The organism is Leisingera aquaemixtae, assembly GCF_001458395.1.
Classification (GTDB): Bacteria; Pseudomonadota; Alphaproteobacteria; order Rhodobacterales; family Rhodobacteraceae; genus Leisingera; species Leisingera aquaemixtae.
In genome coordinates, this window is record NZ_CYSR01000030.1 from 558218 (window position 1) to 613035 (window position 54818).

Consider the following 54818-nt stretch of genomic DNA (forward strand, 5'->3'; position numbering starts at 1 on the left):
TTGAACAGGGCTACAAGCGCACCAAGCTGAAAATCGCTCAGGGCCACGACGTCCGGATCGTCGAGGCGGTGCGGGCCGAGTTCCCGGACATCAAGCTGACGGTCGATGCGAATACCGATTACGGCCTGGCCGATCTGGCGAAGCTGCAGGCGCTGGACGCCTTCGCACTGGATTACATCGAACAGCCGCTCGCTCATGACGACATTCACGATCACGCCAAGGTGCAGCGCGCACTCAAGACCGCGATCTGCCTCGACGAAAGCATCCGCAGCGCCAGCGACGCGCGCAAGGCGCTGGAAACCGGCGCCGCGCGGGTCATCAACATCAAGGTCGGCCGCGTCGGCGGCTTTGCCGAGGCGCGCGCCATCCACGACACCTGCGCCGCCTTCGGGGTGCCGGTCTGGTGCGGCGGCATGCTGGAAAGCGGCATCGGCCGGGCGCATAACATCCACCTTGCAACGCTCGCCAACTTCACCAAGCCCGGCGACACCTCCAGCGCCAGCCGCTACTTCGCGCGGGACATCACCAACGAACCGCTCGAAGCCTCCAATGGCGAAATGCCGGTTCCCGCCAACGGTCCGGGCATCGGCGTGACCCTGGACCGGGATTACCTCGCGTCTGTCACGGATCACGCCGAGGAGATCACTGCATGAACATGGTGAATACGGGGCTGGTTCTGCGCGAACTGAACGGCGTGGCCGAACTTAAACATGCTGAGTGGTTCCAGAAAGAGGTCTGGGGCAAGGACGACCCGCCGGACAACTCCGACCTGATGCTGGCGATCCAGCATGAAGGCGGCCTTGTTGCGGGCGCCTTCAAGGACGGGCGGATGCTTGGGTTCCTGTTCGGCTTCCCCACCGGGCAGCCGCATATCCAGCATTCGCACCGGCTGGCCGTGCATCCCGACAGCCGCGGCATGGGGCTGGGGCTGAAACTGAAATGGTTTCAGCGCGACTGGTGCCTGAAGCGTGGCGTGACCTTGGTCCGCTGGACGTTCGACCCGCTGCGCCGCGTCAACGCAGGGCTGAATATTGCCCGTCTGGGCGGCTCGGCCAGAACGTATTACGAAGATTATTACGGTGAAATGGTCGGCATCAACGCTGGCATTCCCTCAGACCGCCTGCTGGTCGACTGGACCCTCACAGCGCCGCGCGTTGAGGCGCTGGCGAAAGGGTGGAAAACGGTCGCGCCCGCCGGGGCAGCGGATTCCATGACAGTGGAGATCCCCAAGGACCTGGACGGGCTGCTGGCTTCGGATCTTGACGCAGCGGTTGGCGAACGGCATCGCGTGCGGGAAGAAATGACCTCGGCCTTCGCGCAGGGGTATAAAGTTGACGGATTTGACATTGAAACCTGCCGTTATCGTTTGACCAGGTCCTAAGGCAGAGAATGATCCCGATTGCGCCGATCAGATGATGGCGAAAGCTCCCCTGTCCTTGAGCATCCATTTGCAAAAGCACTTGTGACCGGAGACCGGGCACAGGGGGCAATTTCTGTCATGCCGCGCCAAACCGGCCCCGTGCAGCCGCCTGCCAAGCCGATCTGCTTCGGAGCCGCCTTCGCGTGAGCACAGACGGCCGGCGGCAGACGGCGGGATCAAGCCAAACCGCCGCGGGGCCCCGCCGTTAGGCGGGGATACGGCTGTTTTGCTTGGGGCCGGCGGCTGGCGCTGGCAGGCAGGGATCTTGTGACGGCGGACCTGACGCTTGCATCTGCTTTGGAGAGCCCTGAGCGCCCGTCCTGTCCACGCCCGTCTTCTACCCGGCCAAGGACGGCAGGTAGAGCACAATCCCCGGGAAGGCCACCAGCAGCGCAATCGTCACCGCGTCCGCCACAAAGAACGGCATCACGCCGCGGAACACGTCCTGCACGCTCAGGTCGTCGCGCACGCCGGCCACAACGAAACAGTTCAGCCCGATGGGCGGGGTGATCAGGCAGAACTCGGCCATCTTCACCACCAGGATGCCGAACCAGATCGCGCACATGGTGCCGCTCATGCCAAAGGCGCTGTCGGCCGCCGCAACGCTTTCGCCGCCGTTCAGCGCCATCACCGCCGGGTAGACCACCGGCAGGGTCAAAAGCAGCATGCCGATAGCGTCCATAAACATGCCCAGCACCGCATAGGCCAGCAGGATACAGATCAGGATCACCATCGGGCTCATCTCCAGCGTGGTGATCCAGTCCGAGAACGCCCCCGGCAGATCCGCAAAGCCCAGGAAGCGCACATAGATCAGCACCCCCCAGATGATAGTGAAGATCATCACCGTCAGCTTGGCGGTTTCCAGCAGCGCAGACTTCAGCTCCGCCCATTTCATCCCCTCCTTCAGCGCATAGAGGAACACGATGAAGGCGCCGATGGCGCCGCCTTCGGTCGGGGTGCCCCAGGCGTCGCCGCCAAAGGGGTTGTAGACAAAGCAGATGATGATCACGACCACCAGGATGATCGGCAGCGCCCCGGGCAGCGCGGCAAAGCGCTGGCCCCAGGTGAAGCCCTTGACCGGCGGGCCGACGGATTTGAAGACCACCGCAATGCCGACGATCAGCAGGCCGTAGATCACCGCCGAAAACGCCCCGGGGATGAACCCCGCCAGCAACAGCTTGCCCACGTCCTGTTCAACGATGATGGCATAGATCACCAGAATGGCCGAGGGCGGGATCAGCGAGGCGAGTGTGCCGCCCGCCGCCACCACGCCTGCCGCGAAGCGCTTGTTGTAGCCGATGGCCAGCATCTCCGGGATGGCGATCCGGGCAAAGACGGCGGAGGTGGCGACAGAGGCTCCCGACACTGCGGCAAAGCCCGCGGTGGCAAAAACGGTGGAGACCGCCAGCCCGCCCGGCAGCCAAGCGATCCAGCGTTTCGCGGCGGTGAACAGCGCCCGCGTCAGCCCGGCGTAATAGGCCAGGTAGCCGATCAGGATGAAGGTGGGGATCAGCGACAACGCCTGGCTGGACACCTTGGAGTGCGGCACCTGCCCCGCAATCTTGACCGAGACGGTCAGCGCCTTGCCGAACCGGGCCGGGTCATAGCCGAACTTGGCCCAGAAAATCCAGATCAGACCGATGAGCCCGGCTAAACCGGCAGCAAAGGCCACCCGCATCCCCAGGACCACCATCGCCAGCAGGCCGCCCGTGACCCACAGGCCGATTTCAATCGGTTCCATATTGCTTACCCCTGCCCGCCAGTCGCGTTATCACCTGCGCTGCTGTCGTGGCCTTGCATCTGCTCGGCCTCTGCCGCCGCCAGTTCGGCGGCGCCTTGCACCAGCGGCACTGCTACCGGTGCCTCCAGCCCCAGCACCAGCGCCCGGCCATAGCCCCAGATCTGCAGCACCAGCCGCAGCGCCAGCACCGCAAAGGCCACCGGCGCCAGCAGCTTGGCGGGCCAGATCGGCAGGCCGATGTCGATGGAGCTGTCACGGCTCCACATCGGCGCGGCAAAGTCGAAGGAACGCTGGAAATGCGCCCAGCTGCCCCAGACCATTGCCAGGATCAGCAACAGGATCAGCAGCACCGACACCAGCTCAAACAGCCACAGCGCCCGGCCGCGCAAAGCACCGATGAAGATGTCCATGCGGATGTGGCCGCCCTGACGCTGCACATAGGCGATGCCCATGAAGGCAATCAGCGGCATGATCTGCTCGATCCAGTCGACATAGCCGGGCAGCGGCGCGTTGATCGCGTTGCGCCCGCCAACCGAGACCACCGCCAGGATCATCAGAGAAAACACCGCGATCCCGCTCAGCAGTGCCAGCAATCGTTCGGCCTTCAATAAACCGCGGTCCAGCCTGCTGATCAGGCTGCCGTCCTCCAGGACTGCTGCGCTGCCTGCCATGCCCTGCCCCCATGTTCCAGAATTTCAAAGACAGAAAGGGCCGGAACTGTCGGCCCGGCCCTTCCGTATCATGTCAGGCTCAGCTGCCCGAGCGGTGGTCACTGAGGGTCTTCTGCACCAGATCGTACAGCTCCTGCGCCGGCAGGCCCTGCGCGCTCATGTCCTTGATCCACTGTTCGCGGATCGGGTCGGCAGCCACCTTGCGGAACTCGGCCAGCTGCTCGTCGGAGATCATCACCTTCTCGACGCCCTTCTCGTCCAGGACGCTGTCCCACTTGGTCAGCAGCGCGCCGTAGTTCTCCAGGTAATGGGCAATCGCTTCCTCCACCGAGCTGTCCAGCGCCTCGCGCTCGGCATCGCTCAGCGCCTCATAGGCGTCAGTGTTGACCACCACCGGGCAGTTCACGGTGCCGGGGTTCAGGTTAGCCGTCCACCAGTCGGCCTTGTTGATGGTGCCAAAGCTGAGGTGGGCATGCTGGGCAAAAGCAACGGTGTCAACAACGCCGGATTCCATCGCGTTATAGGCCTCGGTTGCGGTCACCGAGGTCGGCACCGCGCCCACGGCGGAGAACGCCTGGCCGATGCCGCCGGTGGCGCGCACCCGCATGTCCTTGAACTCCGCCAGCTCATCACGCGGCTCGCCGGTGCCGACGATATTGTACTGCGGCATCGGCGAGGTCATCAGCAGCTTGGCGTTCCAGCGGTCCAGATCCGCCTCTACCGCCGGGTGGGCGTAAACCGCGTGGGACACGGCCACCTCTTCCTCCAGCGTGTTCACGCCCAGGAACGGCAATTCCAGAACGGTGATCGAGGGGTTCTTGTCGCGATGGTAGCCGGCGCAGAACTGCGCCATTTCAAACGCCCCGATGGAGATGCCGTCGAGGTTTTCCTTGTTCTTGCTGAGACCGCCATAGCTGATATTCAGAGTGAACTCGCCATTGGTCTTCTCGCTGACCAGCTCGGCCAGTTTCTCCACATGTTCCGTGAAGGCGCGGCGCTTGCCCCACAGGGACACGTTCCACTCGGTCGCCGCGGCCTCGCCCGCCATTGCAACGCCAGCAGTCGCCGCCACAGCGGCGGTCAGAAATCTGTTCATAATGTAACTCTCCCGGATTGCGCCCTTTTTGCCTGCCGCACATGCGTCAGGCGGACGCTTGCCCGACAGGCTAGCCGCAAGGCCGCGCCCTGCCAACCCCCACGGCAGAAACGTGACGCAGTGACTCGCGTTCAGGGCACCGGGGCGCTCCCGTCCGCCCGCCGCGGGGCGGCCTGGCACAATATGCCGCAGCGCGATTGGGCCTGTTTCCGCCGCTTAGGCTGCCCTTTGGTCAATCTGCCCCGGCTTCAACCGCAAAATGACCGCAAAAGCGTTTACACCTAAACTGTTGTTTTTCCCGATTGCAGCGTTTGCGGGTGTCAAAACTTTTACAGATACGCGCCCCAAGGGGAAATTCGTTGACAATGAAATGCTTAAAAACCGGTCGCTTATTCACAAATTTTCAGCACGCGGTATTATCAGTGCCTAGGAGGAAACGGTTTGACAGCCACGGCACAGCGGTGTCGTTTGTCTTGCCAATAAAATTTCTGGGAGGAAACCGAATGAACGCGCTGCACGCAGACGCTGTCTATCCGCCATCCGACGAAACCGTTGCCCGCGCGCATGTCAATGCCGCGAAATACCAGGAAATGTACGACGCCTCAATGAACGACCCGGAAGGCTTCTGGGGCGAACAGGGCAAGCGTATCGACTGGATCAAGCCGTTCACCCAAGTGAAGGACGTGAACTACGGCTTCGGCAATGTTTCGATCAACTGGTACGCGGACGGCACCCTGAACGTGTCCGCCAACTGCATCGACCGCCACCTGGACACCCGCGGCGACCAGACCGCGATCATCTGGGAACCGGATGATCCGAACGAGGACGCGCAGCACATCACCTATAAGGAGCTGCACCGCCGCACCTGCCGGATGGCCAACATCCTGGAATCGATGGGCGTGCGCAAAGGCGATCGGGTGGTGATCTACCTGCCGATGATCCCCGAGGCGGCCTATGCCATGCTGGCCTGCGCCCGCATCGGCGCCATTCATTCCATCGTCTTTGCCGGCTTCTCCCCCGACGCGCTGGCGGCCCGGGTCAACGGCTGCGATGCCAAGGTGATCATCACCGCCGACGAGGCGCCGCGCGGCGGCCGCAAGACCCCGCTGAAATCGAACGCCGACGCCGCCCTCTTGCACACCAAGGACACGGTGAAATGCCTGGTGGTCAAGCGCACCGGCGGCCAGACCACCTGGGTGGACGGGCGCGATTATGACTACAACGAGATGGCGCTGGAAGCGGATGATTACTGCAAACCGGCCGAGATGAACGCCGAAGATCCGCTGTTCATCCTCTACACCTCCGGCTCCACCGGCCAGCCCAAGGGTGTGGTGCATACCTCTGGCGGCTATCTGACCTATGCCGCGCTGACCCACGAAATCACCTTCGATTACCACGACGGCGACATCTACTGGTGCACCGCGGACGTGGGCTGGGTCACCGGCCACAGTTATATCGTCTACGGCCCGCTGGCCAATGGCGCCACCACCCTGATGTTCGAGGGTGTCCCGACCTACCCCGATGCCTCCCGCTTCTGGCAGGTCTGCGAAAAGCACAAGGTGAACCAGTTCTACACTGCCCCTACCGCCCTGCGCGCACTGATGGGCCAGGGCAATTCCTGGGTCGAGAAATGTGATCTGAGCGATCTCAAGGTGCTGGGCACCGTGGGCGAGCCGATCAACCCCGAAGCCTGGACCTGGTACAACGAGGTTGTCGGCAAGGGCAAATGCCCGATCGTCGACACCTGGTGGCAGACCGAGACCGGCGGCCACCTGATGACCCCGCTGCCGGGCGCCCACGCGATGAAGCCGGGCGCGGCGATGAAGCCTTTCTTCGGCATCCAGCCGGTGGTGCTGGACCCGCAGTCCGGGGCTGAGATCGAAGGCAACGATGTCGAAGGCGTCCTGTGCATCAAGGACAGCTGGCCGGGCCAGATGCGCACCGTCTGGGGCGACCATGAGCGGTTCGAGAAGACCTATTTCTCGGACTACAAGGGTTACTACTTCACCGGTGACGGCTGCCGCCGCGACGCGGATGGCGATTACTGGATCACCGGCCGCGTCGACGACGTGATCAACGTCTCCGGCCACCGCATGGGCACGGCTGAGGTCGAAAGCGCCCTGGTGGCCCACGCCGCCGTCGCCGAGGCCGCCGTGGTCGGCTACCCGCATGAGATCAAGGGCCAGGGCATCTATTGCTATGTCACCCTGATGAACGACCGCGAACCCTCGGACGAGCTGCTGAAGGAACTGCGCACCTGGGTGCGGACCGAAATCGGCCCGATTGCCTCTCCGGACGTGATACAGTGGGCGCCGGGCCTGCCGAAAACCCGCTCCGGCAAGATCATGCGGCGCATCCTGCGCAAGATTGCCGAGAACGATTTCGGCTCCCTGGGAGATACCTCGACCTTGGCCGATCCGTCGGTGGTCGAAGACCTGATCGAAAACCGCGCGAACAAGGGGTGATTTAACGATGAATATGGCAGTTATGACCCGTCCCGCCGTTTTGATCCTGCTGGGGCCTCCGGGCGCCGGCAAGGGCACCCAGGCGCGGATGCTTGAGGAAAAATTCGGCTATGTGCAGCTGTCGACCGGCGACCTGCTGCGCGAGGCGGTTGCCGCGGGCACACCCGCCGGCCTTGCCGCCAATGCGGTTATGGAAGCGGGCCAGCTGGTCAGCGACGAGATCGTGATCAACATCTTGCGCGACCGCCTGGCAAAACCCGATTGCGCCAAGGGCGTGATCCTTGACGGCTTCCCGCGCACCACCGTGCAGGCAGAGGCTCTGGACGGCCTGCTGGCGGAAACCAATCAGAAGATCAACGCCGCGATCAGCCTGGAAGTGGACGACGCGGCCATGGTCGAGCGGATTTCCGGCCGCTACACCTGCGGCGGCTGCGGCGAGGGCTATCACGACAGCTTCAAGCAGCCTGCAAAGGCCGGCACATGCGACAAATGCGGCGGCACAGAGATGAAGCGCCGCGCTGACGATAATGCAGAAACCGTTGCCAGCCGGCTGGAGGCCTATCACGCGCAGACCGCGCCGCTGATTGCCTACTACGGCGGCAAGGGCGTGCTGCAAACCACGGATGCCATGGGCGGTATCGACGACATCGCCCAGGACATGGCGGCCATTGTGACAAAGGCCACCAGCTAACGAATAAGAAGCGGGGCCTGCCCTGACCGGCAGGATCCCGCCCCCCGGACAATGAGATACCCGATGGACCTGCCTTGGCAGACCAAAGGAGTCATGCCTGCGCGCCGCGACCCGGCTGCTGGCAAACGGAGAGAGTCCGCCCGGTCCCCGCGGCGGCTCAGGAGGAAGAAGGAGGAGCCGCCATGGCGGATCAAACCACAAATGCGGCAAAAACCGCCGAAGCCGACAAAGGCTATTGGGCGGCAAACGTGCGCATCATTCTAGTCAGCCTGGTGATCTGGGCTGTTGTTTCATTCGGCTTCGGCATCCTGCTGCGCCCGCTGCTTTCGGGCATCAAGGTCGGCGGCAGCGATCTGGGCTTCTGGTTCGCCCAGCAAGGCTCGATCCTGGTGTTCCTGGGGCTGATCTTTTTCTACGCGTTCCGGATGAACAAGCTGGACCGCGAATACGGCGTGGAGGAAGAATAAGATGGACCAGTTTACCATCAACCTGCTGTTTGTGGGCGCTTCTTTCGCGCTCTACATCGGCATCGCGATCTGGGCCCGCGCGGGTTCCACATCTGAATTCTATGCCGCGGGCCGGGGTGTGCATCCTGTCACCAACGGCATGGCAACCGCAGCCGACTGGATGTCGGCAGCCTCCTTCATCTCGATGGCGGGCCTCATCGCCTTCACCGGCTATGACAACTCCACCTTCCTGATGGGCTGGACCGGCGGCTACGTTCTGCTGGCACTGCTGCTGGCGCCCTACCTGCGCAAGTTCGGCAAGTTCACCGTGTCCGAGTTCATCGGCGACCGGTTCTACTCCCCGACCGCGCGCGTGGTGGCGGTGATCTGCCTGATCGTGGCCTCGACCACTTACGTGATCGGTCAGATGACCGGCGTCGGCGTGGCCTTCGGCCGCTTCCTGGAGGTCTCCAACACCGCGGGCCTGCTGATCGGCGCCTGTGTGGTCTTTGCCTACGCCGTGTTCGGCGGCATGAAGGGCGTGACCTACACTCAGGTGGCCCAGTACGTCGTGCTGATCATGGCCTACACCATCCCGGCCATCTTCATCTCGCTGCAGCTGACCGGCAACCCGATCCCGGCGCTCGGCCTGTTCGGCGATCACGCAGCCTCCGGCGAGCCGCTGCTGGCCAAACTGGACGCCATCGTGACCGAGCTGGGTTTCAACGAGTACACTGCGCATCACGCCGACACCTTCAACATGGTGCTGTTCACCCTGTCGCTGATGATCGGCACCGCGGGCCTGCCCCACGTGATCATGCGCTTCTTCACCGTGCCGAAAGTGGCTGATGCCCGCTGGTCGGCCGGCTGGGCGCTGGTGTTCATCGCCCTGCTCTACCTGACCGCTCCGGCAGTTGGCGCCATGGCCCGCCTGAACATCACCGAGATGATGTGGCCGAACGGCGGCATCGAAGGCGGCGCCGTGACCGTGCAGCAAATCGAGAACGATCCGCAGTACGACTGGATGGCGACCTGGCAGCAGACCGGCCTCCTGGGCTGGGAAGACAAGAACGGCGACGGTGCGATCCAGTACTACAACGACCAGAACGCCGATCTGCAGGCCACTGCCGAAGCCAACGGCTGGGTCGGCAATGAGCTGACCAACTTCAACCGCGATATCCTGGTTCTGGCCAATCCTGAGATTGCCAACCTGCCGGGCTGGGTCATCGGTCTGGTGGCAGCTGGCGGCCTGGCGGCTGCACTGTCCACCGCTGCAGGCCTCTTGCTGGCGATCTCCTCGGCTGTGTCGCACGACCTGATCAAAGGGTCGATCAACCCGAGCATCTCGGAAAAAGGCGAACTGCTGTCGGCCCGGATTGCCATGGCCGTGGCCATCGGTGTGGCAACCTACCTGGGTCTGAACCCGCCGGGTTTTGCCGCGCAGACTGTGGCGCTGGCCTTTGGCCTCGCGGCTGCCTCGATCTTCCCGGCGCTGATGATGGGCATCTTCACCAAGGTGAACAACAAGGGTGCCGTGGCCGGCATGCTGGCAGGCCTGATCGTGACCCTGGTCTACATCTTCCTGCACAAGGGCTGGCTGTTCATCCCGGACACCAACTCCTTCACCGATGCGGATCCGCTGTTGGGCACCGTCAAATCCACCTCCTTCGGTGCGATCGGCGCGATGGTGAACTTCGCGGTGGCCTTCCTGGTGTCGAAATCGACCGAGGCGATCCCCGCCGAGATCGAAGAGCTGGTGGAAAGCGTCCGCATCCCGCGCGGCGCCGGGGCCGCACAGGACCACTAACCTCCCCTGGGCGGGCTGCCTCCCAGCGGCCCGCCTCTTTCCTCATGGTCCCGTCCGGTTCACACTCGGCGGGACCATTTTTTTCCTGATCCCATGCAGGTACGCCCATGCCCCTTTCTGATGCCGCGCTGCTCCGCTTTCTGACTTCGGTCCACCCCTACGACAGCCTGGAACCGGCGCTGCTGCAGGCGCTGGCCCCCAAGTTCCGCCTGATCGATGCAGCTGCAGGTGATGCTGTCTACGCGCTGAACGAGGATCTGGAAGGGCTGTACCTGGTCCACACCGGCGAGGTGGAAGTGACCGATGAAAACGGCATTCCCGTTTCCATCCTCGGCCCCCGCAATTCCTTTGGCGAACGCGGGCTGACCCGCGGCGGCCGGGCGGTGACCTCTGCGCGGACGACCAAGGACACACTCCTGCTGCTGCTGCCCAAGGCGGATTTCCACGCCCTGATGGCCGGCCAGCCAAAGGTCGCCAAGTTTTTCGACCGCCGCCGCCCCGGCAGCCAGGTCTCCGGCAGCCTCGCCACCACCCGGGTTGAGGCCATCATGGCGCGCGCGCCGGTCACCTGTTCCGGCGGCCTTACCTGCCAGGGCGCCGCGCAACTGATGCGGGACCGCCGCATCTCCTCCGTCTGCGTGACCGACGGCGACCGCTTGCAAGGCATCCTGACCACCCGCGACCTGACCGCCAAGATCCTCGCCGCAGGCAAGCCGATTTCCACCCCGGTCTGCAACGTGATGACCCCGGACCCGCTGACCCTGGCGCCCTCCGCCATCGGCTCCGACGTGCTGCACATGATGATGGAGCACGGCATCGGCCACATCCCCGTGGTTGAGGCAGGCAAGCTCGCAGGCATCGTCACCCAGACCGACCTCACCCGCTTTCAGGCCGTCAGCTCAGGCGAGATGGTGTCGAGCATCGCCCGTGCAGCGTCGGCTGAAGAGATGGCCAAGGCCACCGCCGAAATCCCCCGCCTGCTGGTGCAGCTGGTGGCAGGCGGCAACCGGCATGAGGTGGTGACCCGGCTGATCACCGACATCGCCGACACCGTGACCCGCCGCCTGCTGGCATTGGCGGAAGATAAACATGGCCCGGCCCCGGTGCCCTACCTGTGGCTCGCTTGCGGCTCGCAAGGGCGGCGCGAGCAGACGGGCGTGTCCGACCAGGACAACTGCCTGATCCTGTCCGACGATCTGGCCCCGGGCGATGAGGCCTATTTCGAACAGCTCGCCAAGTTTGTCTGCGACGGGCTCAACACCTGCGGCTACGTCTATTGCCCCGGCGACATGATGGCCTCCAACCCGCGCTGGCGTCAGCCGCTGCGGGTCTGGCGCGACTATTTCCGCGGCTGGATCGTCAAGCCAAACCCGGAAGCGCAGATGCTGGCCTCAGTGATGTTCGACCTGCGCCCCATCGGCGGCGACGCCGCGCTGTTTGCTGACCTGCAGCAGGAGACCCTGCAGGCGGCCAGCGCCAATACCATCTTCACCGCCCATATGATCGCCAATTCGCTGAAACACACGCCGCCCCTGGGCCTGTTGCGCGGGCTGGCCACCATCCGCTCGGGTGAGCACCGCAACACGCTGGACATGAAGCACAACGGCGTGGTGCCGGTGGTGGATCTGGGCCGGGTCTATGCGCTGCAGGGGAAACTGGCCGAGGTCAACACCCGCGCCCGGCTGGAGGCCGCCGAGGCCGCGGGCGTGCTCAGCCCCTCCGGTGCGCGGGATCTGACGGATGCCTACGACCTGATCGCCCAGACAAGACTGGAGCATCAGGCGGCGCAGATCCGCGGCGGCCAGGCACCGGACAATTACCTGGCGCCCTCGGACCTGTCGGATTTTGAGCGAAGTCATCTGCGCGACGCCTTTGTTGTGGTAAAGACGATGCAATCGGCAGTTGGGCACGGTAAGGGAATGCTGAGCTGACGGCTGCGCGTGCGGAGCGTGCGGGAGCCTGCGGCGCGAGTATTTTAAGAAAGATGAAAAGGCCGGTGGCCTGCGGGGAGATGGGATGTTTCTGGAACTGATTGCGGTGATTATTGCTGGTATCGCGGCGGCGGGCGTGGTGATGCTCTTGAACCGGACGCTGAAGGGGCGGCTGCCGCGCTGGATGGCGCCGGTGGCGGCGGGGCTTGCAATGATCAGCGTCACCATCGCCTCGGAATACGGCTGGTACGGGCGCACCAGGGCCGCCCTGCCGGAAGGGGTGGAAGTGGCGGAAACGGTTCAGAACAAAAGCTTCTACCGGCCCTGGACCTATGCCGTGCCGTATGTGGACCGGTTTGCCGCCATCGACACCGCCACCATGAAAAGCCACGAGGCGCATCCGCAGGTTTATCTGGCCGAGGTGTATTTCTTTGGCCGCTGGGCGCCGCTCAGCAAGCGGCCTGCGGTGCTGGACTGCGGCAAATGGCGCCGCGCGCTGGTGGCGAACGGCACCGTCTTTTCCGGCAACAGCCTGCCCGCGGGGCTCGATTGGGTTGCCGGTGCCCCGGAGGACGCGCTGCTGACCACGGCCTGCGGAGGATAACGATGCTGTCACGCCTCAGCCTGCGCCTGCGGATCTTTCTGTTCTTCTGCCTGCTGGCGCTTGGCGGCATCGCCGTCACCGGCGGCGCGCTGTGGCTTGGCTACAGCCGCGCGGGCCAGCCCGCCCTGACCGATGCCTTCATCTTTTCCGGCCTCCTGAGCAGCTTTGCCATGCTCGGGCTGAGCGCCGGGGTCTGGCTGCTGTTTGACGAGAACGTCGCCAAGCCGATCGAACGGCTGGCGGCAGGCATGCGCGCCCGCGCCCACGCCGGGGTGAGCAAGGAGCTGGACACCCACAGCGCCCGCTACCTGGGCGACCTGGCGGCCGCTGCCGAGGGGCTGGCGGGCCAGCTGGGCGCCTCTGCCCTGTCCGCGGCCGAGGCCATCGCCCGCGAGACCGAGCATCTGGAAGCCGAGAAAGCCCGCCTTGCGGCGCTACTCACCGACATTCCGGTTGCCACCGTCATGGCCAGCCCGGCGCATCAGATCGTGCTTTATGACGGCCAGGCCGCCGCGGTGCTGGCGCAGGAAGCGCCGCCGCGGCTCAATGCGCCGCTGTCCGATTACCTGGACCGCACCGGCCTGGAGGCCGCCTATGGCCGGCTGGTGCGCAGCGGCCTGGAGGTTCTGGCCGAGGTGAAAAGCGCCAGCGGCAGCCAGGTTTTTGATCTGCGGCTGAAACCGCTGGGCGGCGCGCCGGGCTACATCATCCTGTTCGAAGGCGCCCATGCGGACCTTGCCCCCGGCGACTCGCGGCCGCTGGTCTATGATTTTGCCCTGCTGGACACCGAGCACGCGGAACTGGACAGCCGCAAGCTGTCAAACCTCAGCTATGTGGTGTTTGACACCGAAACCACCGGCCTCCTGCCGCATAAGGACGAGATCGTCCAGATCGGCGCCCTGCGGGTGGTGCGCAACAGGATAATTGCAGGCGAGCAGTTCGCCACGCTGGTCGATCCCGGCACGCCGATCCCCGCCGCCTCCACCAAGGTGCATGGGATCAGCGATGCCATGGTGCAGGGCGCGCCGGACATCGGCAAAGCCGCCCGCGCCTTTCACCGGTTTGCCTCCGATGCGGTGATCGTCGCCCATAACGCGCCGTTCGACATGGCCTTTCTGCGCCGCCATGCCAAACGTGCGGGCGTCAGCTGGGACCAGCCGGTTCTGGACACCGTGCTGCTGAGCGCGGTGCTGTTCGGCGCCTCGCAGAGCCACACGCTGGATGCGCTGTGCGAGCGGCTGGAGGTGACCATCCCGCCTGCCCTGCGCCATACCGCAATGGGGGATGCTCAGGCCACGGCAGAGGTGTTCTGCAAAATGCTGCCGATGCTGGAGGCGCGCGGCCTCGGCACCTTTGGCGCGGTGATTGAGGAGACCCGCAAGCACGGACGCCTGTTAGAGGACTTGAATTAGCACCTGTATTTGCCGCCTGATCTGCGAAATACAGGTGCAAGGTGGACAACCGGCCGCATGCGTGGCAGGTCACTGCCGAACGAAAAAGAGGCGCGCGACATGGCCGACACCAGCTTTATCCCCGGGCCGGAGACCGCCCGGGCCTACCGCGATGCGCTCGGCTGCTTCGGCACCGGGGTGACGGTTGTCACCACCCAGACCCCGCGCGGCCCGCTGGCGATCACCGTCAACAGCTTCACCTCCGTTTCACTGGAGCCGCCGCTGCTGTTGTGGTGCCCGGCCAAAGCCTCGCTGCGCCATGACGCCTTTGTCGGCGCCGAGCATTTCGCCATTCACGTGATGGCAGAGGATCAGCTGGACCTGGCCAAGCATTTCGCCGCCAACGGCGAGGATTTCTCTGCCGCCGCCTGGCAGCTGAACGCGCAAGGTTCGCCGGCCCTGGAGGCGGTGATTGCCCGTTTCGACTGCCGCCGCTTTGCTGCCCATCCGGCAGGCGATCACACCATCGTCGTCGGCGAGGTGGCCAGCGTCACCACCCGGCCCGGCAAGGGGCTGATCTTCAAGCGCGGCCAGTACGGCGGTTTTCTGGAACAGAGCTGAGCGCCCTGCGGCACTGCCGCGCGGGCACCCTCATCCGGCGGGCAAAACCGGCGGCAGGCTGGCGGGCTGCGCCTCGGCAGGGCCGGCCTCGGCCCCGGCGGCACTGCCGCACCCCTCTGCAGTCCCGTCCAGCAGATGCGGCAGGACCGCTGCCGCGGACAGGTCCATCCCCGGCGCCATGCGCAGCGCCCGCTGCGGGCAGATCGACACACACAGCCCGCATTGAAAGCACAGGGACTCCACAAAACTCAGCGCGCCGCCGGCCTCCGTCAGGCTCAGCGCGTCCGATGGGCAGACCCAGACGCAGCTGCTGCAATGAGTGCAGCGATCGGCGTCCAGGCTGACAGCCCCGTAGGGGGCCTGCTCCGGCAGCGCGATATTGCCTGCCTTGGCCGGCAGCAGGGCCGCGGCGCTGGCCCGTGCGGTATCCCTGCGGCTGCCCACCGCAAGAACGTCCGGCGAGACGGAGGCAAACGGAAAGATCCCGGCCTCCAGACGCCGCGCCAGGGTGCCGCCGTCCCCGAACAGCAGTATCCGGCCCAGCCCGCCCAGAACATGCGCCAGCTCCACTTGCCGCTCCTGCTGCGCCAGTCCGGCAGCGCCGGCGCAGGATTGCAGGTGAATGACGTCAAAACCGCAGGCCAGCGCGTGCAGCAGGTCGGCATGGCCGATTTTCTGCACGCAGCAAACCAGAACCGGAATCACATCCGCCGCGGCTTCTGCCGGCGGGGGAAGGTCCACCGCTTCCGGCACAACCGGCTCCACCTCATAAAGAATCAGCACCTGGGCGCGGCCGGTTTCATGCTTGCGCTGATGCGCCGCCCGGCACAGCGCCATCAGCGGCAGTTCGCAGCTCCTGCTGGCCACATCCAGCAGCGCCGGACGCCCGCGCGGCGCATGCCGCGCATTGCAGGAAGGAGTCTCGGGCCGCCGGCAGAAACAAATATAATGCGGCGGGTGCCCGTCTGCCGTCTGCCCTTCAAGGATATCAGCGCAAATCTCTCCCATTGGGAGATGCTAACACAGAAAAACTCATCCAAGACGTGTATTTCATCTTGACGGCGGAATTGTCGAAATTTTTACAAAAAACGGCTCAAAACAAAAAAGGCCCGCCGGACGGCCAAGTCCGGCGGGCCTTGGTTTCGCAGTCCGCAAAGACGGCTCAGTTCAGCGCCGCATCGGTGATCGCATGGGTCCAGGCACCCTCCGGCTGCTTGGTGATCACCGGATCGGAGCCGCCGCCCATCAGCGTCGACACGGTCCGCTCGTAATCGGCCGGGTCCAGCGCCCCGTTGCTGCCGGCGGTCAGCTTGGCAATCTCGCCCATCATCCGCTTCTGGTGCTCCTCGGTCTGCGCACCGGATGCATCATTGTCGAGCACGATGTCCGCCGCTTCGTCCGGGTTCTCCTCGGCATACTTCCAGCCCTTCATCGAGGCCCGCACGAACCGCTCCATCTTGTCCGCAAATTCCGGGTTCTCCAGGTTCTCCTCCAGCACATAGAGGCCGTCTTCCAGCGTTGCGACGCCCTGATCCTCATATTTGAAGGTGACCAGCTCCTCCGGGCTGACGCCCGCGTCAATGACCTGCCAGTATTCATTGTAGGTCATGGTCGAGATGCAGTCCGCCTGGCGCTGCAGCAGCGGGTCGACGTTAAACCCCTGCTTCAGCACTTCGACACCGTTCTCGTCCTTGCCATCGGTGCCGATGCCCAGCTGGCTCATCCAGCTCATGAAGGGGAATTCGTTGCCAAAGAACCAGACCCCCAGGGTGCGGTTTTTCAGATCTTCCGGGGTTTCGATGCCGGCATCCTTCCAGCAGGTCAGCATCATGCCGGAGGATTTGAACGGCTGGGCGATATTGACCAGCGGCAGGCCCTTCTCGCGCGCAGCCAGCGCCGCGGGCATCCATTCCACCGTCACATCGGCGCCGCCGCCGGCAATCACCTGGGTCGGCGCAATATCCGGCCCGCCCGGCAGGATGGTGACATTCAGGTCTTCTTCCTCATAGAACCCCTTGTCCAGTGCCACGTAATAGCCGGCGAACTGGGCCTGGGTCACCCATTTCAGCTGCAGCGTCACATCATCCGCCGCCTGCGCCGCTCCGGTTGCCCCCAGCGCCAGAGCCGCCGCAGTCATAATATGTTTCATGTCTCGTTCTCCCTATTGATTATTTATGATGTGAAGCTTGCCCGGGTTTGACCCTTCGTTCAAAGTTTTTCGTTATATGGCCTGCCCTTGAGAGGCCCCCGCGCAAGATTTCGGCAAAGCCGCCCCGCACCCGGCGGGACGGCGTCTATCTGTCAGCCCCGCTGCGACGGGTGCCAGAAGGTAAAGCTCTTCTCGATCAGCGCCACCAGCCCGTAGAAGGCCGACCCGGCCAGCGCCGCCACCACGATCTCCGCCCAGACCATATCCAGCGCCAGTTGACCGACGCTGGTGGAAATGCGGAACCCCATGCCGACGGTGGGCGAGCCAAAGAATTCCGCCACAATCGCGCCGATCAGGGCCAGCGTAGTGGAAATCTTGAGGCCGTTGAACACAAACGGCAGCGCCGCCGGCAGCCGCAGCTTGAAGAAGGCCTGCCAGTAGGTCGCCGCATAGGTCTGCATCAGATCGCGCTGCATGGCGGAGGTCTCGCGCAGGCCTGCCACGGTGTTCACCAGCATCGGAAAGAACACCATGACCACGACCACCGCGGCCTTCGACTGCCAGTCGAACCCGAACCACATCACCAGGATCGGTGCGGTGCCGACAATCGGCAGCGCCGCGACGAAGTTCCCGACAGGCAAAAGGCCTCGGCGCAGGAAATCGCTGCGGTCGACCAGGATCGCGGTCAGGAACGCCGCGCCGCAGCCGATCACATAGCCGCCAAGCGCGCCTTTCAGGATGGTCTGGGCAAAATCCTCCCACAGGACCGGCAGGCTGGATGCAAACCGCGCGGCAATCACCGTGGGCGCCGGCAGGATCACCAAGGACACCTCCAGCCCGCGCACCAGCAGTTCCCAGACCACCAGCACGGTAATCCCGAAGATCGCAGGCACAAATAGCTGCACCGCGCGGGTTTTCGACGCCGGGCTGTTCGCCAGCCGGCTGTTCAACCACCAGCCGCCGCACCAAACAACCACGGCAAGCACCACCATTATCATGACAGGCCCCCCCTGTTCATCTGGCCAAAAATATCCCGGGTGAGCCGCGCAGCGGCGAGGGCAGAGCCCTTCTTCCAAACATCCATCATGCCCGCACCCCCATCCGGCTCAGGACCAGCTTCTCGATCAAGCCCAGCAAGGCCACCAGCGCCGCCGCCAGGATCGCCGCCGCAAACAGCGCCGACCAGATCTGCACGGTCTGCCCGTAGTAGCTGCCCGCCAGCAGCCGCGCGCCCAGCCCCGCAACCGCGCCGGTCGGCAGCTCGCCCACGATGGCCCCCACCAGGGACGCTGCAATGCCGATCTTCAGCGAGGCGAACAGATAGGGCATCGAGGACGGCAGCCGCAGTTTCCAGAACCCTTGCGAGGTATTGGCATTGTAGGTCTTCAGCAGATCCAGCTGCATCGCATCCGGCGCGCGCAGCCCCTTCACCATGCCGACAACCACAGGGAAGAAGCTGAGGTAGGCCGAGATCACCGCCTTCGGAATGATCCCCTGCACCCCGATGGAATAGAGAACCACGATGATCATCGGCGCCAGCGCGATGATTGGGATGGTCTGGCTGACAATCGCCCAGGGCATCACCGACATATCCATCACCCGGCTGTGTACGATGCCGACCGCCAGCAGGATGCCCAGCCCGGTCCCGATGGCAAACCCCAGCAGCGTAGCGCTCAGCGTTACCTGCGCATGGTAGATCAGGCTGCGCTTGGAGGTGATCTTCTTCTCCACCGTGGTCTCCCACAGCTCCACCGCCACCTGATGCGGCGCGGGCAGCCGCGGGCGGTCCTGCACCCAGGTCTCGCCAATGGCAAAGCTGTTGTTCGCCACCAGCCCGATCTCGCTCATGTCCCGGCGCGCCTTGGCGGTGGCGGGGGTCACTTCGGCCCCTGCCCGCTCCGCCTGGTCCAGCACGCCCTTGATGTTCATCGGCACGCAGGCTGCGTACCAAAGGGCGATGATGGCGGCGAGCACAGTGAGGACGGCAACAAGGCTTTTCATAGCTGTGCCCTCCGCAACCGGCAGCCGCCCGGTGCACAGGGGGTGTACAGGGGGTGCACGCGTGACACCCCCCGGTTCCGGCGGGTCGTGCTGGCAGAATCAATCATCGCCATGCCCCGCCCTGAGGCCCTCACGCACCCGGTGGGCGATCTCGATGAACTCCGGACTGTCGCGGATATCCAGCGGCCGTTCCTTGGGCAGCGTGCTGTCGATCACATCGTGGATCCGCCCCGGCCGCGGTGACATCACCACGATCTTGGTGGACAGATAAACCGCCTCCGGGATTGAGTGGGTCACGAAGCCGATGGTCTTGTTGGTCCGCGCCCAAAGCTTCAGCAGTTGCTCGTTCAGGTGATCGCGCACGATCTCATCCAGCGCCCCGAAGGGTTCATCCATCAGAAGGATTTCGGCATCAAAGGCCAGCGCCCGCGCGATGGAGGCCCGCTGCTGCATCCCGCCCGACAACTGCCAGGGAAACTTGCCGCCAAAGCCTGACAATTCAACAAGTTCCAAGACTTGGTTAACGCGCTTTTCCTGCTCCGCCCTGGAGTAGCCCATGATTTCCAGCGGCAGCTTGATGTTCTTGGAGATGGTGCGCCACGGGTACAGCCCCGCGGCCTGAAACACATAGCCATAGGCCCGGTTGCGCCGTGCCTCATCCGGGGTCATGCCGTTGACGCTCAGGCTGCCGCCGGTGGGCGTTTCCAGCGCCGCGATACAGCGCAGAAAAGTAGTCTTGCCGCAGCCCGACGGCCCGATGAAGGAGACAAAATCGCCCTTGCTGATCTTCAGGCTCACATCCTTCAGCGCATGCACCGGCCCGTCATTTGTCTGAAAGGTCAGGTCCAGGTTCCGGGCCTCGATCACGCAGTCTGCGGGGGCAGGTGCGGACGCGGCGGCCTCGGGGCGGATTGCCTGGGTGGTCGGTTCCATATTCATATCTTCGCCTTGATTTCACACAGGAAAACGGGCCGCCGTTTCCGGCAGCCCGCTCCTGATTTACACGCCTGTTGCCGGGATGCCGGTGCGCTCCACCGGGCGGGGCGCCGTCAGCTCTTTCCAGGTCGACAGCGCCTTGTTCACCGTGGTGTTGGCCTCCCGCGCGACGAACTTGCCGTGGCCCTCCTGGCAGCGGATCTCACCATCATGCACCGCCACATGGCCGCGCGTCAGGGTAAAGCGCGGCAGGCCCTTCACCTCATGCCCTTCGAACACGTTGTAGTCGATGGAGGACTGCTGGGTATCCGCGGAAATCGTCTTGCGCTTCTCCGGATCCCAGACCACCAGATCGGCATCGGCGCCGACCAGAACCGCGCCTTTTTTCGGGTAACAATTCAGGATCTTGGCGATGTTTGTTGACGTAACCGCAACAAACTCGTTCGGGGTCAGGCGGCCGGTTTCCACGCCGTGGGTCCACAGCATCGGCATCCGGTCCTCAAGGCCCCCGGTGCCGTTCGGGATCTTGGTGAAATCGCCCACACCCGTGCGCTTCTGCTCGGTGGTAAAGGCGCAATGGTCGGTGGCCACGACAGACAGAGAGCCCGACTGCAAACCGGCCCACAGGCTGTCCTGATGCTGCTTGTTACGGAACGGCGGCGACATCACCCGACGGGCGGCGTGGTCCCAGTCCTTGTTGAAATACTCGCTCTCATCCAGCGTCAGATGCTGGATCAGCGGCTCGCCCCAGACCCGCTTGCCCTGCATCCGGGCACGGCGGATGGCCTCGTGGCTGTCCTCGCAGGAGGTATGCACGACGTACAGCGGCACACCTGCCATATCGGCAATCATGATCGCGCGGTTGGTCGCCTCGCCTTCCACCTGCGGCGGGCGGGAATAGGCGTGTGCTTCGGGGCCTGTGTTGCCTTGTGCCAGAAGCTTGGCCGACAGCTCCGCCACCACATCGCCGTTTTCGGCATGCACCATGGCAATGCCGCCCAGCTCCGCCAGCCGCTGGAAGGAGGCATAGAGCTCGTCATCATTCACCATCAGCGCGCCCTTGTAGGCCATGAAATGCTTGAAGGTGTTGATGCCGCGCTCCTGGATCACGGTCTTGATATCGTCAAAGACCCGCTCGCCCCACCAGGTCACCGCCATGTGGAAGGAATAGTCGCAGTTGGCGCGGGTCGACTTGTTGTCCCAGCGTTTCAGCGCATCCAGCAGGCTCTCGCCCGGGTTGGGCAGCGCAAAATCCACCACCATGGTGGTGCCGCCCGCCAGCCCTGCGCGCGTGCCGGACTCGAAGTCATCCGAGCTGTAGGTGCCCATGAAGGGCATCTCCAGGTGGGTGTGCGGATCAATCCCGCCCGGCATCACGTAGCAGCCGGTGGCGTCCAACTCCTCGCCGCCTGTCAGGTTCGGCCCGATCTGGGTGATAACCCCGTTTTCGATCAGCACATCGGCTTTGTAGGTCAGATCGGCAGTCACGATGGTGCCGTTCTTGATGACTTTACTCATGGTTTTAACTCCCTGAATCGGGGCGTATTTTCACGCCTCCACTTATCTCTTCCGCTGTCTGGCGCAGCGTGTTTCATCTTTCCGGAAATACTCCGGGGGAGCGGCCCAAGGGGCCGCGGGGGCAGCGCCCCCTACTCCACGATTTCCGCTGTCTCGACCACCGCGTGGAACAGTACATTGGCACCAGCCTCAGCCCATTCCTTGCTGATCTCCTCGGCCTCGTTGTGACTAAGGCCATCAACACAGGGGCACATCACCATAGCGGTCGGCGCCACCCGGTTGATCCAGCAGGCATCGTGGCCTGCGCCCGAGATGATATCCAGATGCGAATAGCCCAGCCGCTCCGCCGCATTGCGCACCGCACTTACGCAGCCCTTGTCAAAGGCCACGGGGTCAAAGCCGCCGACCTTCTCGAACTCGATCTCTACTCCCATTTCCTCGGCAATCCGGGTGCCTTTCTCGCGCAGGCGGTTTTCCATATCGGTGATCACATCCAGCTCCGGGCTGCGGAAATCGACGGTAAAGACCACCTTGCCGGGGATCACGTTGCGCGAGTTCGGGTAAACGTCGATATGGCCCGCGGCGCCGACCGCATGGGGCGCGTGGCTCCAGGCGATCTCGTCCACCGCCTCAAGGATCCGCGCCATCGCAAGGCCCGCGTTGCGGCGCATCGGCATCGGGGTGGAGCCGGTGTGCGCGTCCTTGCCGGTGATGGTCACCTGTGTCCAGCTGAGTCCCTGGCCGTGGGTCACGACACCGATATCCTTGCCCTCGGCCTCCAGGATCGGCCCCTGCTCGATGTGCAGCTCAAAGAAAGCATGCATCTTACGGGCACCGGTTTCCTCTTCGCCGCGCCAGCCGATGCGCTTCAGCTCATCGCCGAATTTCTTGCCTTCCGCATCTTCCCGGTCATAGGCCCAGTCCTGGGTGTGAATTCCGGCAAACACGCCGGACGACAGCATGGCCGGCGCGTAGCGGGTGCCTTCCTCACTGGTGAAGTTGGTGGCCACGATCGGGTGCTTGGTCTTGATGTTCATGTCGTTGAGCGAGCGGATCAGCTCCAGCCCCGCCAGCACCCCGAGAACACCGTCATACTTGCCGCCCGTGGGCTGGGTATCCAGATGCGAGCCGACATAGACCGGAAGCGCGTCCGGGTCGGTGCCTGCGCGCATCGCAAACATGTTGCCCATCTGGTCCAGCCCCATGGTGCAGCCTGCCTCCTCGCACCATTTCTGGAACAGGGCGCGGCCTTCGCCATCCGCATCCGTCAGCGTCTGGCGGTTGTTGCCGCCTGCGACTCCGGGGCCGATTTTGGCCATCTCCATCAGGCTGTCCCACAGCCTGTCACCATTGATTTTCAGATTCTGTCCAAGCGACGTCATCTCGAGCTTCCTTCCCTGTGCGCCCGTCTTTGCAGGCTGGCTCCGGCTTGGCGCCATGTTAGGTGGCTTCGAATGCTGGTCCGTTGCAAAGCCGGGCTATTGTTGGCCCGGACATTGATTTGACCAACTGGTCAAACTCACGCTATCACGGGTTCACCACCAGTCAAGAAATTGCCGCAGGACCCTTGCAAAAAACGGCGCCTTAGCCGGAAACAGGTGAAAATCCGTGCTTTCGCCCGCCGCAGGCGGCAGAACCAGACAAGGACGACCATGCCCGCAGACCGCGCGCCCACCCGCATTCAGAAGAAGAATCGCGCTGCCATTCTCGAAGCGGCGCTGGACGTGTTTTCAAGCCACGGCTTCCGCGGCTCCACCGTGGATCAGATCGCCAAGGCGGCCGGGCTGTCGAAACCGAATCTGCTTTATTACTTCCCCTCCAAGGAAGCGATGTTCAACGAGCTGATGGCGGGGCTGCTGGACACCTGGCTCGATCCGCTGCGCGGTCTTGATCCTGAGGGCGAGCCGCTGGAGGAAATCCTTGCCTATGTGCAGCGCAAACTGCAGATGAGCCGGGACTACCCGCGCGAAAGCCGTCTTTATGCCAATGAGATTGTGCAGGGCGCGCCGCGGCTGCGAGAGGTGATCGCCACAGATCTCAAGGTTCTGGTGGAGGAAAAGGCGCAGCTGCTGCAGGACTGGATGGATGCCGGGCGGATCAACCGGGCGCACCCCCAGCATCTGTTGTTTTCGATCTGGTCGCTGACCCAGCACTATGCGGATTTCGACGCCCAGGTGCGCACGCTGATGGGCGAGGAAGACCCGTTCGACGCCGCCCCGGAGTATCTGGAAACCCTGTACCGCCGGATGCTTACGCCCAAAAGCTGACCTCAGATATCCTCGGAAACGCTTTGCAGGAGAACCGGGAACTCCCGCGCCCGCAGGTGCCATCAGCCGTGCTGATGCCCCCTTGGCGGCCTTGGGCCCGGCGCCGCGCAAAGCGCAGCGCCGGGCCCAAGGGGAGGAGCGTCTCCTGAAAAGGAGACCGGCGGCGGGCGGGAGCCTTTCCGTTTGAGCTGCTCCCGCCCGCTGGAAAAATCTACTCTGCGGCCGTTGCCGACGGGTTGTTCGGATGCGTGGTCCAGTTGGCATATTCGTCCGAAACCACCTCGCCGGTGCGCTCGTCGATCTGGCCTGCCGGGACTTCCTCCATGGTGATGCAGCCCTCCACCGGGCAGACGTTCACACAGAGGTTGCATGCGACGCATTCGTCGTCCTTCACCGTGAACACCCGGTCCTCGCTCATCGCAATCGCCTGGTGCGAGGTGTCCTCGCAGGCTGCATAGCAGCGGCCGCATTTGATGCAATCCTCCTGGCTGATCCTGGCCTTGGTGACGTAGTTCAGGTCCAGATACTGCCAGTCGGTCACATTCGGCACCGCCATGCCGATGAAATCCTGGGTGGAGGTATAGCCTTTCTCGTCCATCCAATTCGACAGGCCCGAGATCATCTCCTTCACCACGTTGAAGCCATAGGTCATCGCCGCGGTGCAAACCTGCACATTGCCAGCGCCCAGTGCCATGAACTCCGCCGCGTCGCGCCAGGTGGTGACGCCGCCAATGGCGGAGATCGGCAGGCCGCGGGTCTGCGGGTCGCGGGCGATTTCAGCGACCATATTCAGCGCAATCGGCTTCACCGCCGGGCCGCAATAGCCGCCGTGGGTGCCTTTGCCGCCGATGGTCGGCTCCGGCGCCATGCTGTCGAGGTTCACCGAGGTGATCGAGTTGATGGTGTTGATCAGGCTGACCGCATCGGCGTTGCCCGCGTGCGCAGCCCGGGCCGGGTGGCGGATATCGGTGATGTTCGGGGTCAGCTTAACGATCACCGGCTTGGAGTAGTATTTCTTGCACCACTCGGTGACCATCTGAATATATTCCGGCACCTGCCCCACGGCAGAGCCCATGCCGCGTTCGGCCATGCCGTGCGGGCAGCCGAAATTCAGCTCGATCCCGTCGGCGCCTGTGGCCTCCACCTGCGGCAGGATGTCCTTCCAGGCCTGCTCCTCGCACGGAACCATGATCGAGACGATCACGGCGCGGTCCGGGTAGTCTTTCTTGACCCGGGTGATTTCCTCCAGGTTGGTTTGCAGCGGCCGGTCGGTAATCAGCTCGATGTTGTTGAGGCCCAAAAGACGGCGGTCAGCGCCCCAGATCGCGCCATAGCGAGGGCCGTTTACATTGACCACCGGCGGGCCTTCGGCGCCCAGGGTCTTCCAGACCACACCGCCCCAGCCGGCCTCGAAGGCGCGGCGGACGTTGTATTCCTTGTCGGTCGGCGGCGCAGAGGCCAGCCAGAACGGGTTGGGGGATTTGATCCCCAGAAATTCTGTTGTCAGATCAGCCATTTGATCTCTCCTCTTAAGGCTAGCTTGGCGCAGCCGCAGCGCGCCGAAGCTGGCTCAGCCCATCAGGCTGGAGTGAATGTCCATTGCAGCGTCGCGGCCCTCGGCCACGGCAGTCACGGTCAGGTCCTCGCCGCCCGAGGCGCAGTCGCCCCCGGCCCAGACCCCGGCCACAGAGGTGCGCCCGCTGGCATCGACCTTGATCTTGCGGCCCTCCAGCGCCAGCGCCTCCGGCTGGCCCTCCAGCGTCTGGCCGATCGCTTTGAACACCTGATCCGCGGCCAGCCGCAGGGTTTCGCCCGTGCCGGAGACCTTGCCGTCCGCGACCTGAGTATACTCCAATTCGATCTCGGCCGCTGCACCGCTGCCGTGCACCGCAACCGGCATCACGTTGAACATCAGCTTGACGCCCTTGGAGGCCGCCAAGTCCTGCTCGAACCGGCTTGCGCCCATCTCCTCGCGGCTGCGGCGGTAGGCGATGGTGACGTTTTCGGCGCCCAACAGCTTGGACTGCACCGCAGCATCCACCGCGGTCATGCCGCCGCCGATCACCACCACATTGCGGCCGACCGGCAGCGTGGTCAGGTCGTCCGCCTGGCGCAGTTCGGCGATGAAGTCCACCGCGTCGCGGACACCGTCCATGTCTTCGCCCGGCGCGCGCAGGGCATTGACCCCGGCCAGACCAATGGAGAGGAACACCGCGTCATACGCCTCCTTCAGCGCATCCAGTGACAAGTCCTCGCCCAGTTTCTGGCCGTAATCCATGGTGATTCCGCCGATCTGCAGCAGCCAGTCCACTTCGCGCTGCGCAAAGCCGTTGGTGGTTTTATAGGCGGCAATCCCGAATTCGTTGAGGCCGCCGGGCTTGGACCGGGCGTCATAGACCACCACGTCATGGCCCAGCATCGCCAGCCGGTGCGCGGCAGACAGACCCGCCGGGCCCGCCCCCACAACGGCCACCTTCTTGCCAGTCGCTGCGGCGCGGGTGAAGGGATGCTCGCCCTTCGCCATCAGGGTGTCGGTGGCATAGCGCTGCAGGCGGCCGATCTCGACCGGCTTGCCCTCTGCCGTCTCCCGCACGCAGACCTCTTCGCACAAGGTTTCGGTCGGGCAGACCCTGGCGCACATGCCGCCCAGAATGTTCTGCTCCAAAATGGTGCGGGCCGCGCTTTCGGGGTGGCCTGCCTGGATCTCCCGGATGAACTGGGGGATGTCGATGCTGGTCGGACAGGCCGTCATGCAGGGCGCGTCATAGCAGAAATAGCAGCGGTCGGCGGCCACGGCGGCCTCATGCGCGTCATAGGGCGGGTGCAAGTCCGAGAAGTTCTCAGCGATCCCGGCAGCGTCAAGCCGCGCTGCCTGAATGCCGGATGCCTGATGGCTGGTCGCCATTGGGTGTCTCCCTGATTTTCGGTTGTTCTTGCTATTCAGAGTGCCACAGTCTTATTTTTTATCAACTGGTAAAATTTTTCCCGCGGGCAAAAAATATGCCGCCCCCGAAGGAGCGGCGTGCAAGAAACTGATTTCACTCCGAAATCAGGCGATGCCTATTGAGCAGTCATTTGCGAAAGATGGCCGGTTTTCATCCACACTTTTGCCCCGTCCGCACCGGCGGTGGCGTCAAACCGGCTGCCGGGCGGCAGGCGCAGCCAGTCCCAACGGGTGAAATCCTCGCCGTTCTCGCTGTAGCTGCCGTCCACCACAAAGACCTCCAGCCCGCCGGGCACCTGCAGGCTGACCGCGTGATGCGGACCCCAGGTTTGCAGCGTCACCGTCTCAACCGCATCCTGAAACAGCTGCTGCTGCGCGGCGCCGCCATCGGCGCGGGTTTTGACCTCGGTACGGTCGGCGGGGTCGAACTGGTGCAGCTTGACCAGGATCACCGCGCCCTCCGCCGCGGCGGGCGTGTGGCTGGTGGTGGGCGGGTTACGGACATAGGAGCCTGCGGGAAAGTCGCCGTGCTCATCCTGGAACACGCCGTCCAGCACCAGAAACTCCTCGCCGCCGTCATGCACATGCGCATCAAAGGCGGACCCCGGTGCAAAGCGGACGATGGTGGTGGCGCGGGCAACTTCCTCGCCGATGCGGTCGAGCATCTTGCGCTCTACCCCCGGGGCCGGGCTGGGCACCCAGGGTGTGTCCTCGAAATGCACCGCGGCGCGTTTGGTGAAATCGGCATTGATACGCATCTTGCTCTCCCCTTGCTGCGCCAAGCAATGTGGCGGCTGGCCGGGACCATGGGAAGAGCGCTCACGAAACCGTGCTTGATCCGCGGCGTCAGCCGGGCAGCACGGCAGTGGCTTCGATCTCCACCCTGGCCTCATCCTCGACCAGCGCGGACACGACAACCATCGTCATCGCCGGGAAGTGATAGCCCATCACCGCGCGGTAAGCCTTGCCGACCTCAGCCTGATGGCCAAGGTATTCCGCCTTGTCGGTCACATACCAGGTCAGCCGGGTGATGTCCTCTGCGGTGCCGCCCGCGGCCTCGACCACTTCCAGGATGTTGCGCAGCGCCTGGCTCATCTGGCCGATGAAATCATGGGCCTCGAACACCTGATCCGCGGTCCAGCCGATCTGGCCGCCGACAAACAGCAGCTTGCCCTCTGCGACCATTCCGTTGGCGTAGCCTTTGGCGGGCTTCCACCCTTCGGGATGCACACTGATGGCCGGCATGGCGGGTCTCCTTTGCTGATAATGCCTGCCACCGACAATAGCGCCGCCGCGGGAATTATTTCAAGCTTAAAACTTATAAGCCTGAAGCAAACCCGCGGGGCCTCCTGGTTCCGGTCCCCTTCAAATGCTCATCTTCTTGAACACAGCTTCCGGAATGCTGCGGATGATCAGCATGATCAGCCGCCAGACCGGCCGCACATAGACGATGTTTTTCTGCTTGGCAGTGGCCTCGGTGATGGCGCGGGCGACTTCCTCGGGCTGGGCCGTCAGCTTGTCCGGCAGGTCCATGCCCTCGGTCATCTGCGTGGCGACGAACCCCGGCAGCACCGTAACCACATGCACGCCCTTGCGGGCCAGCCGGTTGCGCAGGCCGGACAGGAAGGCGGTGAAGCCGGCCTTGGCCGCGCCGTAGACATAGTTGGTCGCGCGGCCGCGGTCTCCGGCCACCGAGCTGATCCCCACCAGCGTGCCGGAGCCGCGCTGTTCAAACCGGCTGGCCAGAACCGAAAGAATGCTGGCAGGGCCTTCGAAGTTGCTGCGCAGGACCCGGGCCGCGGCGGCGGGGCTGATTTCGCTTTCGCCCTGCTCCCCCATGAAGCCGACGGCGCAGACGGCGATGCCGGGCAGTTCCGGCAGCGCACCGGCAAAGCGTTCATGATAATCCAGCGCCAGCGCGTCGAATTCATGCAGAGAGACCGGCACGCCGTGGCGCAGCTCCAGATCGGTCTTCTGGGGTTCCAGATTGCCGGCATTCCGGGCCGCCAGTTGAACCGGGTGGCCTTGCGCAGCATAGGCATGGGCCACTGCCATGCCGATGTCCGACCGGGCGCCAAGGATCAGAACGGGAGATTTTGTCATAGCGATAGCCTTTGCGACTGGGCGGACTGGAAGGACGGGTGCATCCCGGACAGCTGCCGCATACCGGCAAACTCTGCTGCCCTGGAGTCGGCAGCGTGCAGCGTGTCCCGGCTCATCCGGCTGTCCTTGGCCAGATAGAAGCGGCCGCCGTGGGCAATGGTGATACGGTCGAGGTCCTGCATCAGCTGCAGGCTGCGGCGGTTGACCGGGAAGTCCAGCGCCAGCGTGTAGCCCTCCATCGGGAAGGAGAACGGGCTGTCCTGCGCGCCCAGCCGCTTGAGCACCGCCAGGAAGGAGCCCTGCCCGGCGGCGGAGATCGCCTGCAGAAGCGCGCGCAGCCCCGGCCGGGCGCTGTCGAGCGGCAGCACGCATTGGAACTGGGCAAAGCCCTTGCGCCCGTAGATCCGGTTCCAGCCCAAAAGCGCGTCGAGCGGAAAGAAGTAGCTGTCAAAATCGGTGATCTGCCGCCCTGCCTTGCGCGCACCGGTCCAGAAATAGGCCGCGTTGAAGGCGCGGACGCTGAAGCGGTTCAGCGCAAAGGACGGGAACACGGGCGGCACGGTGCGGCTGCCGAAACGGGGAATGGCAAAGGGGCGCGCGGCCTGGTCATAGCTCAGATCCTGCAGCCCGGCATGTTCCCCCAGCATGACCAGCGACCGCCCCAGCCTGCCGCCGCCCGCCAGGCAGTCGATCCAGGCCACGGAATAGGTCGCAGCGGCGGAGCGTTCGAAGATTTCGATGGCCGCGTGGAGGTTTGCAGCCGGTATTGTCTGTTGCCGGATCCAGGCCGAGGACACCCGGCGCAGGCGGATGGCAGCCCGCAGGATCACGCCCGTAAGCCCCATGCCGCCAGCGGTCCAGTTGAACAACTCTGTGTTTTCCTGGGGGGAGCAGCGGCGGACCGTTCCGTCCGGCCCCATCACCTCGACCCAGTCCAGGCAGCTGCGGAAACTGCCGTCCTTGTGGTGGTTCTTGCCATGCACATCCGCGGCAATGGCGCCGCCAAGGGTCACGAACTTGGTGCCCGGCACCACCGCCGGAAACCAGCCCCGCGGCAGGAAGGCAGAGATGATATCGCCCAGCAGCACACCGCTTTCCGCCACCAGCAAGCCGGTCTGCGCATCAAAGGAGATCATCTTGTCGAAATGGCGCATATGCAGGGTCGCCGGCACGCCAACCGCGCTGTCGCCATAGGCGCGGCCATTGCCCCGGGCGATGACGGAAGGATTGCTGGCGATCAGCCCCTGCAGCTCCGCCTCGCTGCGCGGCGCAAGCAGCTGCGCCTGGGACACGGGGTAGTTGCCCCAGCCTGACAGCCGTCTCATTCCGCGTTCTTTGAGCGGCGGGCAAAGACGAACTGCCGGTCGAGCTGGTATTTCACCGTGTAGCCGATTACCAGCCCCAGGATTGCCCCGGCCTCGCGCGCCGCATCGGTGCCCCAGGTGAGCCAGAACAGCGTTTCGGTGATCCAGAACACCGCCGTGGTCGCCACCCCCATCGCCGAATACAGCAGGAAGGTCCGGCCCTGGTGCTTCAGGCCGCCCTGCTGGTCAAAGAAGATCCACCGCTTGTCCAGAAGGTATTTGACCACCAGCCCGGCCAAAGTGCCCGCAGCCATGGCAGCGGTGAAATGGGCGCCGGTCTCCCCCAGCTGCAAAACCGCGCGCTGGGTGGCGAGGTTGACGGCGGTGGCCACGGCCGCGAAGGCGGAGTAGCGGACAAGAAGCTGGTGCAGGGTCATAGCGCGCTGCTCCACACCGCAAAGGACAGCGCGATCAGGAAGCACAGCTGGCTGCCGCGGTCGCGCGCGGCATAGACCACCGGGTCATCCTGCATCTGGCCGCGATGGGCCAGCATCACCGTATTGGTGATCCAATAGAGCAGCACACAGCAAATCCCCCACAACCCCTGCGGCGTGGTGTACAGCGCGGCAACCGCCGGCGAATTGAGGTAGAGCGCCAGAACGAGCACCGACACGTAGCCCGCGGCAATCGCGATCATCGAGATCACCGGCAGATCGTCAACGTGATAGCCGCGCCCCTTGGCGGTCAGCTGCTGTCGCCTGGCGCTGTCCACCAGCTCCGCCTGGCGTTTCACGGCGGCCAGCGAAAAGAAGAAGAAAATGGAAAACGCCAGCAGCCAGACCGACAGCGGTATGCCGGTAGCGGCACCTCCCGCCGCGATGCGGATCGTGTAAAGCCCCGCCAGCAGGCAGATATCCATCACGATCAGCCGCTTGAAATGCAGCGAGTAGGCTGTTGTCATTGCGTAATAAAGCAGGATGACGCCAAGAAACAACAGGCCCAGCGGCAGGGCCGCCGCCAACCCGCCCAGAAACAGCGCCGCCGCCATCCAACTGCCATGCTCAATCGGGATGCGGCCCGCGGCAAAGGGCCGGAACCGCTTGCGCGGATGGGCGCGGTCGGCGTTCAGGTCAAGGAGGTCATTCACCACATAAACGCTGGAGGCGATCAGGCTGAACGACAGGAACGCCAGCAGCGACTGCACCAGGGTCACCATGTCCAGCTGATGCGCGGCCAGCATCGGCAGGAACACGAGGATGTTCTTCAACCACTGATGCGGCCGCAGCGCCTTGACATACGCGGCCAGCGCGGGCTCCACCGTTGCCAGATGTTCGGTCCGGGACGCCGCGTGCTCCGCCTTCTGGCGCAGCGCCGGGGCGGCATTGACGGTGACCGCCGTTGACGCCAGCCGCCAGACCGGCAGATCGGCCGGGGAATCCCCCATGTAGGCAAACCCGCCCGCGCCGAACCGGTTTTGCAGGAACTCCGCCTTGACCGGGCCCTTCAGGTTTTCGGTGCCGGTGGAGCCATGCACCTCGTCAAACAGGTCCAGGTGAGCGGCGATCTGATCGGCGATGGACTGGTCGCTGGCAGTCACCAGCGCGGTCTGGCCGCCCCGCTGCCGCCAGTCCCTGACATAGTCCATGACCGCCGGATCATAAGGCAGGCTGGCCGCATCAATGCGGGAGGTGCCGGCCAAATGCCGCTTCAGCGCCGCTCGGCCGTTCAGCAGCGCAACCGCCGCGGAAAAGGGGCTTTTCCAGTCGCGCCCGAAGGAAGACCAGAAGCTTTCATAGAGGATATTGCTGCGCAGCAGAGTGCCATCCAGGTCGACGGCAAGCATGCCGGGCTGCCCGGCCGGAAGCGATGAATCTGTCGTCAAATGAAGTCAACCGGAAGATGGATTTGGTCCCTGCCCCGCTTGTACCAGCGGTCCGGCTTTTTGGCTAGGTGCCAACTCCGCCGAGCCGCGGCCGCCTGTTGCACCGATGCCTGTGCCGGAGCCGCTGTCCGGCAGGGGGAATTTCATAGACGCCCCGGTTCCAGTATGACGGGGCAAAACAATTGAGGTCCGGCATGACAACTCCCCCGCAGGTTACCGGCATGGCGTGCGCTCCGGCGCCCGGGCTGGCTTCGCTGCTGCGCGAAACCGCAGTTTTCACCCTTGCCGCTGCGGCGATCGTGCTGGTGACCAGAACGCTGGCGGCGCTGCTGCTGGAGATCCGCCCCGATCCTGTCCACCTGTCCGGGGCATACCAGCACCTGCCGGTGCAGCAGCTGCATGACGGGCTGCTGGAGGCGCTGATCGCCTTGCATTCTCAGCCGCCGTTCTGGAACTTGCTGCTGGGGCTGGCAGCTAAGGCCTGCAATGCGCAGGAGGCCTGCATGATCCAGCTGATCTGGGGCAGCCACCTGCTGCTGACCGTTGTGACTGCTGCCAGCATGTTCGCTGCCCTTCGCCTGCTGACCCCGTCGCGGCGGTTGGCATGGCTGCTGCCGCTGGCCTATGTGCTGTCTCCGGCGGTGTTCTATTACGAGAACTTCATCCTCTATGCCCATTTCACCGCAGCCCTTTTTGCCTTGTCGTGCCTCTGCGTCCTGCTGCTGCTGAAAACGCGCCGCACGCTGTATTTCCTGCTGTTCTGCGCCTGCCTCGCGATCCTGTCGCTGACCTGGACGCTGTTCCACCCGATTTACATCCTGCTGGTGGGAGGCCTGGTCCTGTTCAAGGCGGGCGCCGGACCGGCCCGCGCCGCCATCCTGGCCCTGACGCTGGCGGTATCGCTGCTGCCGTCGGTCAAGAACAAGGCGGTGTTCGGCATTTTCAGTTCCGGCAGCTGGCTTGGCCTCAATGTCTCGCAAGTGGCGCCGGAGCGGATCGAGGGGTGTTCCTTCAAGACGTTTGCCGAAACCCACGGGCTGATCGGCCAGCATATTGGCAGCGCCCTGAACGATCCGCGGATGATCGGTTATTCCAAAACCTGCCTTAAGAAGTCTCTGGACGTGATTGCTGCCAGCCCCCTGCAATACGCCGCCGGCGTGGTGGTGCGCGCCTCGACCAGCCTGTCGCTGTGGCCGAACGAATACCTGTTCCCGCCGCTGAACTGGGACCGCTTCCCCAAACTGCCGGACACCAAGCGGGTGCTGACCGAAGACAACAAGATCGTGATCGACCCCAGCCTGTCGCGGTTCCTGACGCTGGCGCTGAACCTGTTCGCGCTGATCGCCCTGGCGGAGCTTGCGCGCCGGGACAGGGATCCGGCACGCCGGGCGTTCTTTCAGGTGATGCTGCTGTCGGTCGTGCTGTTCCTGGGGGTGGCCCACGCGGTGAACGGGCCTGAGCAGGAGCGCATGCGCTACACGCTGCATCCGCTGTTCTGGGGGCTTTACGCCGTGGTGCTGCTGGAGGCCGGCCGCCGCTTGAGGCGGCTGTTCGCACGCGCCGGAGCAGAAAACCTGCCATCGGCGGGCAGCTCGCGCTAAGATTTCGCGGCTTGAATGCAAAACTGGCGCCGGGGGCACTTCCGCCCGCCCGGCGCCAGCTAATTCCCTGCCAGGGCCGAAGCCCGGCGCGGCTTACATGCCCAGGGCTTCCTTGTACATTTCCAGCACCGCCTCTTCTTCGGCGATGTCGTTTTCGTCGCGCTTGCGCAGGGCGATGATCTTGCGCATCACCTTGGTGTCGTAGCCGCGCCCCTTGGCTTCGGCCATCACCTCTTTCTGCTGCTCGGCGATCGTCTTTTTCTCTTCGTCCAGACGCTCGAACCGCTCGATAAACTGGCGCAGTTCGCCAGCGGTCACACGGTAGTTTTCGCTTTTTTCGTCTTCGGTGATATCCATCTGCGGCTCCGTCGGCACATGCTGTCAGTTGCTGTCGGAGCAAGGGGATAACGCCCCGCCCGCCGCGCCGCAAGAAGGGAAAGCGGCGGAGCTGCGCCAAGCGGCAAAAACCGGCGCCCGTGCCGGCGCGGCTTGCGCGCGCCGGACGGATCGGCTAGGCGCGGCGCAACGCAACCCCTGCAGGAGCACACCCATGTTCGATCTCATCGTCTGGACCGGAGCCGCCGTGTCCGTTGCCGGGCTGCTGGGGCTGGTCTGGTGCATCATCAAGGTCGCACGCGCCCGCCGCCAAAATCTGGATGACGACGCGCTGCGTGCCGTTGTGCAATCGGTGCTGCCCTACAATCTGGGCGCCCTGCTGCTGTCGGTGCTGGGCCTTATGCTGGTGATGACGGGCATCTTCCTGGGCTGACGCCCGGCCCGCCCCTGCCTGACAACCCGTCTGTGTCAGACGGGCATGTTGTCGAACATCTCTTCCACCGCTTCTTCGCACAGTGCAGCCTCAAGACGGCGGAACCGGCGCGGAACCTCTGCCCCTTTCTTGCGCATGTGATCCAGCAGCCGGATGAATTCGGGCCGCATGGCCAGCCGGGCCGCGCCGGTCTCTCTCTGAATTCTGGTTTCCAGCTGTTCGACGGTGTGAAACAGATCTTCCATTGTCATAAGCAGTCCTCCCTACGTCCTGCGATTGTGACAGTATTTCGCAACAGGAATACGAAATCCCGCAGAATGTTACCTTTGCGCCGCATTTTCACGCTTTTTTTACGGCTGCCTGACGCTTTTGCGGCTTTACTCAGCACCAAACGATTCTAAGGGGCCGGTTCTTGCCGCGCCTTGACACACATCAGACAGCTGCGATGATTTTTTGCCAAAGCCTGCGGTAAGGGCCGCCGGCTCTCTTGAAACATATTCTTAAATCAATATATGATTTCCCAGCATCCAGGGAGACTGACAGATGACCCCCGCCGTCAAAGCCTTTTTCGACGAAGCCACCAACACCGTGTCCTACGTGGTGCGCGAGCCCGAGGGCACAGCCTGCGCCATCATCGACTCGGTCCTGGACTTTGATCACGCCGCCGGACGCACCAGCACCGCCTCTGCCGACGCCATCATCGCCTGGGTCAAGGCCGAGGGCCTGAGGGTGGAGTGGATCCTGGAGAGCCATGTCCATGCTGACCACCTGTCCGCCGCCCCCTATCTGCAGGAACAGCTGGGCGGCAAGATCGGCATTGGCGACCGGATCACCGTGGTCCAGGACACCTTTGGCAAGATTTTCAACGAAGGCACCGAGTTCCAGCGCGACGGCAGCCAGTTCGACCAGCTGTTCCGCGAAGGCGACAGCTTCATGATCGGCCAGCTGCGCGGCGAGGTGCTGCACACACCCGGCCACACGCCCGCCTGCCTGACCTACGTGATCGGCGATGCGGCCTTTGTCGGCGACACGCTGTTCATGCCCGATTTTGGCACCGCCCGCTGCGATTTCCCGGGCGGCTCCTCTGCCGATCTGTACAACTCGATCCAGAAGATCCTAACGCTGCCGGACGAGACCCGCATCTTTGTCGGCCACGATTACAAGGCGCCGGGCCGCGACGATTATGCCTGGGAGACGACAGTGGGCGAGCAGAAGGCGCTGAACGTGCATGTGGGTGAAGGCCGCAGCATCGAGGAATTCGTCCAGATGCGCGACGCCCGCGACGCGACGCTGGGGATGCCGCGGCTGATCCTGCCGTCGCTGCAAGTGAATATGCGCGCAGGCCAGATGCCGGAGCCGGATGAGCAGGGCGATGTGATCCTGAAGATCCCGGTGAACAAGATCTGACCGGACGCACGGGAAAGGACCAGGGAAAGACAATGCAAGCAGACTGGATTTGGGGACTGGGCGGCGGCCTGCTGATCGGGCTAGGCGGCGCGGTTTACCTGCTCGGCAACGGCCGGATCATGGGGGCCAGCGGCATCCTGGGCGGTCTTCTGGATGGCAGCGGCCGAAACACAGCGGCTGAGCGGATCGCTTTTATCGCCGGGGTGATTGGCATGCCGCTGCTGATCGGGCTGCTGACGGGCGGCACGCCCGATACCCATGTCACCAGCAATGCGGCGGTTCTGGTGCTTGCCGGGCTGCTGGTGGGGGTCGGCACCCGCGTTGCCAACGGCTGCACGTCCGGCCACGGGGTTTGCGGCATTTCCCGCCTGTCCTTGCGCGGGATTGCGGCGACCGCCGTCTTCATGCTGGCGGGCATTCTGACGCTGGCGGTGCTGCGCCAGCTGCTGGGGGTGGTCTGATGCTGCGGATGTTTCTGGCACTGGCCGCAGGCAGCCTGTTCGGGGCCGGTCTGATGTTTTCGGGGATGACTGACACCACCAAGGTACAGGGGTTCCTGGATATCTTTGGCAACTGGGACCCTACCCTGGCCTTCGTGATGGGCGGCGCGCTGCTGCCGATGGGGCTGGCCTGGCGGTTGACGGAAGGGCGCAAGCCGGCCGCCGGCGGCAGCTTTCCTTCACCGCCCTCGGCCGAGCTGGACCGGCGGCTTGCTCTTGGGTCGGTGCTCTTCGGCATCGGCTGGGGGCTGGTGGGCCTGTGCCCCGGCCCGGCGATGGCCTCGCTCAGCTACAACAGCTGGCAAGGCGCGCTGTTCCTGGCGGCGATGGCCTGCGGCATGATAGCCGCCCCGGCGGTCAGCCGGCATCTGGACCGTGGCGCCGCAAGCGCGTAAGGAGTCGGCCCATGGATGCACGTGTAATCACCCCCCGCTATTCGGTCTCGCCGCAGATCTCGGCTGAGGACCTGCCCGCCATTGCCGCCGCCGGCTATAAGACGGTGATCTGCAACCGCCCGGACGAGGAAGTGCCGCCCAGCCATCAGGCGGACGCGATCCGCGACGCAGCTGAAGCAGCCGGCCTGCGGTTTGAGGTTCTGCCCTTGACCCACCAGACCATGACGCCGGAAAACGTGGCGGCACAGCGCGAGTTCTATGAGAGCAGCGACGGTCCGGTGCTGGCCTATTGCGCCTCCGGCACGCGCAGCTCTGTGGTCTGGGCGCTGGGTCAGGCCAGCGAATTGAGCGCGGATGATATTCTGCAAAAGACCGCTGCGGCGGGCTATCAGCTGGACGGGCTGCGCCCGGCGCTGGACTCGCTGGCAAACCGCTGAAGCCAAGCCTGCATGGGGTTGCGGCCTGCAACCCCAAGCGGCGGCTTCCGGATTGAAGCCTGCCCCCTCTCCAACAGCAAGACCTGACTTGATTGCAAACAGCCGTCCCTGCCGGTGCCGGCGGCCGGCTGAACACCCACCGGAAGCACAGGCAGCGGGCATAGCACCGTACGCTTGCTGGTGGTTTGCTTCTTACAGTCCGTTGAAAGCGCGCCGGAAATGGGACAGCAGAGCGCGCGAATAGTCTGAAGCCAAGGCCGGGCGTGCCGCGCTTCACCCACGCCAATCAAGAGTCAGCTTCAGCCCTTCTCTGTCAGGGCTCAGTCCAGCCCGGCCAGCTGCGAGATTTCTACCGCATCGGCGGCCTCGAAATCGCCGAGGTCGGCGGCGGGAAAGTCGGGCAGATCCGGCAGATCGGGAAGATCCGGCAGCCCGCCGTCCAGGCCATCCAGACCCAGCCCGCCATCACCGTCGAGGTCGGACAAGTCCAGGCCATCCAGCCCGGCGTCCATGCCGCCCATTCCCCCCATGGCACCGCCATCCAGCGCCGGTGCGGCCTCCAGCGCGGGCAGGCCGCCGTCATCCATCGGATCCTGCAGACCCTGGTCGGCAATGCCCATGCCAAGGGCCGGCGGCGCGTCTGGCAGCGCATCCAGGCCGCCCCCATCGGAAAAGCCCATGTCGCCGCCGCCATCGCCCGCCAGCTTGGCGCCGGACCGGTTCAGCCGGACCGCGCGGGACCCGTTCATCTGGCCCAGCCGCCCCTGCGCCACCGGTTTGCCGCCAATGGTCAGCAGGTCGGTTTCATACAGGAACGCCTGATCCAGCGGCAGCGTGTCGCCGATCTTGAGGTCCGTGAAGTCGCGCAGCGGAACCCGCATCTTGCACAGGACCGCGGTCAGCTCTGCGCGGATCGAATCGAGGTTGCGGCCCAGCGACGGACCCTGGGCGGCGGCGCCCTTGCTCTCCTGCAGTTCCTCCGCAGTGGGTTCCGGCAGGATCAGTTTCATCACGCCCTGCATGGCGCCGCAGGCCAGATCCAGGTTCAGCTCGATCACCCGGTAATCGTCAGCCTCCATCCCCAGCACCAGGCTGCGCACGTTTTCGACCTGGGCGCCAAAGCGGTAGCCGGTAAAGATTGCCTGATCCGCCTGGCCCTCCAGCATCGACACAACCTTGGCAAAGGAGCGTTCCAGGAATTCCGCGGTCATTGCAGCGTCGGTGGGGGTGTACAGCCGTTCGTTCGGCGCCTTGCCGATCACCGCGCCGATGGTCTGCTGCTGAATCAGCGCCGTCACCGTGGCCGCGTCCATGCTGGCCGCACCGACCCGCCCGTTCGGGCAGTCCAGCACCACAAGCAGGTCTTTGTCGGACAGATTCCGGGCCAAATCCTCGGAAATGCGGTTGCACTGGCGGGCCGCCAGCACCGCCAGCGGCAGTTCGCACAGATCGGCCGCCGCGCGCGCGAGGGAACGGCGCAACGCCTTCAGCGTCAGGGAGCTGTTGATCGCCCCTGCGCCTTCCTTGGTTGCTGCCAGCTTGCGTGCAAGCACACTTTGCTTACCGCTGCCCGCCTGTGCTGCTTCTGTCTCAGACATAGGCTGTTTAACCTGCCCCATACGCGTCCCGTTTCCCCGTTTTTACCCGAAAGGAGGTTAACAACTCCTATACCTCACAGCGGGTTACGCCGCCTTTTCGCCCGCAGCGGGTAGGGAAACCCGGAAAGCGCCGCCGCTGTGGCCCGGCAGGTAGCAGATATCGCCGCCAAGCCGCTGCATGACCTCGCGGCAGATCGCCAGACCGAGCCCGGCACCGCCCGCGCGCTCAGGGCTGACGCGGGAGAATTTTTCGAAAATCATCTGCCGGAAATCCGCGGGCACGCCGCTGCCGTTATCCGTGAAATCAATATGCAGGCGGCCGCCGGCGGCGTTGGCGGAGATGGTCAGCTCCGGCTTCTCCGCGTCGCAGTATTTCTGGGCATTGGCGATCAGGTTGATGAACACCTGCGCCAGCCGGTCAAGATCCGAGGAGATGCGGAAAGTCTCCGTCTCCGGGCTGCGGATCACCTTCAGCGGCCGGTCCGACCCCGCCAGCGCCGCCGCGACTGCATGGTCCAGCACTTCCGGCAGGGTGCCCGCCGTCATGTTGAGGCTCACCTGGCCGTTTTCCAGCACGCTCAGGTCCAGAAGGTCGTTGAGCAGCCGGGTCAGCCGCAGCGTCTCGTCATGGATGATACCGGCATAGTGGCGCTGCTCCTTGGGGTTGAGCTGTCCGTCGTCGCGCAGAATTTCCGAGAACGCCCGGATTGAGGTCATCGGCGTGCGCAGCTCATGGCTCACCTGGCTAAGAAACGCATCCTTCTGCTCAGAAAGCTGGGTCAGCTTTTCGTTTGTTTCCCGCAGCTTGCGCGCTGTTGCCGACAGCTCTGCCGATTGCGCCTCAAGACGGCTGGAGTATTCCAGCATCTGCGCCGTCTCATCCGCCACCGCCAAAAGATCCTGCACAGAGACCGACGAGCCGCCGACAATCTGGCCGATCATCGCATGCGCCGCCGCTGCCCCGATGGAGGCGCTAAGCTCGCGCTCCAGCCGCTCCAGGAAGGCCGGCGTCGGCTCCGGCAAGGGCCCGCGGCCGCCCTGGCGCAGCCGCTCGCGCTGGAAGAACGCCTGCGCCTCCGGCGCGCCAAGGATCCTCTGCGACATGATCATGAGGTCTTCGGATTGCGCCACGGATCCGGTCCAGCCGCGCGGACCCGCGGAATGGTCGAAGACATTGACGAATTGCGCCCCCTGCAGCCGCTCCAGCGGGCTCGGGAAGCTCACCAGCGACACCAGGCAGAACGCCAGGGCATTGAGGCTCATCGACCACATCACCGCATGGACGGTCGGGTCCAGCCCCTCGATCCCGAACAGCGCCTCCGGCCGCAGCCAGGCCAGGCCAAACAGGCCCTCGCGCAGGATATGCTCGGGCAGCAGCCCGCCGCCCAGCGCCGGCAGCAGCATTGTATAAAGCCAGATGGCAAAGCCCACGGTGAGACCGGCCAGGGCGCCGGAGCGGGTGGCGCCGCGCCAGAACAGCCCGCCGACGAGTGCGGGCAGGATCTGCGCCACCCCGGCAAAGGAGATCAGGCCGATGGCCGCCAGCGCGGCGGCGCCGCCGGACAGGTGATAATAGAAATACCCCAGCGCCATGATCACCGCGATCGACACCCGGCGCGAAAACAGCACCACATCGCGCACATCGCCCGAGACCGAGGCCCGGCGGCTTTGCAGCCGCAGCCAGACCGGCATCACGATATGGTTCGACACCATCGTCGACAGCGCCATGGCCGCCACGATCACCATCGAGGTCGCGGAGGAGAAGCCGCCCAGGAACGACAGCACCGCCAGCCCTTGCTGCCCCTGCTGCAGCGGCACCGTCAGAACGAACATGTCCGGGTTGGCGCCCGCGGGCAGCAGCTCCAGCCCGACCACGGCGATCGGCACCACGAACATCGAGATCAGCAGCAGGTAGAGCGGAAACGCCCAAGAGGCGATGCGCAGGTGGCGCTCGTCCTCATTTTCCACCACCATCACCTGAAACATCCGCGGCAGGCAGACAAAGGCGGCAGCGGCCAGGAAGGTGATGGTGGCCCAGCGGCTGCCATCGACGTTCCAGTGGCCGATCTGCGAGGCATCAATGCGCTGCAGCGTCTGGCCGACACCGCCCGCCACGCCCCAGACCACAAACACCCCGACCGCCAGCAGCGCCGCCAGCTTGACGATCGCCTCCAGCGCAATGGCGGTCACCACCCCGTGGTGGCGCTCGTTGGCGTTGAGGTTGCGGGTGCCGAACAGGATTGCAAACACCGCCAGCCCGGCGGCCACCCAGAATACGGTCGAGGTCTCGTTGTAGCCGCGCAAGGGGTCGGCCTCGGCAAAGATGGCAAAGGACAGGGTGACCGACTGCAGCTGCAGCGAAATATAGGGGGTAACGCCAATCACCGCGAGGATGGTCACCCCGGTGGCCAGCAGGTTCGACTTGCCATAGCGCGAAGAGATCAGGTCGGCGATCGAGGTGATCCGCTGGCTGCGCCCGATCCGCACCAGCTTGCGCAGGCCCCACCACCAGCCGATCATCACCAGCGACGGGCCAAGGTAGATGGTCACGAACTCCAGTCCCGACCGCGCCGCATAGCCGACCGCGCCGTAAAAGGTCCAGGCGGTGCAGTAGACCGACAGCGACAGCGTGTAGATCAGCGGCGAGCGCATCCAGGCGGCACTGCGGCCGCGGGCGGCCATCCGGTCGGCCCAGAAGGCGATGAAGAACAGGAAGGCCACATAGGCAAGGCAGACAAAGGCCAGCACATTCAGGGAGGCCATCAGGCGTCCTCCGGGCCGGCGGGGCCGTCCCCGGGAAGCTCCGCCCCGTCCGGCCCGCCGCCGGTCCAGTGATCAGCCCACCGCTGCACTGTCAGGCTGAAGGCGAAACAGGCGCCGATCAGGCCGATCCAGACCGCGAACACATAGATGATGGCCGAAGACATGCTGACCCCGCCGCGCGCGGCCGGATGGGTCGAGGCCTCAGGCCACAGCAGCGGCAGCGCCAGCAGCAGCACCCCCAGCACCGGCAGCAGCCGGGCGATGTCCATCAGGCGGCGGCGGCGGTAGGTCTGGCGTTCCGCGCGGGTGCCCGTTTGCTCTCTGGGGCTGCCGTCCCGGGTCATCCCTGCCCGGCCTGGGCGTGCAGGTCCCGCACTGCGGTCAGCACCTCGGCGTTGGAAAAGGGTTTGGTCATGAACCGGGTGACGCCGGCCTTTTCCGCCATCTCGCGGTCGCGCATCTGGCCGCGGGCGGTCAGCATCAGCACCGGCAGCGCCTGCATCCCCCCCTCGGCGCGCAGCTCGCGCACGATCTCCAGCCCGCTTTTGCCCGGCAGCATCAGATCCAGAATCACCAGGTCGGGATTGGCATCCCGGATCACCTCCACCGCAGTGGCGCCATCGGTGTGCGCATCCACGCTCCACCCGTCCCGGGTCAGCAGAAACCGGATGGCCTCGGTGATATTCGGCTCATCTTCGATCAGTACAACATGCCTGCCCATCAGCAGAAATTCCTCCCGGCGCCCCCTGCCGGACAAGCCGGTGCGGGCACGCATTCCTTTTGGCGCAGGTTAGCCCCGCCGCCATGTTGCTGTCAAAACTCTTCCTTCAGGATCGACGGCTCGCGCCGGGCCGGACAGCCGCGGCGCGGGCAGATCCGGCAGCTGGCACCGACCGGCTGCGGATCCTGCGCGTCCTGCCCGCCGGGCAGGATCAGCATCACTGCCCGGTACAGCGGGTCAGCCCCGAAATCCGGCATCTCCAGCGGCCAGGCCACCGCCATGCAGTCAAAGGCCGCCGCGTTGCGCCCCTGCTGCACCACGTTGCGCCGCACCGGAACCTGCGGGCGCACCAGCGCGGTGTAAAGCGGCCACAACGGACAGGACGCCCCGAACCGCGGCATGGCAAAGCCGGTCACCGGCTTGCGGAACAAAAGCGTGCCGGAGGCGTCGCAGATCACCAGCCCGGCCTCGCGGCCCAGCACCTCTTCCGGCAGCGCAGCCAGACGGCGAAGCACCACTGGCAGGCCGCAGCCGAACTGCCGCGCCAGCGCCACCGGATCCAGCCCGCCAGAGCGGATCCCGCGCGCCAGCGCCGGCAGCGGCATGGCGCGGGCATCCGCCTGATACTGCTCCAGCGCCGCGCGGGCCAGGCTGCGGGCCGCTTCGCTCACCAGTTCCGGCGCGTGCTGCACCAGCTCCTGCGGCACGGCAGTGCCCTCCTCCAGCGCCGGGAAATGGAAGCCGCTCGCCTGCAGGAAGGCCTCGGCCTCCTCCTGCGGCATGCCGCGGCGGTCCTCGCCGGTGTCGCCCTCATCCAGAAAGCTGACCAGCGCCCGGCTGCTTTCGGACAGGCGCAGCGAATCCTGGTTGAGGTTCTTGTGGAAACGGTCGCGCCACTCCGGTTCCAGCTCGCCGGTTTCCGCCAGAATCGACGCGGTGGAGCGGATCGCGGCGGCGGTCGACAGCACCTCATGCACCGAGGCCGCCAGGTTGGGGTCATGGGTCAGCCGGTCCGAGAGCGTCTCGACCGTGCGCTCCAGCGTGGCGATGCGGCGGTGGCCGGAGGCCAGCACCTCGGCCCAGCCCGGAAACCGGCCGGCGAACTCGTCCACCCGGTCCAGCTCCGCCACCGGCACGCCGCTGTCTGCCGCCGCCTCCCGCAGGGTGGAGATCAGCGCCGCCTCCGCCCCCTCGCTTAGCATCGAGGGTTCGACCCCCAAAACCCCGGCAATGCCGACCAGAAGCTTGCCGCCGATTCTGCGCCGATTGTGCTCAATCAGGTTGAGATAAGAGGCTGAAATCCCTGCCTCCCGCGCCAATTCAGCCTGCCGCAACCCCAGGATGAGCCTGCGTTCGCGGATCCGGCTGCCGGTCAAGGTGTCGCGTGCCATGCGGACAGGCCTCCCAAAACACTTCCAATTCAAGGGCTTTCTGCAACGCAATATAACTTTGTTTACAGTATGCCACGGAATATTGTTCATTTATTTACAGAATTTTCAAGCTGCAAAAGGGTTTTATTGCTTGGGTTTACATGACGCTCCCATACTGATTTTGCACTTACCGTGCTGGTACCGCGCAGAAGTGAGGAGCTGCAAGGCACCAATCATATTAGGGAGGAATACATGTCTAAATTTGACGTTTCGCGCCGTGGTGTCTTGAAGACCGGCGCAATGGCAGGCGCTGGAGTGGCGCTGCCGACCATCTTCACCGCCTCATCCGCCGCGGCCTTCACCAATGAGCCGACCGGCAGCACCGTCACCCTGGGCTTCAACGTGCCGCAGACCGGACCCTACGCCGACGAAGGCGCCGACGAGCTGCGCGCCTATGAGCTGGCGGTCGAGCATCTGAACGGCGGCGGTGACGGCGGCATGATGAACACCTTCAGTTCCAAGGCGCTGCAGGGCAACGGCATCCTGGGCAAGAAGGTCGAATACGTCACCGGCGACACCCAGACCAAATCCGACGCCGCCCGCGCCTCTGCCAAGTCGATGATCGAAAAAGACGGCGCGGTGATGATCACCGGCGGCTCCTCCTCCGGCGTGGCCATCGCGGTGCAGGGTCTCTGCCAGGAGGCAGGCGTGATCTTCATGGCCGGTCTCACCCACTCCAACGACACCACCGGCAAGGACAAGAAGGCCAACGGTTTCCGCCATTTCTTCAACGGCTACATGTCGGGCGCGGCGCTGGCACCGGTGCTCAAGAACCTCTATGGCACTGACCGCACCGCCTATCACCTGACCGCCGACTACACCTGGGGCTGGACTCAGGAAGAGTCGATCGCCGCCGCCACCGAAGCCCTGGGCTGGCAGACCGTGAACAAGGTCCGCACCCCGCTGGCGGCCACCGACTTCTCCTCCTACATCGCGCCGGTTCTGAACTCGGGCGCGGATGTGCTGGTGCTGAACCACTATGGCGGCAACATGGTGAACTCGCTGACCAATGCGGTGCAGTTCGGTCTGCGCGACAAGGTGGTGAACGGCAAGAACTTCGAAATCGTGGTGCCGCTCTATTCCCGCCTGATGGCCAAGGGTGCCGGCGAAAACGTGAAGGGCATCCATGGCTCCACCAACTGGCACTGGACGCTGCAGGACGAGGGTTCCAAGGCCTTCGTGAAATCCTTCGGGACCAAATACGGCTTCCCGCCGAGCCAGGCAGCGCACACCTGCTACGTGCAGACGCTGCTTTATGCGGATGCGGTGGAACGGGCCGGCAGCTTCAACCCCTGTGCCGTCGTCGAAGCCCTCGAGGGCTATGAGTTCGACGGTCTGGGCAACGGACCGACCCTGTACCGCGCCGAAGACCACCAGTGCTTCAAGGACGTTCTGGTGGTGCGCGGGAAAGAAAATCCGACCTCGGAATTCGACCTTCTGGAAGTGGTCGAGGTCACGCCGCGCGCGCAGGTGGAATACGCACCGGATCACCCGATGTTTGCCGGCGGCAACCTCGGCGCCTGCAATCCGGGCGCCTAAGCCCCGCAGATCCGGCCGGGCGCCTGACGCGCCCGGCCTTCCATCCCGGACCGGCAACCGGACGCGCGGCGTTCGACCGGGGGCGAGAAGCCCCTGAACCGACCGGTTTTATCTCTACCACCCAGACTAACCCCGGGGGCGGGATCCATGGACGCAATCCTTTTGCAAATCTTGAACGGGCTCGACAAGGGCTCGGCCTATGCGCTGATCGCGCTGGGTTTGACACTTATCTTCGGCACGCTGGGCGTGGTGAACTTTGCCCACGGGGCCTTGTTCATGATCGGCGCCTTCTGCGCCGTCACCCTGCAGCGGCTGCTGAACCTCAGCTATGAAGTGGTCGACGAGACGCAGACCGACTTTCTCGGCAACCCGCTGAAGGTGAAGACCCCTTATGTCGAGGCCTGGTTCGGCCCCGAGTTCGGAGGGGCCATCATCGACTGGGCGGTGCCGCTGGCCATCCTGTTTGCCATCCCGATCATGATCGGCGTCGGCTACGTGATGGAACGCGGGTTGATCAAGCATTTCTACAAGCGCCCCCATGCCGACCAGATCCTGGTGACCTTCGGCCTCGCCATCGTGCTGCAGGAAGTGGTCAAGTATTTCTACGGCGCCAACCCGATCCAGACCCCGGCGCCGGACGCGCTGAACGGGGTGGTCAACCTGGGCGCCGCGATCGGCATGGACATCGTCTATCCGGTCTGGCGCGTGGTCTATTTCTTCTTTGCCGTGGTCATCATCGGGGGCATCTTCAGCTTCCTGCAGTTCACCACCTTTGGCATGGTGGTGCGGGCCGGCATGGCGGACCGCGAGACGGTGGGCCTTCTGGGCATCAACATCGACCGCCGCTTCACCATCATGTTCGGCATCGCCGCCGCCGTCGCCGGTCTGGCCGGTGTCATGTACACCCCAATCAACTCGCCCAACTACCACATGGGCATGGACTTCCTGGTCCTCAGCTTCGTGGTGGTGGTCGTCGGCGGCATGGGCTCCCTGCCCGGTGCTGTTCTGGCGGGCTTCCTCTTGGGCATCCTCGAGAGCTTTGCCTCGATGAACGAGATCAAGTCGCTGATCCCCGGCATCGACCAGATCATCATCTATTTGGTGGCCATCATCATTCTGCTGACCCGTCCGCGAGGCCTGATGGGCCGCAAAGGCGTGATGGAGGACTAAAGACATGTTCGGACTGAACAAAAAAGACACCTCTTTGCTGATCATCGTGGCCTGCCTGACGATGTTCGCCCCCTTCATCCTGAACCCCTTCCCCACTGACAGCGGGCTGGCGCAGTTCAACGCGGGCTACCCGGACCTGATGCAGCGTTTCGTGATTTTCGGGATCTTCGCCATCGGCTTCAACATCCTGTTCGGGCTCACCGGTTACCTGTCGTTCGGCCATGCGGCCTTCCTCGGTGTAGGCTCCTACTCGGCCGTGTGGATGTTCAAGCTGATCGGCATGAACGTGATCCCGGCGATTGTGCTGTCGGTGATCGTGGCGGGCCTGTTCGCGCTGTTGATCGGGTTCATCTCCCTGCGCCGCTCCGGCATCTACTTCTCGATCCTGACGCTGGCCTTTGCGCAGATGTCGTTCAACCTCGCCTATTCGGTGCTGACCCCGATCACCAATGGTGAAACCGGCCTGCAGCTGACGCTGGAAGACCCCCGCATTTTGGGCGTCTCCGCCACAGCAGACGGCTCGATCCCGGTGACCAACCTGTTCGGGCTCGAGATGCGCTCCACCTTCGAGATGGCGGTCGGCCCCTGGGCGTTCCAATTCAATGCGGGCTACTACCTCTGTGCTTTCATCATGTTGGCGGCCTTCTACCTGTCGATCCGCATCTTCCGCTCGCCCTTTGGCATGATGCTGCGGGCGGTGAAATCGAACCAGCAGCGGATGAACTACACCGGTCTGAACACCCGGCCCTACACGCTGGCAGCCTTCGTGATTTCCGGAATGTATGCCGGTCTTGCGGGCGGGCTGATGGCCTCGATGGACCCGCTGGCCGGGGCGGAGCGGATGCAGTGGACCGCTTCCGGTGAGGTGGTGCTGATGACCATCCTCGGCGGTGCCGGTACGCTGATTGGCCCGGTGCTGGGCGCCGGTTTCATCAAGTACTTCGAAAACATCTTCTCGAAGATCAACGACAACGTGCTGCACAGCTGGTTCAGCTTCATGCCCGACGGCATGGAAGACGCGGTGGTGTTCCTGATCCACCCCTTCATCGGCAAGGGCTGGCATCTGACCCTGGGCATCTTGTTCATGCTGGTGGTGATCTTCCTGCCCGGCGGCCTGGTCGAAGGCGGCCAGCGGATCAAGGGCTGGCTCAGCGGCCGCAAGGCCAAAGACGACGGCAAGGCCGCCGGCGAAACCAATCCCGCGGAGTAAGGAGACAGAACCATGGGTATCCTTGAAGTCAAAGACGTGGGGAAACGGTTCGGCGGGCTGCAGGCCCTGTCCGATGTGAACCTCAGCGTAAAGGAAAACTCGGTCCACGCCATCATCGGGCCGAACGGCGCGGGCAAATCCACCCTGCTGAACTGCCTGGTGGGCAAGCTGATCCCCGACACCGGATCGGTGATGTTCGACGGCCAGTCCGTGCTGGGACGGGCGCCATACGAGATCAACCAGATGGGCATCTCCCGCGTGTTCCAGACGCCCGAGATCTTTGGCGATCTGACGGTGCTGGAGAACATGATGATCCCCTGCTTTGCCAAACGGGACGGTGCGTTCGAGCTGAACGCCTTGTCGTCGGTTTTGCGGCAGAAGGACATTCTGCAAAAGGCAGAGCACATGCTGGAAGAGATGAACATGGCGGACAAGCGGCACATGCACGCCGCCGCCATGTCCCGCGGCGACAAGCGGCGGCTGGAGATCGGCATGTGCCTGTCGCAAGAACCGCGCCTGCTGCTGCTGGACGAACCCACCGCGGGCATGGCGCGGGCCGACACCAACAACACCATAGACCTGCTGAAACAGATCAGCGACGAGCGCGACATCACCATCGCCATCATCGAACACGACATGCATGTGGTGTTCAGCCTGGCCAACCGGATCACCGTGCTGGCCCAGGGCACCCCGCTGGTCGAGGACGATCCGCAAAACATCCGCGGCAACCCGAAGGTGCGCGAAGCGTACCTGGGTGAGAGCGCGTAAAGGAGAAACACCATGAATGTGAAACCCGATTTCTCCAAGAACGCCAATATGGCCACCACCGCGCCGGCCTTTCTGTCGGTCTGGGACGTTCATGCCTATTACGGCGAGAGCTACATCGTGCAGGGCATCAGCTTTAACGTCCACGAGGGCGAGATCCTGGCGCTGCTGGGCCGCAATGGTGCCGGCAAAACCTCCACTTTGCGCTCAATCGCGCGTACCGGCTCGCCTTTGGTCACACGAGGCGAGATCTGGCTGGACCACAAGCCGCTGCACAAGATGGAATCTTATGAGGCCGCTGCCGTGGGCCTGGGCCTGGTGCCCGAAGACCGCCGCATCATCCACGGCCTGACGGTGGAGGAAAACCTTCAACTGGCACAGATTGCCCCGCCCGTCGGCTGGTCGCTGGAGCGCCTTTATGACCTGTTCCCGCGCCTTGGCGAACGCCGCAAGCAGGAGGGCGTGACCCTGTCGGGCGGCGAACAGCAGATGCTGGCCATCGCCCGCGCGCTGGCCCGCGACATCAAGGTGCTTCTGCTGGACGAACCTTACGAAGGCCTCGCCCCGGTGATCGTGGACGAGATTGAAAAGACCCTCATCCACATCAAGGAACAGGGCATGACAACCATCATTGTCGAGCAGAACGCAGTCCGCGCCCTGGAACTGGCAGACCGTGCGGTGATCCTCGATACGGGCGGCATTGTCTTTGACGGCACCGCCGCCGAGGTTCTGGAAAACGAGGAGCTGCGCGCCGAATACCTGGCGATCTGAGGCGCGCTGCAAAATTCATCTCCGTCTTGCCGGCCGCCCGCGTGCCGGCAGTGGCAGACTGAGGCCGGCTCTGTTCAAGAGCTGGCCTCTTTTACGGCAAGCGCTGCGCCTGCGCTGCAAACATCAGTCTTTGCCGCAATAAACCCGGGTTATACGGCCCCGGTTTCTGCGCCGTTCCAACCTGGCGCCTATTTCCCTTTGCTGCTCCCGTCCCGACGTCTCTGAGACGGACCGCGCCATTCCGGTGCGGCGCCGGACAGGACACCGAAAGGACACCCGATGCGCCATTCACTGAAACTCCTCGCCCTTGTTCTCACCCTGCCTGCGGCAGCGGTCTTTGCCTCTGACAGCGCCCCCAGCGCCGACACCCAAGCCAAGATCCGCGATCTTCTGACAGGCCAGGGCTACGAGGTGCGCAAGATCGAAGCTGAAGACGGCCAGTTTGAGGCCTACGCCGTGAAGGACGGTAAGAAGTACGAGGTCTACCTGAACGGCAAGCTTGAGGTGGTGAAGATCAAGGAAGACGACTGACCGGCTCAGGGCATCATCTGCCGGGCGCCTGTCTGCGCCCGGCCACGGCAGGAGGGCTGACATGCACCGCACATACGTCTGGGACCCTGTGGTCCGGCTGTTCCACTGGTCGCTGGCGGCGGGCTTTGCCGCCAATGCGCTGGTCACCGATCCGGAGGGCAATCTTCACGAAAACATCGGCTATGCCGTTGCCGCGCTGATCGGCATCCGGGTGGTCTGGGGCCTTATCGGCAGCCGCCACGCGCGGTTTTCCAGCTTTCCGCCCAATGCCGGCGCCGCGGCCGGGCAGCTGAGCGATATCGCCACAGGCCGGATCCGGCGGCATAAGGGCCACTCTCCGCTGGGCGCGCTGATGATCTACAATCTGCTGCTGACGATCACCTGCATCGCCCTCACCGGCTATCTGATGACCACAAACATGTTCTGGGGCATCGAATGGCCGGAAGAGCTGCATGAGGCGCTGGTCTCCTGGGCGGAGATTTCCATTGTGCTGCATGTGGCGGCGGTGCTGTTCGAAAGCCGCCGCACCAAAGTCAATCTGGCGCGCGCGATGGTCACTGGCTACAAGGAGGGCACGGAAACCAGCAGAGAGAGCCCCTGATGCGCCACGCCCCGAACGGCCCTGCCCAGCCTTGGGTCCTGATCGCCGTCATCGCCGTGCAAGCCATTTGCGCGGCGGTGTTTCTAGGGGATGTGATCGCGGACCTCAGCGGCTTGGAGGCCGGAGAGGCGGAAGCCGGGGAGCGCAGCCACACCTATATCGAAGGGCTTGCCGCGCTGGCGCTGACTGCGGCCATCATTATTGAAACCCGCATTCTGATGTGGCTGCTGCGCCGCAAGGCGCATCTGGAGGAAAGCCTGAGCGCCGCCCAGGCCGCCGTGCAGGACGTGATCAACACGGAGTTTGCCGCCTGGGGCCTGACCCCCGCAGAGCTGGATGTGGCAACCTTTCTGGTCAAGGGCCTCAGCACGGCCGAAATCGCCACCATGCGCGGCAGTGCCGAAGGCACCGTCAAGGCGCAGCTGAATGCGATCTACCGCAAATCCGGCACCGCCAGCCGGGCCGAACTGATGAGCCTGCTGATCGACACGATGATGGGACAGCGCCAGCCCGACCGCAGCGAAGGCTCCGCCGCCCGCCCGGCCTGAGCTGGCGTCATCAGACCATCTTCCGCAGCTCGGTCTTCAGCACCTTGCCATAGTTGTTCTTGGGCAGCGCATCAATGCGCAAGTAGGCCTTCGGCCGTTTGAACCGGGCAATCCGGCTGTTGCACAGATCGTCCAGCTCCCCCTCCGGCGCATCCCCCACGACAAAGGCCACCACCTCCTCGCCCCAATCCGCATGCGGGCGGCCCACCACCGACACCTCGCGCACCTGCGGATGCATCAGCAGCACCTCCTCCACCTCGCGCGGGTAAACATTGGAGCCGCCGGTGATGATCATGTCCTTGGAGCGGTCCTGCAGCGTCAGATAGCCATCCGCATCCAGCACCCCCATGTCGCCGGTCATCAGCCAGCCGTTGAGCAAGGTCTTGGACGTCGCTTCGGGATTGTCCCAATACCCCGGCATCACCGCATCGCCGCGCACCATGATCTCGCCATGGCTGCCTGCAGGCAGGAACTCCCCCTCCGGCGTGCCGATCTGCACCTCCACCACGCTTTGCGCCCTGCCGACGCTGGCCAGCCGCTCGCGCCAGCGCGGATGCGCGCGGTCCTGCACGTCGCGGCGCGGCAGCGCGGTGATCGCCATCGGGCATTCGCCCTGACCGTAAACCTGCACGAAGACCGGGCCGAAATGCTCAACCGCCTCGATGATATCGGCGGCATACATCGGCCCGCCTGCATAGACGACCGTGCGCAGCCCTTCTCCCTTGAAGCCCAGCCGCTTGGCCTCAGCCGTCATTCTTGTGACCATGGTCGGCGCGGCAAACATGTGGACCCGCCCGAAATGCGCGGCAAGGCCGAAGATCTCCGCCTCATCGAAACCGCCGGAGGCCGGGCAGACGTGGCGCGCGCGCGCCAGCACGTGCTGAATCGCGTAGATGCCCGCGCCGTGGCTCATCGGCGCGGCATAGAGCGCGTGGTCGGCGGCGCTCACCTGATCCACGTCGGCGAAATAGGCGATGGCCATGGTCATCAGCATCCGGTGGGTGATCATCACCCCCTTGGGCCGCCCGGTGGTGCCGGAGGTGTAAAACAGCCACGCCAAATCCCCGGGCGCGCGGGAGGCAGGCCCCGCCACCGGCTCCGCCTGAAGCGCCGCCGCATAATCCGCACCGGTGATATCCACGCAGCGCACCGCGGCCCCGGTGTCTGCAACCGCCTCTGTCAGCCCCGGCGAGGTGAACAGCAGGCCGGTGCCGGAATTTTGCAGGATGTACTCCGCCTCCTTGCCGTGCAGCTTGGCATTGATGGGAACTGCCGCCGCGCCGGCATACCAGATGGCATATAGCGCAATCAGGTAATCCGGGCAGTTCGTCATGAAGATGCCAACCCGGTCGCCCGGTGAAATCCCCTGCGCCAGCAGCCAGCCCGCCACCGAGGCCGCCCGCGCATGAAACCCGGCGTAATCCGCCACCAGATCCCGCCCCAGATACAATGCAGGCCGCGCGCCCTCTGCCGCCGCTGTCCGCTGCAGCCACACCGCTATGTTCATTCGATTGTCCTCTCCCGCTTGCCCCGCAGCGCGCAACGTGGCACGCAGCGGCTGCCCCCTTCAATTCCGCAAAAATACCGGGGTAAAAGTACCATATGAACGATCTTGCCTTTGACCATGCCCCCGTGGGCCTCGCCGTCCTGGAACGCCGCGTCATCACGCGGTGCAACCTGCAATTCGCGGCGACCTTTGGCGGCGCACCCGGTGACTATACCGGCATGCTGGTGGCCGAACTGTACCCCAGCCAAGAGGATTTCAACCGCATCGGCGCCCTTTTGCAGCAGCCAGAGGCGCAGCGCGGCAGCTACAGCGACGAACGCATCATGCGCCGCCGGGCGGGCGGATTGTTCTGGTGCCGGGTGCGCGGCCGGTCGGTGACGCCTGAGGCGCCGTTTCAGACCGGCATCTGGTCCTTTGCGGACATTTCCGACGACCGCCCTGTGGTCTCCCTCACCCCGCGCGAGCGCGAAGTGGCGATCCTCACCTGCAAGGGGCTGTCGGCCAAGGAGATCGGCAAGCAGCTGGACCTGTCCTACCGCACGGTCGAAAGCCACCGGGCGCATCTGCTGCAAAAGTTCGGCGCCCGCAAACTGCCGGAACTGGTGGCCAAGCTGACGGGAATGCCGCTGTGACCCGGCAACTGGAGTCTGAATGCGGCAGGCAATTGCAAATTTATCAATTCATCTCCATGTTACAGCAAGCATCGACAGCGCTTTCCTTGCGGTAATCCTTGCCCTATAAGCGCGCTAATTTCCTGCCTGCCGGGCCTTCCGGGCCCGGGCGGGCATGTCGGAACCGGCTTGAGGACAATATGACAAACAAATCTCACGAAGCGGATGTGGCATTCATCAAGGCGCTGGCGGAGCTGCTGCGCGAAAACGATCTGACCGAGCTGCAGGTCAAACGGGAATACGGCGATGACGACAGCCTGAACGTGCGCGTCTCCCGCCAGACCGCGATGGCCGCGGCGCCGATGCAAGTTCAGGTGCCTGCCGCCCCGGCGCCGGTTGCTGCCGCCGCCGCACCTGCCGCTGCCGCCCCCGCAGCCGCAAACGACGATCCGGCCAGCCACCCCGGTGCCGTGACCTCGCCGATGGTCGGCACCGTGTACCTGCAGCCGGAACCGGGCTCGCCGTCTTTCATTTCCGTGGGCGCACAGGTCAGCGAAGGCGACACCCTGCTGATCGTCGAAGCCATGAAGACCATGAACCACATTCCGGCGCCGAAATCCGGCACCGTGAAGCGCATCCTGGTCGAAGACGGCGCCGCCGTTGAATTCGGATCGCCTCTGGTCATCATCGAATAAGGATCTGCCATGTTTGACAAGATCCTGATTGCCAACCGCGGCGAGATCGCCCTGCGCGTGATCCGTGCCTGCCGGGAAATGGGCATCAAGTCGGTTGCAGTGCACTCCACCGCCGACTCCGACGCGATGCACGTGCGCATGGCCGATGAATCGGTCTGCATCGGGCCGCCCTCCGGCGCCCAAAGCTACCTGTCGATTCCCGCCATCATTTCCGCTTGCGAGATCACCGGCGCCCAGGCGATTCACCCGGGCTACGGCTTCCTGTCGGAAAACGCCAATTTCGTGCAGATCATCGAGGACCACGGGCTGACCTTCATTGGCCCCTCGGCCGAACACATCCGCATCATGGGTGACAAGATCACCGCCAAGGAAACCGCCAAAAACCTCGGCATTCCGGTTGTTCCGGGCTCCGAAGGCGGCGTGCCCGACATTGCCGCTGCCAAAAAGGCGGCCAAGGACATGGGCTACCCGGTGATCATCAAGGCGACCGCCGGCGGCGGCGGCCGCGGCATGAAGGTCGCCAAGGACGAGAAAGAACTGGTCTCGGCCTTCTCCACCGCCCGGTCCGAGGCCAAGGCCGCCTTCGGCAATGACGAAGTCTACATGGAGAAATACCTCCAGAAGCCGCGGCACATCGAAGTGCAGGTCTTTGGCGACGGCAAGGGCACCGGCATACACCTGGCGGAGCGCGACTGCTCGCTGCAGCGCCGCCACCAGAAGGTGTTCGAGGAGGCCCCCGGCCCCTGCATCACCCCGGAAGAGCGTGCCCGCATCGGCAAGATCTGTGCCGACGCGATCGGCAAGATGGGCTATTCCGGCGCCGGCACCGTGGAGTTCCTCTATGAAGACGGCGAGTTCTACTTCATCGAGATGAACACCCGCCTGCAGGTGGAGCATCCGGTGACCGAAGCCATCTTTGGCGTCGACCTGGTGCGCGAGCAGATCCGGGTGGCCGAAGGCCTGCCGATGTCGTTCACGCAGGACGATCTGGAGATCAACGGCCACGCCATCGAAGTCCGGATCAACGCCGAGAAGCTGCCGAACTTCTCGCCCTGCCCGGGCAAGATCACCGCGTTCCACGCCCCCGGCGGCCTGGGTGTGCGGATGGATTCGGCGCTCTATGACGGCTACTCGATCCCGCCCTACTATGACTCGCTGATCGGCAAGCTGATCGTGCACGGCCGTGACCGGACCGAGGCGCTTGCCCGCCTGCACCGCGCCCTGGGCGAGCTGATCATCGACGGCATCGACACCACCGTGC

54 protein-coding genes (2 of these 54 running past the window's edge) are annotated in these 54818 nt (G+C 64.4%); 28 read left to right on the forward strand and 26 right to left on the reverse strand.

Annotated features, from left to right (window positions below; all coding sequences use genetic code 11):
• Both menC and PHA8399_RS16275 read left to right on the forward strand, forming a co-directional pair.
• Positions 1-653, forward strand: partial view of an o-succinylbenzoate synthase gene (gene menC, locus PHA8399_RS16270; protein ID WP_058287149.1) — the 3' portion only. 499 nt of this gene lie to the left of the window's left edge; 653 of the gene's 1152 nt are visible here — the last part of the coding sequence; its start codon lies beyond the left edge, outside the window; its stop codon occupies positions 651-653.
• Positions 650-1381, forward strand: coding sequence for a GNAT family N-acetyltransferase (locus PHA8399_RS16275; protein ID WP_058287150.1), 732 nt, complete (start codon positions 650-652; stop codon positions 1379-1381). The genes menC and PHA8399_RS16275 overlap by 4 nt, the downstream gene beginning before the upstream one ends.
• Positions 1382-1757: 376 nt before the next feature.
• Here the strand turns inward: PHA8399_RS16275 and PHA8399_RS16280 are convergent, their stop codons facing one another.
• The 3 genes from PHA8399_RS16280 to PHA8399_RS16290 form a co-directional block, all read right to left on the reverse strand.
• Complete coding sequence (locus PHA8399_RS16280) at positions 1758-3161, reverse strand: TRAP transporter large permease (protein WP_058287151.1); 1404 nt, start codon at positions 3159-3161, stop codon at positions 1758-1760.
• Between the two features lie 5 nt (positions 3162-3166).
• On the reverse strand, positions 3167-3832 hold the full coding sequence (locus tag PHA8399_RS16285) for a TRAP transporter small permease subunit (protein WP_058287152.1): 666 nt from the start codon (positions 3830-3832) through the stop codon (positions 3167-3169).
• A 79-nt stretch (positions 3833-3911) separates the two neighbouring features.
• Positions 3912-4928 (reverse strand): C4-dicarboxylate TRAP transporter substrate-binding protein, encoded by a 1017-nt coding sequence (locus tag PHA8399_RS16290; RefSeq protein ID WP_058287153.1) that lies wholly within the window; start codon positions 4926-4928, stop codon positions 3912-3914.
• Positions 4929-5431: 503 nt separating this feature from the next.
• On the opposite strand from PHA8399_RS16290, the gene acs reads away from it, so the two are divergent.
• The 8 genes from acs to PHA8399_RS16330 all read left to right on the forward strand — a co-directional run bounded on the left by acs (position 5432) and on the right by PHA8399_RS16330 (position 14884).
• On the forward strand, positions 5432-7393 hold the full coding sequence (acs, locus tag PHA8399_RS16295) for an acetate--CoA ligase (protein WP_058287154.1): 1962 nt from the start codon (positions 5432-5434) through the stop codon (positions 7391-7393).
• 7 nt (positions 7394-7400) lie between these two features.
• Complete coding sequence (locus tag PHA8399_RS16300) at positions 7401-8084, forward strand: adenylate kinase (protein ID WP_058287155.1); 684 nt, start codon at positions 7401-7403, stop codon at positions 8082-8084.
• Between the two features lie 182 nt (positions 8085-8266).
• A complete protein-coding gene (locus PHA8399_RS16305) occupies positions 8267-8551 on the forward strand; it encodes a DUF4212 domain-containing protein (protein ID WP_058287156.1) in 285 nt (94 codons plus the stop codon).
• Position 8552: 1 nt separating this feature from the next.
• Entirely contained in the window at positions 8553-10337 is a 1785-nt protein-coding gene (locus PHA8399_RS16310) for a sodium:solute symporter family protein (RefSeq protein ID WP_058287157.1), read from the forward strand.
• Positions 10338-10444: 107 nt separating this feature from the next.
• Entirely contained in the window at positions 10445-12268 is a 1824-nt protein-coding gene (locus PHA8399_RS16315; protein WP_058287158.1) for a DUF294 nucleotidyltransferase-like domain-containing protein, read from the forward strand.
• Between the two features lie 85 nt (positions 12269-12353).
• Positions 12354-12872, forward strand: a complete 519-nt coding sequence (locus PHA8399_RS16320) for an RNA-dependent RNA polymerase family protein (protein WP_058287159.1) — start codon at positions 12354-12356, stop codon at positions 12870-12872.
• 2 nt (positions 12873-12874) lie between these two features.
• Positions 12875-14284 carry a 3'-5' exonuclease gene (locus PHA8399_RS16325; RefSeq protein ID WP_058287160.1) on the forward strand — a complete coding sequence of 470 codons (1410 nt, stop codon included), beginning with the start codon at positions 12875-12877 and terminating at the stop codon, positions 14282-14284.
• 99 nt (positions 14285-14383) lie between these two features.
• A complete protein-coding gene (locus tag PHA8399_RS16330) occupies positions 14384-14884 on the forward strand; it encodes a flavin reductase family protein (RefSeq protein ID WP_058287292.1) in 501 nt (166 codons plus the stop codon).
• A gap of 30 nt (positions 14885-14914) precedes the next feature.
• Here the strand turns inward: PHA8399_RS16330 and PHA8399_RS16335 are convergent, their stop codons facing one another.
• The 7 genes from PHA8399_RS16335 to PHA8399_RS16365 form a co-directional block, all read right to left on the reverse strand.
• Positions 14915-15751, reverse strand: a complete 837-nt coding sequence (locus PHA8399_RS16335; protein WP_244270240.1) for a 4Fe-4S binding protein — start codon at positions 15749-15751, stop codon at positions 14915-14917.
• A gap of 295 nt (positions 15752-16046) precedes the next feature.
• The gene (locus PHA8399_RS16340; protein WP_058287161.1) at positions 16047-17033 is read right to left on the reverse strand and encodes an ABC transporter substrate-binding protein; all 987 of its coding nucleotides are present in this window, start codon (positions 17031-17033) and stop codon (positions 16047-16049) included.
• A 152-nt stretch (positions 17034-17185) separates the two neighbouring features.
• Entirely contained in the window at positions 17186-18031 is an 846-nt protein-coding gene (locus tag PHA8399_RS16345; protein WP_058287162.1) for an ABC transporter permease, read from the reverse strand.
• Between the two features lie 85 nt (positions 18032-18116).
• Positions 18117-19034, reverse strand: a complete 918-nt coding sequence (locus tag PHA8399_RS16350; protein ID WP_058287163.1) for an ABC transporter permease — start codon at positions 19032-19034, stop codon at positions 18117-18119.
• A 99-nt stretch (positions 19035-19133) separates the two neighbouring features.
• Entirely contained in the window at positions 19134-19973 is an 840-nt protein-coding gene (locus PHA8399_RS16355; RefSeq protein ID WP_058287164.1) for an ABC transporter ATP-binding protein, read from the reverse strand.
• 60 nt (positions 19974-20033) lie between these two features.
• Positions 20034-21488 carry a dihydropyrimidinase gene (hydA, locus tag PHA8399_RS16360; RefSeq protein ID WP_058287165.1) on the reverse strand — a complete coding sequence of 485 codons (1455 nt, stop codon included), beginning with the start codon at positions 21486-21488 and terminating at the stop codon, positions 20034-20036.
• Positions 21489-21619: 131 nt separating this feature from the next.
• Complete coding sequence (locus PHA8399_RS16365) at positions 21620-22870, reverse strand: Zn-dependent hydrolase (protein WP_058287166.1); 1251 nt, start codon at positions 22868-22870, stop codon at positions 21620-21622.
• A gap of 270 nt (positions 22871-23140) precedes the next feature.
• On the opposite strand from PHA8399_RS16365, the gene PHA8399_RS16370 reads away from it, so the two are divergent.
• Positions 23141-23755: a TetR family transcriptional regulator C-terminal domain-containing protein gene (locus PHA8399_RS16370; protein ID WP_058287167.1), complete on the forward strand. Its 615-nt coding sequence runs from the start codon at positions 23141-23143 to the stop codon at positions 23753-23755.
• Positions 23756-23966: 211 nt separating this feature from the next.
• On the opposite strand, the gene preA is transcribed toward PHA8399_RS16370, so the two are convergent.
• The 8 genes from preA to PHA8399_RS16410 form a co-directional block, all read right to left on the reverse strand.
• Entirely contained in the window at positions 23967-25271 is a 1305-nt protein-coding gene (gene preA, locus PHA8399_RS16375) for an NAD-dependent dihydropyrimidine dehydrogenase subunit PreA (RefSeq protein WP_058287168.1), read from the reverse strand.
• A gap of 54 nt (positions 25272-25325) precedes the next feature.
• A complete protein-coding gene (locus PHA8399_RS16380) occupies positions 25326-26660 on the reverse strand; it encodes an NAD(P)-dependent oxidoreductase (protein ID WP_058287169.1) in 1335 nt (444 codons plus the stop codon).
• Between the two features lie 155 nt (positions 26661-26815).
• Positions 26816-27457, reverse strand: a complete 642-nt coding sequence (locus tag PHA8399_RS16385; RefSeq protein ID WP_058287170.1) for a cupin domain-containing protein — start codon at positions 27455-27457, stop codon at positions 26816-26818.
• Positions 27458-27545: 88 nt separating this feature from the next.
• Entirely contained in the window at positions 27546-27944 is a 399-nt protein-coding gene (locus tag PHA8399_RS16390) for a RidA family protein (RefSeq protein WP_058287171.1), read from the reverse strand.
• Between the two features lie 120 nt (positions 27945-28064).
• On the reverse strand, positions 28065-28802 hold the full coding sequence (locus PHA8399_RS16395; RefSeq protein WP_058287172.1) for an SDR family oxidoreductase: 738 nt from the start codon (positions 28800-28802) through the stop codon (positions 28065-28067).
• On the reverse strand, positions 28799-30127 hold the full coding sequence (locus tag PHA8399_RS16400) for an FAD-binding oxidoreductase (RefSeq protein WP_058287173.1): 1329 nt from the start codon (positions 30125-30127) through the stop codon (positions 28799-28801). Before PHA8399_RS16400 ends, PHA8399_RS16395 begins: the two co-directional genes overlap by 4 nt.
• Entirely contained in the window at positions 30124-30543 is a 420-nt protein-coding gene (locus PHA8399_RS16405; RefSeq protein ID WP_058287174.1) for a GtrA family protein, read from the reverse strand. The genes PHA8399_RS16400 and PHA8399_RS16405 overlap by 4 nt, the downstream gene beginning before the upstream one ends.
• A complete protein-coding gene (locus tag PHA8399_RS16410; protein ID WP_058287175.1) occupies positions 30540-31949 on the reverse strand; it encodes a UbiA family prenyltransferase in 1410 nt (469 codons plus the stop codon). Before PHA8399_RS16410 ends, PHA8399_RS16405 begins: the two co-directional genes overlap by 4 nt.
• Positions 31950-32182: 233 nt before the next feature.
• On the opposite strand from PHA8399_RS16410, the gene PHA8399_RS16415 reads away from it, so the two are divergent.
• Entirely contained in the window at positions 32183-33589 is a 1407-nt protein-coding gene (locus tag PHA8399_RS16415) for a hypothetical protein (RefSeq protein ID WP_145977059.1), read from the forward strand.
• Between the two features lie 93 nt (positions 33590-33682).
• On the opposite strand, the gene PHA8399_RS16420 is transcribed toward PHA8399_RS16415, so the two are convergent.
• Complete coding sequence (locus PHA8399_RS16420) at positions 33683-33946, reverse strand: DUF2312 domain-containing protein (RefSeq protein ID WP_008553759.1); 264 nt, start codon at positions 33944-33946, stop codon at positions 33683-33685.
• A 193-nt stretch (positions 33947-34139) separates the two neighbouring features.
• Between PHA8399_RS16420 and PHA8399_RS16425 the strand changes: the two genes are divergently transcribed.
• Entirely contained in the window at positions 34140-34358 is a 219-nt protein-coding gene (locus PHA8399_RS16425) for a hypothetical protein (protein ID WP_058287177.1), read from the forward strand.
• Positions 34359-34393: 35 nt separating this feature from the next.
• On the opposite strand, the gene PHA8399_RS16430 is transcribed toward PHA8399_RS16425, so the two are convergent.
• Positions 34394-34609, reverse strand: coding sequence for a hypothetical protein (locus PHA8399_RS16430; protein WP_058287178.1), 216 nt, complete (start codon positions 34607-34609; stop codon positions 34394-34396).
• Positions 34610-34901: 292 nt separating this feature from the next.
• Between PHA8399_RS16430 and PHA8399_RS16435 the strand changes: the two genes are divergently transcribed.
• The 4 genes from PHA8399_RS16435 to PHA8399_RS16450 are packed head-to-tail and all read left to right on the forward strand — an operon-like array spanning position 34902 to position 37097.
• Entirely contained in the window at positions 34902-35765 is an 864-nt protein-coding gene (locus tag PHA8399_RS16435; protein ID WP_058287179.1) for an MBL fold metallo-hydrolase, read from the forward strand.
• Positions 35766-35797: 32 nt separating this feature from the next.
• Positions 35798-36226 (forward strand): YeeE/YedE family protein, encoded by a 429-nt coding sequence (locus PHA8399_RS16440; RefSeq protein ID WP_058287180.1) that lies wholly within the window; start codon positions 35798-35800, stop codon positions 36224-36226.
• Positions 36226-36660 carry a DUF6691 family protein gene (locus PHA8399_RS16445; RefSeq protein WP_208856323.1) on the forward strand — a complete coding sequence of 145 codons (435 nt, stop codon included), beginning with the start codon at positions 36226-36228 and terminating at the stop codon, positions 36658-36660. The genes PHA8399_RS16440 and PHA8399_RS16445 overlap by 1 nt, the downstream gene beginning before the upstream one ends.
• Before the next feature lie 11 nt (positions 36661-36671).
• On the forward strand, positions 36672-37097 hold the full coding sequence (locus tag PHA8399_RS16450) for a protein tyrosine phosphatase family protein (protein ID WP_058287181.1): 426 nt from the start codon (positions 36672-36674) through the stop codon (positions 37095-37097).
• Between the two features lie 320 nt (positions 37098-37417).
• Here PHA8399_RS16450 and PHA8399_RS16455 read toward each other — a convergent pair whose 3' ends face one another.
• The 5 genes from PHA8399_RS16455 to PHA8399_RS16475 all read right to left on the reverse strand — a co-directional run bounded on the left by PHA8399_RS16455 (position 37418) and on the right by PHA8399_RS16475 (position 43570).
• Positions 37418-38695, reverse strand: coding sequence for a FliM/FliN family flagellar motor switch protein (locus PHA8399_RS16455; RefSeq protein ID WP_058287182.1), 1278 nt, complete (start codon positions 38693-38695; stop codon positions 37418-37420).
• Between the two features lie 84 nt (positions 38696-38779).
• Entirely contained in the window at positions 38780-41458 is a 2679-nt protein-coding gene (locus tag PHA8399_RS16460; protein ID WP_058287183.1) for an ATP-binding protein, read from the reverse strand.
• Entirely contained in the window at positions 41458-41802 is a 345-nt protein-coding gene (locus PHA8399_RS16465) for a hypothetical protein (RefSeq protein ID WP_058287184.1), read from the reverse strand. The genes PHA8399_RS16460 and PHA8399_RS16465 overlap by 1 nt, the downstream gene beginning before the upstream one ends.
• Complete coding sequence (locus tag PHA8399_RS16470; protein WP_058287295.1) at positions 41799-42179, reverse strand: response regulator transcription factor; 381 nt, start codon at positions 42177-42179, stop codon at positions 41799-41801. Before PHA8399_RS16470 ends, PHA8399_RS16465 begins: the two co-directional genes overlap by 4 nt.
• A 92-nt stretch (positions 42180-42271) precedes the next feature.
• Positions 42272-43570, reverse strand: a complete 1299-nt coding sequence (locus PHA8399_RS16475; RefSeq protein WP_058287185.1) for a helix-turn-helix transcriptional regulator — start codon at positions 43568-43570, stop codon at positions 42272-42274.
• A gap of 231 nt (positions 43571-43801) precedes the next feature.
• On the opposite strand from PHA8399_RS16475, the gene PHA8399_RS16480 reads away from it, so the two are divergent.
• From PHA8399_RS16480 to PHA8399_RS16515, 8 genes are all read left to right on the forward strand, one after another.
• Positions 43802-45148, forward strand: a complete 1347-nt coding sequence (locus PHA8399_RS16480; protein ID WP_058287186.1) for a substrate-binding protein — start codon at positions 43802-43804, stop codon at positions 45146-45148.
• A 147-nt stretch (positions 45149-45295) separates the two neighbouring features.
• On the forward strand, positions 45296-46318 hold the full coding sequence (locus PHA8399_RS16485) for a branched-chain amino acid ABC transporter permease (protein ID WP_058287187.1): 1023 nt from the start codon (positions 45296-45298) through the stop codon (positions 46316-46318).
• A gap of 4 nt (positions 46319-46322) precedes the next feature.
• Positions 46323-47528: a branched-chain amino acid ABC transporter permease gene (locus tag PHA8399_RS16490; RefSeq protein WP_058287188.1), complete on the forward strand. Its 1206-nt coding sequence runs from the start codon at positions 46323-46325 to the stop codon at positions 47526-47528.
• Positions 47529-47540: 12 nt separating this feature from the next.
• Entirely contained in the window at positions 47541-48296 is a 756-nt protein-coding gene (locus tag PHA8399_RS16495) for an ABC transporter ATP-binding protein (protein ID WP_058287189.1), read from the forward strand.
• A 12-nt stretch (positions 48297-48308) separates the two neighbouring features.
• Positions 48309-49064 carry an ABC transporter ATP-binding protein gene (locus PHA8399_RS16500; protein WP_058287190.1) on the forward strand — a complete coding sequence of 252 codons (756 nt, stop codon included), beginning with the start codon at positions 48309-48311 and terminating at the stop codon, positions 49062-49064.
• A gap of 279 nt (positions 49065-49343) precedes the next feature.
• Positions 49344-49595, forward strand: coding sequence for a PepSY domain-containing protein (locus PHA8399_RS16505; RefSeq protein ID WP_058287191.1), 252 nt, complete (start codon positions 49344-49346; stop codon positions 49593-49595).
• Positions 49596-49656: 61 nt separating this feature from the next.
• The gene (locus PHA8399_RS16510; RefSeq protein ID WP_058287192.1) at positions 49657-50196 is read left to right on the forward strand and encodes a cytochrome b/b6 domain-containing protein; all 540 of its coding nucleotides are present in this window, start codon (positions 49657-49659) and stop codon (positions 50194-50196) included.
• Positions 50196-50744, forward strand: a complete 549-nt coding sequence (locus PHA8399_RS16515; protein WP_058287193.1) for a helix-turn-helix transcriptional regulator — start codon at positions 50196-50198, stop codon at positions 50742-50744. Before PHA8399_RS16510 ends, PHA8399_RS16515 begins: the two co-directional genes overlap by 1 nt.
• 10 nt (positions 50745-50754) lie before the next feature.
• Here PHA8399_RS16515 and PHA8399_RS16520 read toward each other — a convergent pair whose 3' ends face one another.
• Positions 50755-52251, reverse strand: a complete 1497-nt coding sequence (locus PHA8399_RS16520) for a class I adenylate-forming enzyme family protein (protein ID WP_058287194.1) — start codon at positions 52249-52251, stop codon at positions 50755-50757.
• A 95-nt stretch (positions 52252-52346) separates the two neighbouring features.
• On the opposite strand from PHA8399_RS16520, the gene PHA8399_RS16525 reads away from it, so the two are divergent.
• The 3 genes from PHA8399_RS16525 to accC form a co-directional block, all read left to right on the forward strand.
• Positions 52347-52883 (forward strand): PAS and helix-turn-helix domain-containing protein, encoded by a 537-nt coding sequence (locus PHA8399_RS16525; RefSeq protein WP_058287195.1) that lies wholly within the window; start codon positions 52347-52349, stop codon positions 52881-52883.
• Positions 52884-53062: 179 nt separating this feature from the next.
• Complete coding sequence (accB, locus tag PHA8399_RS16530; protein WP_058287196.1) at positions 53063-53557, forward strand: acetyl-CoA carboxylase biotin carboxyl carrier protein; 495 nt, start codon at positions 53063-53065, stop codon at positions 53555-53557.
• A gap of 9 nt (positions 53558-53566) precedes the next feature.
• On the forward strand, positions 53567-54818 hold the 5' portion of the coding sequence (gene accC, locus PHA8399_RS16535; RefSeq protein WP_058287197.1) for an acetyl-CoA carboxylase biotin carboxylase subunit. It continues 98 nt past the right edge of the window; only the first 1252 of its 1350 coding nucleotides appear in the window; the start codon lies at positions 53567-53569; its stop codon lies off the right edge, out of view.

Excerpts from the sequence above, each read along its gene's own strand:
- PHA8399_RS16310 (WP_058287157.1), top strand. The coding sequence starts at position 8,553 with ATGGACCAGTTTACCATCAACCTGCTGTTTGTGGGCGCTTCTTTCGCG.
- PHA8399_RS16365 (WP_058287166.1), bottom strand. The coding sequence starts at position 22,870 with ATGACGTCGCTTGGACAGAATCTGAAAATCAATGGTGACAGGCTGTGG.
- PHA8399_RS16330 (WP_058287292.1), top strand. The coding sequence starts at position 14,384 with ATGGCCGACACCAGCTTTATCCCCGGGCCGGAGACCGCCCGGGCCTAC.
- acs (WP_058287154.1), top strand. The coding sequence starts at position 5,432 with ATGAACGCGCTGCACGCAGACGCTGTCTATCCGCCATCCGACGAAACC.
- PHA8399_RS16465 (WP_058287184.1), bottom strand. The coding sequence starts at position 41,802 with ATGACCCGGGACGGCAGCCCCAGAGAGCAAACGGGCACCCGCGCGGAA.
- PHA8399_RS16290 (WP_058287153.1), bottom strand. The coding sequence starts at position 4,928 with ATGAACAGATTTCTGACCGCCGCTGTGGCGGCGACTGCTGGCGTTGCA.
- PHA8399_RS16475 (WP_058287185.1), bottom strand. The coding sequence starts at position 43,570 with ATGGCACGCGACACCTTGACCGGCAGCCGGATCCGCGAACGCAGGCTC.
- PHA8399_RS16405 (WP_058287174.1), bottom strand. The coding sequence starts at position 30,543 with ATGACCCTGCACCAGCTTCTTGTCCGCTACTCCGCCTTCGCGGCCGTG.
- PHA8399_RS16280 (WP_058287151.1), bottom strand. The coding sequence starts at position 3,161 with ATGGAACCGATTGAAATCGGCCTGTGGGTCACGGGCGGCCTGCTGGCG.
- PHA8399_RS16490 (WP_058287188.1), top strand. The coding sequence starts at position 46,323 with ATGTTCGGACTGAACAAAAAAGACACCTCTTTGCTGATCATCGTGGCC.
- PHA8399_RS16505 (WP_058287191.1), top strand. The coding sequence starts at position 49,344 with ATGCGCCATTCACTGAAACTCCTCGCCCTTGTTCTCACCCTGCCTGCG.
- PHA8399_RS16460 (WP_058287183.1), bottom strand. The coding sequence starts at position 41,458 with ATGGCCTCCCTGAATGTGCTGGCCTTTGTCTGCCTTGCCTATGTGGCC.
- PHA8399_RS16355 (WP_058287164.1), bottom strand. The coding sequence starts at position 19,973 with ATGAATATGGAACCGACCACCCAGGCAATCCGCCCCGAGGCCGCCGCG.
- PHA8399_RS16470 (WP_058287295.1), bottom strand. The coding sequence starts at position 42,179 with ATGGGCAGGCATGTTGTACTGATCGAAGATGAGCCGAATATCACCGAG.
- PHA8399_RS16285 (WP_058287152.1), bottom strand. The coding sequence starts at position 3,832 with ATGGCAGGCAGCGCAGCAGTCCTGGAGGACGGCAGCCTGATCAGCAGG.
- PHA8399_RS16345 (WP_058287162.1), bottom strand. The coding sequence starts at position 18,031 with ATGATAATGGTGGTGCTTGCCGTGGTTGTTTGGTGCGGCGGCTGGTGG.
- PHA8399_RS16425 (WP_058287177.1), top strand. The coding sequence starts at position 34,140 with ATGTTCGATCTCATCGTCTGGACCGGAGCCGCCGTGTCCGTTGCCGGG.
- PHA8399_RS16315 (WP_058287158.1), top strand. The coding sequence starts at position 10,445 with ATGCCCCTTTCTGATGCCGCGCTGCTCCGCTTTCTGACTTCGGTCCAC.
- PHA8399_RS16300 (WP_058287155.1), top strand. The coding sequence starts at position 7,401 with ATGAATATGGCAGTTATGACCCGTCCCGCCGTTTTGATCCTGCTGGGG.
- PHA8399_RS16305 (WP_058287156.1), top strand. The coding sequence starts at position 8,267 with ATGGCGGATCAAACCACAAATGCGGCAAAAACCGCCGAAGCCGACAAA.
- PHA8399_RS16275 (WP_058287150.1), top strand. The coding sequence starts at position 650 with ATGAACATGGTGAATACGGGGCTGGTTCTGCGCGAACTGAACGGCGTG.
- PHA8399_RS16320 (WP_058287159.1), top strand. The coding sequence starts at position 12,354 with ATGTTTCTGGAACTGATTGCGGTGATTATTGCTGGTATCGCGGCGGCG.
- PHA8399_RS16500 (WP_058287190.1), top strand. The coding sequence starts at position 48,309 with ATGAATGTGAAACCCGATTTCTCCAAGAACGCCAATATGGCCACCACC.
- PHA8399_RS16350 (WP_058287163.1), bottom strand. The coding sequence starts at position 19,034 with ATGAAAAGCCTTGTTGCCGTCCTCACTGTGCTCGCCGCCATCATCGCC.
- PHA8399_RS16435 (WP_058287179.1), top strand. The coding sequence starts at position 34,902 with ATGACCCCCGCCGTCAAAGCCTTTTTCGACGAAGCCACCAACACCGTG.
- PHA8399_RS16370 (WP_058287167.1), top strand. The coding sequence starts at position 23,141 with ATGCCCGCAGACCGCGCGCCCACCCGCATTCAGAAGAAGAATCGCGCT.
- PHA8399_RS16445 (WP_208856323.1), top strand. The coding sequence starts at position 36,226 with ATGCTGCGGATGTTTCTGGCACTGGCCGCAGGCAGCCTGTTCGGGGCC.
- PHA8399_RS16480 (WP_058287186.1), top strand. The coding sequence starts at position 43,802 with ATGTCTAAATTTGACGTTTCGCGCCGTGGTGTCTTGAAGACCGGCGCA.
- PHA8399_RS16485 (WP_058287187.1), top strand. The coding sequence starts at position 45,296 with ATGGACGCAATCCTTTTGCAAATCTTGAACGGGCTCGACAAGGGCTCG.
- PHA8399_RS16400 (WP_058287173.1), bottom strand. The coding sequence starts at position 30,127 with ATGAGACGGCTGTCAGGCTGGGGCAACTACCCCGTGTCCCAGGCGCAG.
- PHA8399_RS16515 (WP_058287193.1), top strand. The coding sequence starts at position 50,196 with ATGCGCCACGCCCCGAACGGCCCTGCCCAGCCTTGGGTCCTGATCGCC.
- PHA8399_RS16340 (WP_058287161.1), bottom strand. The coding sequence starts at position 17,033 with ATGAAACATATTATGACTGCGGCGGCTCTGGCGCTGGGGGCAACCGGA.
- PHA8399_RS16525 (WP_058287195.1), top strand. The coding sequence starts at position 52,347 with ATGAACGATCTTGCCTTTGACCATGCCCCCGTGGGCCTCGCCGTCCTG.
- PHA8399_RS16420 (WP_008553759.1), bottom strand. The coding sequence starts at position 33,946 with ATGGATATCACCGAAGACGAAAAAAGCGAAAACTACCGTGTGACCGCT.
- PHA8399_RS16395 (WP_058287172.1), bottom strand. The coding sequence starts at position 28,802 with ATGACAAAATCTCCCGTTCTGATCCTTGGCGCCCGGTCGGACATCGGC.
- PHA8399_RS16385 (WP_058287170.1), bottom strand. The coding sequence starts at position 27,457 with ATGCGTATCAATGCCGATTTCACCAAACGCGCCGCGGTGCATTTCGAG.
- PHA8399_RS16415 (WP_145977059.1), top strand. The coding sequence starts at position 32,183 with ATGACAACTCCCCCGCAGGTTACCGGCATGGCGTGCGCTCCGGCGCCC.
- PHA8399_RS16430 (WP_058287178.1), bottom strand. The coding sequence starts at position 34,609 with ATGACAATGGAAGATCTGTTTCACACCGTCGAACAGCTGGAAACCAGA.
- PHA8399_RS16495 (WP_058287189.1), top strand. The coding sequence starts at position 47,541 with ATGGGTATCCTTGAAGTCAAAGACGTGGGGAAACGGTTCGGCGGGCTG.
- PHA8399_RS16455 (WP_058287182.1), bottom strand. The coding sequence starts at position 38,695 with ATGTCTGAGACAGAAGCAGCACAGGCGGGCAGCGGTAAGCAAAGTGTG.
- PHA8399_RS16325 (WP_058287160.1), top strand. The coding sequence starts at position 12,875 with ATGCTGTCACGCCTCAGCCTGCGCCTGCGGATCTTTCTGTTCTTCTGC.
- preA (WP_058287168.1), bottom strand. The coding sequence starts at position 25,271 with ATGGCTGATCTGACAACAGAATTTCTGGGGATCAAATCCCCCAACCCG.
- hydA (WP_058287165.1), bottom strand. The coding sequence starts at position 21,488 with ATGAGTAAAGTCATCAAGAACGGCACCATCGTGACTGCCGATCTGACC.
- PHA8399_RS16450 (WP_058287181.1), top strand. The coding sequence starts at position 36,672 with ATGGATGCACGTGTAATCACCCCCCGCTATTCGGTCTCGCCGCAGATC.
- PHA8399_RS16440 (WP_058287180.1), top strand. The coding sequence starts at position 35,798 with ATGCAAGCAGACTGGATTTGGGGACTGGGCGGCGGCCTGCTGATCGGG.
- PHA8399_RS16520 (WP_058287194.1), bottom strand. The coding sequence starts at position 52,251 with ATGAACATAGCGGTGTGGCTGCAGCGGACAGCGGCGGCAGAGGGCGCG.
- PHA8399_RS16510 (WP_058287192.1), top strand. The coding sequence starts at position 49,657 with ATGCACCGCACATACGTCTGGGACCCTGTGGTCCGGCTGTTCCACTGG.
- PHA8399_RS16380 (WP_058287169.1), bottom strand. The coding sequence starts at position 26,660 with ATGGCGACCAGCCATCAGGCATCCGGCATTCAGGCAGCGCGGCTTGAC.
- PHA8399_RS16410 (WP_058287175.1), bottom strand. The coding sequence starts at position 31,949 with ATGCTTGCCGTCGACCTGGATGGCACTCTGCTGCGCAGCAATATCCTC.
- PHA8399_RS16390 (WP_058287171.1), bottom strand. The coding sequence starts at position 27,944 with ATGCCGGCCATCAGTGTGCATCCCGAAGGGTGGAAGCCCGCCAAAGGC.
- accB (WP_058287196.1), top strand. The coding sequence starts at position 53,063 with ATGACAAACAAATCTCACGAAGCGGATGTGGCATTCATCAAGGCGCTG.